42 protein-coding genes (1 of these 42 only partly in view) are annotated in these 57,671 nt (G+C 59.8%); 16 read left to right on the top strand and 26 right to left on the bottom strand.

Annotated elements, in window-relative coordinates:
• Nucleotides 1-450, top strand: the 3' portion of a protein-coding gene (gene nadD / locus GA615_RS05245) for a nicotinate-nucleotide adenylyltransferase (protein WP_152050220.1). Its footprint begins 162 nt before the window's first position; the window shows 450 of its 612 coding nt (coding positions 163-612); its start codon lies beyond the left edge, outside the window; it ends in the stop codon at nt 448-450.
• A gap of 195 nt (nt 451-645) precedes the next feature.
• Nucleotides 646-1,842, top strand: a complete 1,197-nt coding sequence (locus GA615_RS05240; RefSeq protein WP_152050219.1) for a baeRF10 domain-containing protein — start codon at nt 646-648, stop codon at nt 1,840-1,842.
• Between the two features lie 40 nt (nt 1,843-1,882).
• Here the strand turns inward: GA615_RS05240 and GA615_RS05235 are convergent, their stop codons facing one another.
• Nucleotides 1,883-3,076, bottom strand: a complete 1,194-nt coding sequence (locus GA615_RS05235) for an alpha/beta hydrolase (RefSeq protein WP_152050218.1) — start codon at nt 3,074-3,076, stop codon at nt 1,883-1,885.
• 323 nt (nt 3,077-3,399) lie between these two features.
• Here GA615_RS05235 and GA615_RS05230 point away from each other — a divergent pair, with 323 nt between their 5' ends.
• The 8 genes from GA615_RS05230 (at nt 3,400) to GA615_RS05195 (ending at nt 19,773) form a co-directional block, all read left to right on the top strand.
• Nucleotides 3,400-7,185, top strand: coding sequence for a hypothetical protein (locus GA615_RS05230; RefSeq protein ID WP_152050217.1), 3,786 nt, complete (start codon nt 3,400-3,402; stop codon nt 7,183-7,185).
• Between the two features lie 245 nt (nt 7,186-7,430).
• A complete protein-coding gene (locus tag GA615_RS05225) occupies nt 7,431-8,195 on the top strand; it encodes a sugar phosphate isomerase/epimerase family protein (protein ID WP_152050216.1) in 765 nt (254 codons plus the stop codon).
• A gap of 211 nt (nt 8,196-8,406) precedes the next feature.
• A complete protein-coding gene (locus GA615_RS05220; RefSeq protein WP_152050215.1) occupies nt 8,407-9,897 on the top strand; it encodes a dihydrolipoyl dehydrogenase family protein in 1,491 nt (496 codons plus the stop codon).
• 122 nt (nt 9,898-10,019) lie between these two features.
• Complete coding sequence (locus tag GA615_RS05215; RefSeq protein WP_152050214.1) at nt 10,020-11,480, top strand: sulfatase; 1,461 nt, start codon at nt 10,020-10,022, stop codon at nt 11,478-11,480.
• Between the two features lie 103 nt (nt 11,481-11,583).
• A complete protein-coding gene (locus tag GA615_RS28025) occupies nt 11,584-16,035 on the top strand; it encodes a DEAD/DEAH box helicase (protein WP_152050213.1) in 4,452 nt (1,483 codons plus the stop codon).
• Nucleotides 16,036-16,097: 62 nt separating this feature from the next.
• Nucleotides 16,098-16,892 carry a UDP-2,3-diacylglucosamine diphosphatase gene (locus tag GA615_RS05205; protein WP_152050212.1) on the top strand — a complete coding sequence of 265 codons (795 nt, stop codon included), beginning with the start codon at nt 16,098-16,100 and terminating at the stop codon, nt 16,890-16,892.
• A gap of 165 nt (nt 16,893-17,057) precedes the next feature.
• Nucleotides 17,058-18,572, top strand: a complete 1,515-nt coding sequence (locus GA615_RS05200) for a class II fumarate hydratase (protein ID WP_152050211.1) — start codon at nt 17,058-17,060, stop codon at nt 18,570-18,572.
• Between the two features lie 64 nt (nt 18,573-18,636).
• Nucleotides 18,637-19,773 carry a hypothetical protein gene (locus GA615_RS05195; protein ID WP_161602185.1) on the top strand — a complete coding sequence of 379 codons (1,137 nt, stop codon included), beginning with the start codon at nt 18,637-18,639 and terminating at the stop codon, nt 19,771-19,773.
• A 42-nt stretch (nt 19,774-19,815) separates the two neighbouring features.
• On the opposite strand, the gene GA615_RS05190 is transcribed toward GA615_RS05195, so the two are convergent.
• The 12 genes from GA615_RS05190 to GA615_RS05135 form a co-directional block, all read right to left on the bottom strand.
• Nucleotides 19,816-20,691, bottom strand: coding sequence for an alpha/beta fold hydrolase (locus tag GA615_RS05190; RefSeq protein WP_152050209.1), 876 nt, complete (start codon nt 20,689-20,691; stop codon nt 19,816-19,818).
• The gene (locus GA615_RS05185; protein WP_152050208.1) at nt 20,688-21,866 is read right to left on the bottom strand and encodes a dipeptide epimerase; all 1,179 of its coding nucleotides are present in this window, start codon (nt 21,864-21,866) and stop codon (nt 20,688-20,690) included. Before GA615_RS05185 ends, GA615_RS05190 begins: the two co-directional genes overlap by 4 nt.
• Nucleotides 21,867-22,034: 168 nt before the next feature.
• Nucleotides 22,035-23,306 (bottom strand): HoxN/HupN/NixA family nickel/cobalt transporter, encoded by a 1,272-nt coding sequence (locus GA615_RS05180; protein ID WP_161602184.1) that lies wholly within the window; start codon nt 23,304-23,306, stop codon nt 22,035-22,037.
• A 103-nt stretch (nt 23,307-23,409) separates the two neighbouring features.
• Nucleotides 23,410-23,817 carry a response regulator gene (locus GA615_RS05175; RefSeq protein WP_152050206.1) on the bottom strand — a complete coding sequence of 136 codons (408 nt, stop codon included), beginning with the start codon at nt 23,815-23,817 and terminating at the stop codon, nt 23,410-23,412.
• 243 nt (nt 23,818-24,060) lie between these two features.
• Complete coding sequence (locus GA615_RS05170) at nt 24,061-25,209, bottom strand: DUF1571 domain-containing protein (protein ID WP_161602183.1); 1,149 nt, start codon at nt 25,207-25,209, stop codon at nt 24,061-24,063.
• Nucleotides 25,210-25,318: 109 nt separating this feature from the next.
• The gene (locus tag GA615_RS05165; RefSeq protein ID WP_152050204.1) at nt 25,319-27,025 is read right to left on the bottom strand and encodes a GH3 auxin-responsive promoter family protein; all 1,707 of its coding nucleotides are present in this window, start codon (nt 27,023-27,025) and stop codon (nt 25,319-25,321) included.
• Nucleotides 27,026-27,136: 111 nt separating this feature from the next.
• Nucleotides 27,137-28,198 (bottom strand): alpha/beta hydrolase, encoded by a 1,062-nt coding sequence (locus tag GA615_RS05160; RefSeq protein ID WP_235905100.1) that lies wholly within the window; start codon nt 28,196-28,198, stop codon nt 27,137-27,139.
• 94 nt (nt 28,199-28,292) lie between these two features.
• Complete coding sequence (fabF, locus tag GA615_RS05155) at nt 28,293-29,582, bottom strand: beta-ketoacyl-ACP synthase II (RefSeq protein WP_152050203.1); 1,290 nt, start codon at nt 29,580-29,582, stop codon at nt 28,293-28,295.
• A 53-nt stretch (nt 29,583-29,635) separates the two neighbouring features.
• A complete protein-coding gene (locus GA615_RS05150) occupies nt 29,636-30,958 on the bottom strand; it encodes a beta-ketoacyl-[acyl-carrier-protein] synthase family protein (protein WP_152050202.1) in 1,323 nt (440 codons plus the stop codon).
• 100 nt (nt 30,959-31,058) lie between these two features.
• Nucleotides 31,059-31,634: a 3-hydroxyacyl-ACP dehydratase FabZ family protein gene (locus tag GA615_RS05145; RefSeq protein ID WP_235905098.1), complete on the bottom strand. Its 576-nt coding sequence runs from the start codon at nt 31,632-31,634 to the stop codon at nt 31,059-31,061.
• Nucleotides 31,635-31,771: 137 nt separating this feature from the next.
• On the bottom strand, nt 31,772-32,164 hold the full coding sequence (locus tag GA615_RS05140; protein WP_152050201.1) for an acyl carrier protein: 393 nt from the start codon (nt 32,162-32,164) through the stop codon (nt 31,772-31,774).
• Between the two features lie 286 nt (nt 32,165-32,450).
• Nucleotides 32,451-32,999, bottom strand: coding sequence for a 3-hydroxyacyl-ACP dehydratase FabZ family protein (locus GA615_RS05135; protein WP_152050200.1), 549 nt, complete (start codon nt 32,997-32,999; stop codon nt 32,451-32,453).
• Between the two features lie 314 nt (nt 33,000-33,313).
• On the opposite strand from GA615_RS05135, the gene GA615_RS05130 reads away from it, so the two are divergent.
• Nucleotides 33,314-35,110, top strand: a complete 1,797-nt coding sequence (locus GA615_RS05130) for a TolB family protein (RefSeq protein ID WP_152050199.1) — start codon at nt 33,314-33,316, stop codon at nt 35,108-35,110.
• Nucleotides 35,111-35,126: 16 nt separating this feature from the next.
• Here the strand turns inward: GA615_RS05130 and GA615_RS05125 are convergent, their stop codons facing one another.
• Nucleotides 35,127-36,263, bottom strand: a complete 1,137-nt coding sequence (locus tag GA615_RS05125) for a M28 family peptidase (RefSeq protein WP_152050198.1) — start codon at nt 36,261-36,263, stop codon at nt 35,127-35,129.
• A gap of 197 nt (nt 36,264-36,460) precedes the next feature.
• On the opposite strand from GA615_RS05125, the gene GA615_RS05120 reads away from it, so the two are divergent.
• Entirely contained in the window at nt 36,461-36,808 is a 348-nt protein-coding gene (locus tag GA615_RS05120; protein ID WP_152050197.1) for a hypothetical protein, read from the top strand.
• A gap of 430 nt (nt 36,809-37,238) precedes the next feature.
• Here the strand turns inward: GA615_RS05120 and GA615_RS05115 are convergent, their stop codons facing one another.
• The 5 genes from GA615_RS05115 to GA615_RS05095 all read right to left on the bottom strand — a co-directional run bounded on the left by GA615_RS05115 (nt 37,239) and on the right by GA615_RS05095 (nt 44,356).
• Nucleotides 37,239-38,015 (bottom strand): class I SAM-dependent methyltransferase, encoded by a 777-nt coding sequence (locus GA615_RS05115; RefSeq protein ID WP_152050196.1) that lies wholly within the window; start codon nt 38,013-38,015, stop codon nt 37,239-37,241.
• Between the two features lie 76 nt (nt 38,016-38,091).
• Nucleotides 38,092-38,814, bottom strand: a complete 723-nt coding sequence (locus GA615_RS05110) for a hypothetical protein (protein WP_152050195.1) — start codon at nt 38,812-38,814, stop codon at nt 38,092-38,094.
• Nucleotides 38,815-38,832: 18 nt separating this feature from the next.
• Nucleotides 38,833-41,199: a TRAFAC clade GTPase domain-containing protein gene (locus GA615_RS05105; RefSeq protein ID WP_152050194.1), complete on the bottom strand. Its 2,367-nt coding sequence runs from the start codon at nt 41,197-41,199 to the stop codon at nt 38,833-38,835.
• Between the two features lie 108 nt (nt 41,200-41,307).
• Entirely contained in the window at nt 41,308-42,249 is a 942-nt protein-coding gene (locus GA615_RS05100) for a hypothetical protein (protein ID WP_152050193.1), read from the bottom strand.
• Nucleotides 42,250-42,379: 130 nt separating this feature from the next.
• Nucleotides 42,380-44,356, bottom strand: coding sequence for a hypothetical protein (locus GA615_RS05095; RefSeq protein ID WP_152050192.1), 1,977 nt, complete (start codon nt 44,354-44,356; stop codon nt 42,380-42,382).
• Nucleotides 44,357-44,735: 379 nt separating this feature from the next.
• Here GA615_RS05095 and pyk point away from each other — a divergent pair, with 379 nt between their 5' ends.
• A complete protein-coding gene (gene pyk / locus GA615_RS05090; protein WP_152050191.1) occupies nt 44,736-46,199 on the top strand; it encodes a pyruvate kinase in 1,464 nt (487 codons plus the stop codon).
• Between the two features lie 19 nt (nt 46,200-46,218).
• Here pyk and GA615_RS05085 read toward each other — a convergent pair whose 3' ends face one another.
• Nucleotides 46,219-47,223, bottom strand: coding sequence for a diguanylate cyclase (locus tag GA615_RS05085; RefSeq protein WP_152050190.1), 1,005 nt, complete (start codon nt 47,221-47,223; stop codon nt 46,219-46,221).
• A gap of 284 nt (nt 47,224-47,507) precedes the next feature.
• Between GA615_RS05085 and GA615_RS05080 the strand changes: the two genes are divergently transcribed.
• Entirely contained in the window at nt 47,508-48,092 is a 585-nt protein-coding gene (locus tag GA615_RS05080; protein WP_152050189.1) for a hypothetical protein, read from the top strand.
• Nucleotides 48,093-48,107: 15 nt separating this feature from the next.
• Here GA615_RS05080 and GA615_RS05075 read toward each other — a convergent pair whose 3' ends face one another.
• The 3 genes from GA615_RS05075 to GA615_RS05065 all read right to left on the bottom strand — a co-directional run bounded on the left by GA615_RS05075 (nt 48,108) and on the right by GA615_RS05065 (nt 51,131).
• Nucleotides 48,108-49,253 (bottom strand): M20 family metallopeptidase, encoded by a 1,146-nt coding sequence (locus GA615_RS05075; RefSeq protein ID WP_261343921.1) that lies wholly within the window; start codon nt 49,251-49,253, stop codon nt 48,108-48,110.
• 130 nt (nt 49,254-49,383) lie between these two features.
• Complete coding sequence (efp, locus tag GA615_RS05070; RefSeq protein WP_152050187.1) at nt 49,384-49,947, bottom strand: elongation factor P; 564 nt, start codon at nt 49,945-49,947, stop codon at nt 49,384-49,386.
• A gap of 125 nt (nt 49,948-50,072) precedes the next feature.
• Nucleotides 50,073-51,131, bottom strand: coding sequence for a methyltransferase (locus GA615_RS05065; protein WP_152050186.1), 1,059 nt, complete (start codon nt 51,129-51,131; stop codon nt 50,073-50,075).
• 774 nt (nt 51,132-51,905) lie between these two features.
• On the opposite strand from GA615_RS05065, the gene epsC reads away from it, so the two are divergent.
• Entirely contained in the window at nt 51,906-52,862 is a 957-nt protein-coding gene (gene epsC / locus GA615_RS05060; protein WP_152050185.1) for a serine O-acetyltransferase EpsC, read from the top strand.
• Between the two features lie 21 nt (nt 52,863-52,883).
• Here the strand turns inward: epsC and GA615_RS05055 are convergent, their stop codons facing one another.
• Together GA615_RS05055 and GA615_RS05050 are read right to left on the bottom strand one after the other, a co-directional pair.
• Entirely contained in the window at nt 52,884-53,663 is a 780-nt protein-coding gene (locus tag GA615_RS05055) for a class I SAM-dependent methyltransferase (RefSeq protein WP_152050184.1), read from the bottom strand.
• Entirely contained in the window at nt 53,660-55,129 is a 1,470-nt protein-coding gene (locus GA615_RS05050; protein ID WP_235905094.1) for a glycoside hydrolase family 13 protein, read from the bottom strand. Before GA615_RS05050 ends, GA615_RS05055 begins: the two co-directional genes overlap by 4 nt.
• 496 nt (nt 55,130-55,625) lie before the next feature.
• Here GA615_RS05050 and GA615_RS05045 point away from each other — a divergent pair, with 496 nt between their 5' ends.
• A complete protein-coding gene (locus tag GA615_RS05045) occupies nt 55,626-56,798 on the top strand; it encodes a hypothetical protein (RefSeq protein WP_161602182.1) in 1,173 nt (390 codons plus the stop codon).
• 20 nt (nt 56,799-56,818) lie between these two features.
• On the opposite strand, the gene GA615_RS05040 is transcribed toward GA615_RS05045, so the two are convergent.
• The gene (locus GA615_RS05040) at nt 56,819-57,592 is read right to left on the bottom strand and encodes an SDR family NAD(P)-dependent oxidoreductase (protein WP_152050182.1); all 774 of its coding nucleotides are present in this window, start codon (nt 57,590-57,592) and stop codon (nt 56,819-56,821) included.
• Between the last annotated feature and the right edge of the window lie 79 nt (nt 57,593-57,671).

Raw genomic sequence — 57,671 nt, 5'->3', positions numbered from 1 at the left:
ATCGAGATGGTCCGAATCGCCATTGCCGGCCACCCGAACTTTACCGTCTCGGAGGTCGAGGCGAACTCGCCAGGTCCCCACTACACCTATGAGACGCTCGAGGCGACGGTCCGAGATCGGCCAGACGACCAGTTGTTCTTCCTGATCGGGGGTGACAGCCTGGTGGACCTGCCCACCTGGCGCGAACCGGGGCGGGTGATGGAACTGGCGACGGTTGTTGCAGTGGGTCGGCCGGGGTTCGTCGAGCCCGCCGCCGACCTGATGCGGCCGATCCTCGATCGGGCTCCGAAGGCCCGCCCGATCGAGCGGGTCGACGCTCCTCAGATCGAGATTGCCTCGCGAGACTTGAGACGCCGGGTCGTTGAGGGGCGAAGCATCCGCTACCTCGTTCCTCGGGGAGTCGAGGCGTTCATCAAGGCTCGAAATCTGTATCGGGGCAGCTCGGATTGACTCCCTGGAATTCAAGGCGGCGGGGTTCCTCATGGCAACAAATTTGCTGCAAATGGTCCCTTGGCCGTGACGCTCCCGAACCCGCCCTTTTGTGGTGGGCACTCGGGACGAGACTCGAACTGAGCGGGCGGCCGAGCCAGTGCCCGATCGCTCGTGTCGGGGCGCCGGGGCCCCCTTGCCACAGGATTGACTGCGATGATGCCAATCACCCGAGACGACCTGGAGATCCTGCTGGATACCCCTCAGCAGCTTGACTACGTCGTCAGTGCGTATGCAGACCTGACGGTTCGTGACGGATTCCGGCATTTCGCCAGTACGGAACTGGCCAACATTGCCCGAGCGGCCGATGTGGCCCTTTCGGAAGCCGAGGCCCGCAAGGTCCTCGATGAGCATGTCGGGCCAATCCTTCGCGAGGTCGAACACGCCAAGCCAGGAACCCGAGGGCTGGCCGCCTTTAGCGCTCCGGAGCGTGGCCTGTTCCACGTCGTCTCGCTGAACTTCCCGGTCGAAAACAAGCTGGTGCTGGATGAGGACCCGTTCGTCCTTCCCTTGCTGGAGCGATGGTTCGGGGATCCAAGCTATCTGGTGGCCTTGATGGATTCGCACGAACTGCATCTCTTTGAGGCCCATTCCGGACATGCCGAGCATGTGACCGGCCTGAACAAGGAGGTGCCCGTCGAGATCCAGCGCGACAAGCCGCGCTTCACCTACAAGAAGCGTTTTCTCGACACCTTCCACGAGCGCCAGCAGCAACTGACGAACGATCAGTTTCTCAAGGAAGCCGCCGACCTCATTTCGGACCATTACCGAGCTGGTGCGTTCACTGGTCTGATTTTGCTCGGGCAGGCACCGACCACCTCAGCGATCCGACAGTTACTGCACAAGGAGGCTGATGCCGCGGTTGTCCTGGAGCACGCACAGGCCATGCGACCCGAGCCGAAGGTCAAGGATGTCGAACATGATGTTGCTCTGGCCATGGAGCAATGGCGGGCCTCCGAGCGGACCCGGATCCTCGACGAACTGAAGCAGCGATGGGACCGCGGCCATCTGGTGGCCAATGGACCGACCGAGGTGCTGGACGCCCTTCAACAGGGGCGGGCGGTGTCGGTGATTTTCGGGGCCGATCGAACCATGCCGGGTTCGCGTTGCCTCTCGTGCGGCTATCGGTTCGGCGCTCCGACGGCCGAATGCGTGTACTGCAATGGTCGAACGATCAACGTGAATGCGGTGCAGGAGATCCTTCGGATGGCCGTCCGCCAACGAATGGCTCGGGTCCACCTGCTCGACCCACCGGCCGAACGGGCCGCCGATCCGATGGCCCGAGCCAATGGCGTGGCCGCGTTCCTGCGAGCCGAGGCGAACTGGAACCCCTCGGAGTCACGTCGGGCTTGAGCAAACCCGTCGGCTCCGAGATGGCAGGGGTGCTTCAGCTTCAGCGAAGCACCTCTCCCCGAGCCTCGGAAGCGGCCTGGATCACGCGATCATCCGGGGGAATTGCCCCGGCATCTTCGGTCAGCGGGACACGGGTTGGCTCGGCTCGGCGAGCATTGAGCTGCACGATCGGCCGAGAGACGGGATCAAAGACCGAGGAGGGCCAGCGGACCAGCCGGACCCCATTGGCCAGGGTGACCCGAGGAATGCTCGTCAGGGTGTTCGAAACCAGCGGAGGACGAATCGGTAAGCCGTCCTCACGGTGTCCGACGTGCTGGAACCGGGCGCCGGAATGAGTCAGTTGATCCAACCGCCGCCCCGAGAAACCAGCTTCCATGGCCAGATCGGCCGCGGGCCAGATGATCGCCGTGTCGAGGCGATCGACCGTGGCCAGGTTCATCTGCATGGAATGAAACGGGCCTTCTCCCGTATCGAGCCAGCTCAACGCGGCGGTGGCGGACGCATGATCGGCCACGAGCGCAGGCTCGGCGGATCGATCGCTTCGAAGGAAGATGTACTGTTTATGGCGATTGGGGATTGAACTGGCCGCCTGAAAGATGGCCCGAGCCCGCTCGTCGCCGACGACCATGTCTTCCTGGGCTGCAATCACGACCAGCGCCGTCGAGGCGGGGATCTGGTCCAGGGCCGGCTCGCTTGAGGGGAGGACTTCTCCCGGAAGGACCGTGATGAGCGCCTTGGGTTGCGGCAGTCCGACCTCATCGGCCATCGCCGCGAGTTGTGCCGCCAGATTGCCTCCGGCCGAGTGGCCGATCAGAGCAAATCGGTTACGGTCTGGTCGCGTACGGCCGGGGGCCGTGTCGAGCACGACCAGGGCCTTGCGAATGGCGTCGAGCGCATTGGGAAGGAACTCAGCCGGTCGGGTGGTCCAGTCCTGCTGATACCGAGGATAGATGACAATGTTCCCCCGACGGGTCAGATGGGCAATCCAGGCGCCGTAAAGGCCGGGGTTGGTCGACATCCAGCCGTGCAAGAAAACCACGACCGGGGCCGGTTTCGAGGGAGTGGGGTCGGTCGGCTCGAAGATCCAGTACGACCGGGGCCCTTCTCCGTAGCTTAGCGCGAGCATCGCGGCGTGAGGCGAGGGGTTCGCGGCATCCTTGGGATGGGGCGGATCGGCCGGGAGTTCGGTCGGTGGAAACATCCCGGCCACCATCAGAATCAGTGCTGATCCCACGTCAAACCCTCCTTGGTGTCGACGAACCGGGGACGGCCTGTCCCATGCTTCGGAACCAATAAGGGGCTCGGCCGACCCTGGGTTCCGGGAAGATTCCTTTGCATAGCCGTTCTGGGGAAATTCGGAAAGATGGGATCGACGAATCCCAGGAAAAAATTCAAGATTCCGCCAATCCTCTCAAGTCGGACGATCTGTCCAACCGATTTCCTAATGACGATTCGAGATGATCGAGCAGTCCTCGATCCCCGATTCCTCAAGGCGAAACACTGGACTGGCAGGGAAGCGAGTCCGGGGTTGATTCGGAATGCGAACCCGGAGTGCGGATGCGTGGCGATTGGCGCGTCGCCTGGGACGGTCGAAGCATTGTCCTAGGTGTGCTGCTCCTGAGCTTGTCCTTCACCGGCCCCGTTCTGGCCGAGTCGCCACCGATCCGAATGACGGTTGAGCTTGCCTGGCGGCCCGCCGACGACGAGGTCGGACGCGCTCATAACGAGGAATCGCCCGGCGCAATGCTCGAAGTCTCCTCGGGAACAGTTCTCGATGCCGTGACCTGGGATGAGACGAGGGAGCTTTCACAGGATCGTCCGGTTCGCCGACTCGATCGGCTGAGCAACGGGAACTTGAGTCTGGGATCGGGACCGAGGGGACGGGTCAGGGTTCGAATCGAAGCTCCGATCGAGTCAACGATCACGATTGTCACCCCGGCCGAAGGTTCCTGGACGCTTCCCCTGCTCGGCTTGCTCGAAGGGCCGCAACGAACGGTGTTGAAGTCGGGTCTCCTGTTCGAGGCGCATCGACTGGACTGGGATGGTTTGGAGGTTCGACTCCCTGGAGACGGGATCATGGCTCCGGGGGCGATTGTTCCCGCGGATGTTCGCGTGAACGTGTTGACTCCCGAGCCAACCGAGGTCTCGCTTCTACTCTCAGCCCGTCTCCGTCCGGTCCGATCGGATCGGACCTTGTGGGAGGAGTCGAGACGGCTGGTGTTGTCGACGAACCAGAGCCAACCGGCCCCAAACCTGTTCAACATCGCCATGCCGCTCGACGAAGGGACGTACGTTCTTGAGTTGAATGCGTCGTGGGTGCCTCGTGAGTTACAGGTTGATGGCTCTCGGTTGAGCCGATGGTGGAGACGGTTGCGCAATCAATCGACCGACGCTTCGGTTCGACGTGTGAGCCTTTGCGTTGTCAGTGCGTCACCCGATCCGTCGCAGAGCCACAAGCTCGAGCCACCCAGGCGCCAGGGATCAGACCATCTTGATCTGATCGTTGATACGACCGATCTGGGGAGGGGGAAGGGGCTCCGACCCCGGGCCGAGGGGCGGGTGTCGTCCTCGACGACTCGAATGGATGACCCGTGGATCGTGCCGGAGGAATTACTCGTCGATCCACCTCGCCGGGAACGGTTTTGGAACCTGGTCGGACGGGTCGGTGCCGAGAATCAGGCCCTGAAGCCAGCAGGTCCGGATGGCGTTTCCTGGGTTGCCATGCCCCTGAACGTGCCTCACCCGGATCGTCCTCATCGCCTTGATCTGGCGGTCCTCGGGGGCGACCCGGCAGCCGTTTCCGTGGCGATCGTGGCGCCGGGAAATCGTCCCCGGTTATTGCTCGATGCGAGGGGTTATGGTCCTCCGACCGTTGGGCCTGGAATGAAGACGCTCTTGTCATGGTCGATCTGGCCCGACACGAGCGATCCGGTGTTGATTGTCGTCAATCGCTCGGTCGAGCATCCGCTCTGGATCGGCGAGGTTCATCTCGTGGAATTTGCGGAGGGGCCAGCTCCACTTCGCGTGACGGAGCCTCCCGCCGATGGTGGTCGGTCGCTGGCAGTTCGGCTTACCGGACCTCGTGATCTCGAACGCTTCGGTGGCTCGAACGATCAGGGACCGGATGATCCTCATGCTCGGGCGGAGCACCTGGTCAGCTACTTGAAGTCGGTCGGAGCCTCGGCCGTGGTGCTGCCTGCTCCTCGGGTCGGGGCATGGGTTCGAGGCGCACTTGACGGGCAGGCGATCGAAGACGCGGTCGGCCCCGATCCTGATCTGACCCTTCTCTCGATGCTCAAGCGTCATCGCATGCGTGTTTTGCTTGAGATGGATGTCGAGGGACGACCCTTACCGGGTTTGCCACCCCCCGACGACCCGAGAGCCGAGGAACTGGGACTGGTTCGACTCGAACGATCGGGAACCTCGGAATCGGATCATCCCACTTACAATTTGCTCCGACCGGAAGTGCAACGCGCATTGACTCAGTGGCTGATCGAAACGGTTCGAGCGTCGGCGCGGGGGCAACGCCCTGTTTGCGATGGTGTCTTGCTGCACCTCGGTCAAGGGCCGACACTGCCGGGTCGGCCCGACTCGGGCTTCGATGATCAGACCTATGCCCGGTTTGTGCGTGATGCGATCAAAGGAGACGTGGCTCCGGGCCTGGACAAGGATGATCCCGAACGGTTCGCGGCTCGGCATCAGTACCTGACCGGGTCGGCGCTGGTGCCCTGGTTGACGTGGCGATCTCGACAGGTCGGGGCGTATTATTCGAGCCTCGCCGCGGCGCTTGCCGAGGCGAGTCCCGGAGTGAGTCTCATGCTCGTCACTCCGGGGCTCGATGATGGTCTGATGGGTGCGGAGGCTCGCCGGTTTGATCGGGATGGCTTGCCTCCCGACGCGGCCTGGCGATCACTTGGGCTGGATCTGGCCGACTGGCCTCAAGGTGGTCGTCCCGCCCCCTATCTGCTTCGGGGTGTTGGGACCGAATTGGGTGGGCTGGAACATGATCTGGCAACCCACCCTGCCCTTGATGCTCAGCTTATGAACCGGCCCGGTCGAGGATTTCTGCTTGGTCCTGACCAGCAAGGCGATGGCCGCGGAGACGTCGAGGGGGCTCCGTGGGCATCGCTCCGGCTTTCCGCGGTGTCTCAACCCTCAGGGCCGGAGGGGGACGAGGTTTTCGCTCACGCCGTCGCGGCGCTCGACGTGGGCTGGGTGGTGGTATCGGCCTCGACCTTGATCGGACAGGAAGACCGGTTCCGCCGCTTCGCAACCGTCTTTCGGAGCCTGCCCCGACCCAGGACCGGCCCGGTGGGATCGTCCTCGGTAGGGACGGTCGCCCGATTGGTGACGCTGGGCGATCGGTCCTATCTCTGCCTTGCGAATGACACACCGTATGTTGCTCGGGTGACGGCCGTGATTGGGGTTCCGCCGACGACCCTCATTGAAGACCTGGAACGCGGGATTCCCATGCCGGTCGATCTGGTGTCCGGCGGCCGTCGCTTAAGCACGGACCTGCCGCCGTTCGGCATCAAGGCGTTCCGGATCGGGGGAACGGGTGTTCGTCTCGAGTCGGTTGTGGCTGTTCACGATTCGAAGCGGGACGCACACCGATCGGCCGTTGCCCGACGGCTTCAGAGCCTGGCGTCAGGCGGATCGATTTCGCACCTGAATCCGGGCTTCGAGCCGGAATCTCTGGTCAGGCAAGCATCTTCCGGAGAGCAGAAGGATCAGGAGCTTGTGGGGTGGACGACGGAAGGAGTTGCCGGAGCCTCCCTCGCGATTGACGTGATCCAGCCGAGAACCGGCCAGGGGAGCCTCAGGCTCAAGACCTCGGAGGCACCTGCCACGGCAACCAGTCCGGCATTTCTGCCTCCGGGACCGGCGGCCACGCTCAGGGCCTTTGTCCGGACCGATCCACCCGATGCCGAGGTTCGGGTGAGAATCGAATCGGAACCGGAAGCGTCCTCGCCGGTTCACCTGGCCGCCGACCTGCCTCGGCAAGATCGGAGCGAGTGGACCCCACTGGCCTTGCGGGCTCCCGGCCTTCCGGCAGACGGCGAATCACGGCTCCGCTTACGGTTCGAACTGCGGAGTCCTGGGCGGCTCTGGATTGACGATCTCTCGCTGACCGGGCCGGGATTGGCCCAGGCTCGGAGTTGTCTGACCGCCGCGCTTCAAGCTTACGACGAAGGGCGTTACGCCGACTTCGCCCGCCTGGCCCGATCTCACTGGGTTCAGGAAGCCGGGGGGCCGATCGATCCCATCGAAGCGGCTCCGATCGTTGCACCGCTGGCCGGAGACGTCTCGACTGATCTACCCGCTCGATCGCGGCTTCGGTAAGATCAGTAACATCCGGGTTCGGATCACCTGAATTCTCCTGTGGGGAGAGCCCCTGTCGATGGTTTGGGGGGATTGGGTGGGTCTGAACTGATCGGGACCGCCGTCACGGAGACCAGAGCGTTCTGGTCCGGGGTGGGTCGGTCGGAGTGTCGTTGCGTGACCCGGAACGACCGCGAGGGATGTCCGCGAATTCCCCACAATCGCCTCGCGACGTCACACTCCGAGGAGGGTCAGGAGGGCCTCGAATGTTCGTCTCATGCAGCACCCTCTGCTTTGCCGATCGGCCGCTCGAAGCGGCCCTGCGTCAGATTGCCGAACTGGAGTTCAATAAGTTCGACCTGGCATTGGTCGAGGGTGGGCCTCACCTGAGTCCCTCAGAGGTCGCAGCCGATCCCGAGGCCGCCTTGCATCGTCTCAGGAGAGGCCCGAGCCTCTCCCCCTCTGCTCTGGATCTCGACTTTGGCGCGGTCGATTCGGAAACGCTCCGGAAACGGTTCGAAGCAATCTGCCGTTTTTCGAAACTGCTGACCGTCGCCGTTCTGACGATTCCCGCTGCGCCGATCGGTACGCCCCTGGATCAGGAAATCGAGCGGCTCTCTGCACTGGCCCAGGTGGCGAATCGAGAGGGCCTGGTGCTGTCGGTTCGGACGCATCGAGAAACCTTGACCTCAGACCCCGCAGTGGCGTTGAGCCTCTGTCAGTCGATCACGGGACTGGGAATCACGCTTGATCCGAGCCACTACGTTCTGGGGCCACACGCCGGAAAAAACTACGACGATCTTTTCCCCTACGTCCAGAATCTTCACTTCCGCGATACGGGCAAGAATCCCGGCGAAGAACAGGTCCGGGTGGGACAGGGAAAGGTCGATTACGCTCGAATCGTCACGATTCTCGACCGCCACGGGTACAACCGATCGCTGACCGTGGCTCTGATCAACCACGGTGACTGTTCGTTTGATGTCGAGGTTGAAGTCCGGAAGATGAAGCTGCTGCTTGAAAGTCTGATCTGACCCCCCCACCTGATTGAAGCCCCCGGTCTCCTCTCCTTGGCGAGGGAGATCCGGGAAGGCTATAATCCCCATCGCGGGATGGGTGGTGAGCTGCGATCTGGTCGACGGCTGCCCCAACTCTTGGCGATGATCGCCCCGACCTGAATTCCCCGAAGCAAGCAAAGCCACTTTGCGAGGCTGGCCGGTGTCGGGGAGATCGGGAGTCACAGCCATGTACGACCTTGTGGTCCTCGGGGGTGGTTCGGGAGGGTTGAATGTTGCGGGAGCCGCGGCGGCGGTTGGCGCGAAGGTGGCGCTGATTGAGGCGAACCGGCTCGGGGGTGAGTGTACGTTTACGGCGTGCGTCCCGAGTAAAGCCTTGATCCATGCGGCGGATCTGGCCCGTCGAATCCGTCTGGCCTCGCGTTACGGAATCACGGCTGGCGCTCCGGAAATCGACTTCGGCAGCGTGATGGATCGCGTGCGATCGGTCGTCTCCTCCTTTTCGGCATCGGACGTTGATGCCATGCGGGCTCGAGGCGTCGAGGTCATCTTCGGCCGAGCACGGTTCGACGCGTACGACACCGTGCTGGTTGGTGAGACCCGACGCATCCACGGTCGAGCGTTTGTGATCGCTACCGGCTCCCGTCCGGCGATGCCCCCGATTGAGGGACTCGAATCGGCCGAACCGCTGACGAACGAAACGATCTGGACGTTGACGGAACGGCCTGAATCCCTCGCGGTGATTGGTGCGGGGGCGGTGGGGCTCGAGCTGGCTCAGGCCCTGGCTCGTCTTGGCGTGGAGGTCACGATTCTCGAATCGGCGCCGCGAATCCTGCCCCAGGAAGATCCCGAAGTGAGCCGTCGGCTTCGGGGGGCGTTTGAAGCGGAAGGCGTCAAAATTTTTACTAATGCCGAAATCTCGAATGTTGAGTGTCGAGAGGAAGGCAAGGTGGTTCATTTCGTTGACCGAGAAACCGGTAACAGCTACCAGGCGGTGAGGGATGAGCTGCTCGTGGCGGCTGGACGCCGAGCAAATGTGGACGGCCTGAATCTGGAAGCCGTCGGGATCGTCGCCGACTCAAGAGAGGGGATTCCGGTCGACGCGTATCTCCAGACCTCTGCTCGAACGATTTACGCGATCGGTGATGTAATCGGTCGGAATCAGTGGACCCACGCTGCCGAGCGGGAGGCGGCCGTGGTGTTCCAAAACGCCGTTCTCGGCCTCCCGAAACGGTACGATGAAACGGTCATCCCGCGAACGACCTTCACCGATCCGGAGGTGGCCTCGGTGGGTCGGACCACTGGCTTCGAAGACTCGGAAACCGTTCGGACAATCCAGGTCGAATATGCGGAACTTGATCGGGCCCGGATCGAGGGACGCACCCAGGGGTTCGCCAAGGCTGCCATTACACCATCGGGCAAGATTCTTGGCGCCACGATTCTGGGAGACAGCGCTGCGCTTGTCTTACAAGAGTTTGTCCTGGCAATGGAACAAGGACTCACGCTCCATCATCTTCTCAACACGATTCATGCGTATCCGACTCACGCCGGACTTGTTCGAGCGTTGGCGACCAAGTTTGCCTCGACACGTTTGGAACATGGGTTGACCCGAGCGGCCCTGCGGCTGATTTATGGGTATGAACCTCCGGACATCGCGTCGCCTCAAGCGGAACCGCATGGAGAAAGGCCAGTGGCACCGACGGGAAATGCTTCACAATGACGAGACTGGATCACTCCGTTTCGAATGGGGAAATCACCCGGAATCCCTCGGAAACGCGGGTGTAGGCCTCGTGAGAACAACCGACGGACAACCATGAACCGTGCCTGACGACGAGGTATACCATGATTCGAATGCTGCCAGTGGTTCTGATCGGGTTCCTCTGCGGGGTTTCCTCAGGGGTAGAGACGGTCGAATCGCCGAATGTTGTGTTCATCCTGGTTGATGATCTCGGCGTGATGGACCTTGAGCCGTACCACCCGGAGACCTTTTACGAGACGCCGAATCTGAGCCGATTGGCGGCGCGTTCCATGAGGTTCACCCAGGGATACGCTGCCAACCCGGTTTGCAGCCCAACACGATATAGTTTGATGACGGGAAAGTATCCGAGCCGGGTTGGGGCGACCAACTGGTTTTCCGGAGTCAGGGAAGGACGGTTTCGGCCTGCGCCTCTAAATGCCGTGATGCCGCTGGAAGAATACACGCTCGCAGAAGCCTTGAAGGATGCCGGCTACCGAACGGCGTTTCTGGGGAAATGGCATCTTGGTCCTACCGATGACTTCGGACCAAAGGCGCAGGGGTTCGACGTGAATGTCGGCGGGTTTCGAGCAGGATCACCTCCGGGGGGATACTTCGCTCCGTATCGGAACCCTCATCTCGAAGATGGTCCCGACGGTGAATATCTGACGAATCGACTGGCAGAGGAAACGACGGAGCTGATCCGTCAATTCAAGGACGATCGGTTTTTTATTTATCTTTCCTTTTATTCTGTTCACACTCCGCTCCAGGCGCCGGACGATCTGGTGGAACAGTATCAGAGGAAAGCGGCTCGCCTGGATGTGAGCGATGCCGAACGGTTTGCTTCGGAGGAGCAAGTCTGGCCGGATGCCGGTCCGCGTCGCGTACGAGTGGTGCAAGACCACCCAACTTACGCGGCCATGGTTCAGAGCATGGATGACGCGGTCGGGCGCATTCTGGATCAACTCGACCAGTTGGGACTGAGTGAGAACACCGTTGTGTGTTTCATGTCCGACAATGGCGGTCTCTCGACGTCGGAAGGCTCTCCGACTTCGAACCTTCCCTACCGAGGAGGAAAGGGTTGGCTGTACGAAGGAGGGATCCGCGAACCGTATCTGATTGCCTGGCCCGGAGTGACGGACACGGGTGGGACGTGTGACGTTCCTGTGATCAGCACAGACTTTTATCCGACTTTACTTGAGATCTTGGGACTGCCCTTGATTCCGGATCAACACAAGGATGGGCTCAGCTTGGTGCCATTACTCAAGGGAGAGGAGGATTCGTTCCGTCGCGAAGCCTTGTTCTGGCACTACCCGCATTACTCGAATCAAGGGGGATTTCCGGGAGGAGCCATCCGATCCGGGAACTCCAAGTTGATTGAACGATACGAAGATGGACGGATTCATCTTTATGACCTCGCGCAAGATCCGGGCGAGCAACACGACCTGGCTGCCGACCGCCCTGAGTTGGCAGAAGCCCTGCGGAACCGATTGCATTCCTGGTATGAAGAGGTGGGAGCGGAATTTCTCCGGGCTCGAGAAGGTGGACCGGAACCGTGGCGGCCTTGATGTCGAGTGGTCCAGAGTTCATCCGAAATTGATGAGCATCCCTTTGCGCTGAGCGATTCCGTTGCCGAGTCGTCGTTCCAAACTGGATGAATCGAGCGGATTGATGTGGGCGTTGCCACCGGTCCGCGACTGGTTTCTGGAAACCTTCGAAACACCGACGAGGGCACAACGCGAGGGGTGGCCTGCGATTGCATCCGGTCGGCACACATTGATCTGTGCGCCGACCGGAACAGGCAAGACACTGGCGGCATTTCTCGCGGGGCTGAATCTGATCTGGAAGGCTTCGCCGTGTGAAGGAGTCAAAATTCTTTATGTTTCACCGTTGAAGGCGTTGAATTCCGATGTGGCAGTGAACCTGGAAGTGCCGCTTTCGGGGATTGTCAAGATGGCTGAGCGGATGCGAACACCGCTCCGGCCCTTGAGCGTGGGGGTTCGAACGGGTGATACGTCACCCTCGGAACGACGGCTTCAACTGAAACGCCCACCCGACATTCTGATCACGACTCCGGAATCGCTTCACCTGATTCTTACGAGCCGACAGCGAGAGACCCTTGGGACGGTCTCCCACGTAATCGTGGATGAGATTCACGAGCTTTGTTCCAGAAAGCGAGGCGTGAGTCTGGCGATTTTGCTGGAACGACTCTCACGTCTGACGACTCGTGACTGTGTTCGAATTGGGTTGTCGGCAACGCTCAACCCGGTCGAGGAGGTGGGGGCGTTTCTCGGAGGATGGAACACGATTGAATCGGCTTCGGGTCGACGACGAAACGTTTCTCGGCCGGTCTCGATTATCGATGCGGGGAGTTCCCAATCGGTCGATCTCACGGTGCGATCCATCAACCGCTCGGCCTCGACCGCCGAGGGCCATGACCTGGACCATCAGTTGCTTGATCAGATTCGCGCTCATCGATCGACACTGATTTTCGTCAATCACCGAGCGGAGGTGGAACGCCTGACGACCCGACTGAACGCCCTTCTGTCGCAGAAAAAACCCTCTCAGGACGCGCAGGCCGCTCGAACGGAGATTCGGTCGCATCACGGGAGTTTGAGTCTGGAGCAGCGTCGAGAGACGGAAGCGTTCCTGAAAGAAGGCTCACTCGCAGCAGTTGTGGCCACGGCTTCTCTGGAGTTGGGTATTGATATTGGCTCGATCGATCAGGTGTGTCAGGTCGGCTCTCCTGGTAGCGTTGCGAGAGGACTTCAACGTGTGGGGAGAGCGGGTCACTCGGTCACCGAAGTGACTCGGGCCTGCCTCTTTGCAAGGACGGATTCCGAGCGACTCGAATTGGTTGCGCTTGCTGATGCGATGCGCGAGGGAGTCGTTGAACCTCTGAGACTCCCTGAGCGATGTCTCGATGTGCTTGCTCAACAGATCCTGGCATGCGTTGCGATCGAATCCTGGGAGGTTCACGCTCTTTTTGAATTCATCAAGCAGGCACATCCTTATCGAAACCTCTCCTGGGAGGAGTTCGAAGCGGTCCTGACAATGCTTTCCGGGCGATCGAGTGCCACCGACGTGCGCGACCTCCGTGCCAGGATTCACTGGGATCGCGTTTCCCAACGTCTTGAGCCCTTGCCGGCAACACAACGGCTCGCTGTTCAGGGGGGAAACACGATTCCAGACACCGGACAGCTTCCCGTTGTGCTTGACGGAGGGACCCGGCTTGGGGAGTTGGACGAAGACTTCGTCATCGAGCGACGCGTGGGGGATGTGATTCAGTTAGGAACATCGACGTGGGTCATTCGATCGATCGACTCGAAACGTGTTCTGGTCGGTCCGGCGGAGGGACGATCGGCGATCGTTCCCTTCTGGAGAGGGGAGGGGTTGGGGCGGTCAGGTCTGCTGGGATCTCGGCTCGGAGCGCTTCGGAGATCGATTGAATCCTGTGTGAAGGATGACGCGTGTGGTGATTGGGTGGCGGAGCGATTCGAGCTCAGCAACGAGCTATCTCGGCAGTTGGTTGCGATCATCAGGCGACAGATTGAATCGGTTGGATGTGTTCCGACGGATGAGCAAGTCCTTGTCGAGTCCTTTCATGACGAGTCGAGTCTCCTGAATGTGCTGATTCAGACGCCGTTGGGAAGCCGCTTCCATCTGGCCCTGAAGTTTTTAATTCAAGGGTGGCATCGCGATCGGCTCGGGTTTGTCCCCGTGTGTTATCACGCCGATGATGGGCTTCTCATTCAGCTTCCAGGCATGACATCGCTGAATGAAACCCTTTTCAACGACCTTTGTTCGGCAAGTTGTGAGAGCACGCTCATTCGAGAACTCTGGGAGAGTCCCCTGTTCCAGCTGCGGTTTCGCCAGGTGACGAACCGAGCCTTACCGATGGTGGGGGTCGGTTTAATGGCTCGGGCGCCCCTCTGGTTCCAACGTCACCGCGCAGAACGGTTGTTCGAGGCGATTCTCGAGGACCCTGACCATCCCTTGATTCGTGAAACGATTCGCGAATGCCTTTCGGAGGATCTCGATCTCGCAGGGCTTCAGACCTTTCTCCAGAAGCTCGGAAAAGGCCACATCTCGGTTGAAACCGTGCCCCTTGGGATGCCCCTTTCTCCTTTTGCCTCGGAACTGTTCCATCAGATCTCCGGGAGATTGCGAACACAGACCAGGCGGCCGTCGAGGCGTCGGGGGCGTTTCCGGGCCGAATCGTTCCGGAAAGCAGACGTCCTAGAACCATCGATCCCCGAGTTGGTGATCGGATCGATCGAACCTAGTGCGGTTGATCGTGTAAATTCCCGGCTGCGGGGTCGGACCTATCCTCCTCGAACCGCAGAGGAGATGGCGGAGTTGCTCCGGTTTTGTGGAGATTTCGATGAAAATGAGATTAACCAGTCTTTGATCATGTTTCTTAAGGAATTACGTAATCGAGGACTGGCGCTCCGAATCGAGATCGATGGGGCGACAGATCCTCTGCGATGGATCACGTCCGAGGCGCTCCTACTTTATGAGACGGCGTTTGACGTGGAGTGTCTCGACAGTCATGCCATCCGCTCGAAGGGTGAAAATCTGGAGCGGTTCTCAAAAGATCAGGCTGGGGTCAGGATCGTTCAGTCCTACGTTCGATCACACGCAGTGGTCACCCTCGATCAGATTGTGGCTCGATATGGGATCCCGGTTTCGCGAACTCAACGGATTCTCAACAGGCTTGCACGATCGGGTGAGGTGATCTCCCTGGGCCGTTCGAGTGAAACGGAGCCTGAACGCTGGGTCGAGCGACGGAACCTGGACGATCTTCAGCGCTTCACGATGGCATTGCGACGAAAGGAATCGATCTCCGTCGATCCGGAAACTTTTGCAGAGGTGCTTCTCCGTCATCATTGTCTCGATCAAGCATCCCAAGTTCCAGGTCCCGAGGTTCAGGAACCATTGCTTCGACGGCTGGCGGGATTCCCGGCGCCAATCGCGTTCTGGGAGACCGACGTACTGTTGAGGAGAATGAATGTTTCGAATCCGAGCGTCCTCGATCAGTTCTTGAGAACCGAGCAATGGCACTGGCGTTGTGTCTTGGAATCTGGAAATGAACGCTTTCTCACGCTTGTGCCACCTGATTTTCCGGGGCCCTGGACGGTAGTGGATTCAGAACCATTGTCTTCGGATGCAGAGATTTTGTTGTCGTTGCTGCACTCGCGAGGAAACCTTGACACCGATGAGCTTGTTGCAATCAGTAAAATCGATCCGAGGGTTGTGAAAAGTTCACTTGAGGAATTGTGGACACGAGGGTTTGTCGGAGGCGATCGTCTTGATCCAATTCGAGGGGCGGATCGTGTCCGGCGTTCCCCGACACCGAAGTCCCGGGGAACTTGGTCTGCGGGGGGCTCGCGACCTCGTCGCGGGGGAGTCCGATCAGGGGGTTGGGGATGTCTCGGCGTCAAGTGGGTAGCATTCGCACGTTCGGATGCCTTGGGTTTCTCGGAAGGTGCGTCGCTTGAGGATTGGGTCCGAGTGCTTCTGGATCGTTACGGGGTTCTGTGCAAAGAGACAGCGAAACTTGATCGCTGGGCTCCTTCCTGGTCATCGCTCAGAGAGGCGCTGGATCTGGCTGAATTGCGCGGCGAGGTTCGGAGGGGCTATTTTGTGTCAGGACTCTCGGGGGTGCAGTTCGCAACAGAGTCCTTCATCGAGGCGCTTCGAACGCCTCGGAAGGAGGATCAGACTGCCTCTCCTCTGCTGATCTCTGCCATCGATCCCGCGAATCTCTATGGGGTCGGCGCGCCCTTTTCGTTGCCGGCTCAGGAGGGATCGGGGATTCGATTCACTCGGTCAACCTCGAACCATCTCGTGCTGCTCAATGGGCGTCCGTTAATTCTGTCGGAGAATTATGCGCGAAGACTTACGGTGCTTCCGTGGGCGAATGATGAAGCAATCGAGAAGGCATTAAGCATGTTCAGGGATTTGGCCGGTCCTGGAAGGTGCGTGCTCAAGGTTCAGGAGATCAACGGGCAGCCTGCTCTGGAAAGTCGTTATGCGGAGCCTTTACTTCGGGCCGGTTTCGTGCGGAATCCGCCTGGCATGGCCTATTATGCGGGGTGGTCACACAGCCCGTCCGCATGATAATCTTCTTGAAGTACAAGGGCAGTCCGGGCACCTCCGTCGTGTATTGACGAGGCAGGGTGATGACCGATCTTCACGTTGAACCGACGGGTGATCATCAACGACCTTTTGACTGTCTGGTCATTAGTGATCTGCATCTCGGGAGTGATGTGTGCCAGGCCCGATTGCTCGAAGAATTTCTCGAATGGGCCGCGGAACAAACGCGTGAGCTTGTCATTAACGGCGACATCTTTGATGACCTGAATTTCAAGCGGCTCAGCAAACGCCATTTTGCGTGCCTGAGGAGCATTCGCAGGCACTCGGATCGGGACGATCTGCGACTCACCTGGATTCGGGGTAACCACGATGGTGCGGCGGACGTGATCAGTCATCTGGTTGGAGTGGATTTTCTCGACGAATATGTGTTCGACAATGGGGAAATTCGGTTGCTCATCCTTCATGGAGATCAGTTTGATCATTTTATCACGAAGTATAAATGGATGACGTCCATTGCGTGCGGTCTTTTCTACGTGATCCAGAAGTGGGTTCCACACCGAGCTGCTCGGTGGATCCGGCGCATTTCGAAGCGGTTTCAGCGCAATAGCGAGGTGGTGCGTGATGGAGCCGTGGAGTATGCCCGTTCGAAGTCCTGTGATCACGTGACCTGTGGACACACCCACGCCCCGCTTGAGAGCGTGATTCATGGGATTCAGTATGTGAACAGCGGAACCTGGACCGAGCATCCCCCCTGCCCGTTTGTCGCAGTCAAGGGGAATCGGATGTGGTTGGAGCAATGGCCCCTCACTGATCTTCAATCCGCTTCGACCGAGTCGGACCAAACAAAGCGCGCGACGGCGTCGGGGGCAAGTGATCGTTAAATTGAGGTATTCGGCCGACATCGGGTTGGAATCCGGGATTGCGTCGGCCTGATCGCCCATTCTACGATACAATCAAAGCATCGTTGGACTGGCAGGGCGATTGGCTTTTGCGGCTCGCCCTCCTTTTGTTGAAATGGGAGCCTCCGTCAGGAGGCGGAGGACAGCGTGTCGAGCGATCAGACCCGGGTGGAAAAGGATTCGATGGGGAGCATGGAGGTTCCCAGCGACGCCTATTACGGGGCTCAGACCCGTCGGGCCGAGTTGAATTTTCCAATCAGCGGCCTCCGAATGCCTCGCGCGATGATTCGATCGCTCGGGCTCATCAAGAAGGCCGCCGCCCAGGTGAATCGGGATCTCGGGTTGCTCGACCCGAAGCTGGCCGAGGCGATCGTCTCGGCTGCTGATGCGGTGGCCGCCGGCAGGCACGATGACCAGTTTGTCGTCGATGTGTTCCAGACCGGCAGCGGCACCTCGTCGAACATGAATACCAACGAGGTCATCGCGGGGGTTGCCAATGAGGCTCTGACCGGGCAACGCGGTGGAAAGAGTCCGGTCCATCCCAACGACCACGTCAACTATGGTCAGTCGTCAAATGACGTCTTTCCGACGGCGATCCACCTGGCGGCGCTGGAGGGAATCGAGCGTCAGTTGATTCCGGCGATGGGCGAACTGGGCCTTCGGTTGAAGCAGAAAGCCGAGGAACTGGACGGAGTCGTGAAGATCGGCCGGACTCACCTGCAAGACGCGGTGCCGATCCGGCTTGGACAGGAAATCTCGGGATTCGCCGCCCAGGTGGACCACTCAATCCGCCGACTCTCGGCCGTTCGGGACGCACTCGGCGAACTAGCGATTGGTGGAACCGCCGTTGGGACCGGTCTGAATACGCATGAGGAATTCCCGGAGCGAATGGCCGCGAAGCTGTCCGAGGAACTCGGCCTGTCCTTCCGCCCGGCGGCGAACCACTTCGAGGCGATGACGAACAAGGACGCAGCCGTCGAGGCGTCGGCGGCGTGCAAGACGGTTGCCATCAGCCTGTCGAACATGGCGAATCAGATCCGATGGCTCGCCTCGGGACCTCGTTGCGGGATTGGCGAGCTGAGGATTCCCGAGCTTCAGCCGGGCAGTTCGATCATGCCGGGGAAAGTGAACCCGGTGATTCCAGAGGCCGTGATGATGGTGTCGGCCCAGGTGGTCGGCAACGACGCGACCATCGGATGGGCCAATGCGCTGGGCTCGAATTTTGAACTCAACGTGATGATGCCAGTCCTGGCCTACAACTTGCTGCAGTCCATCTCCTTGCTCACGAGCGCGGCTCAGGTGCTGGCAAGCCGTTGTGTTCAGGTCGATGCGGAGGTGGTCGTCTTTGGAGAGGTCCGAGGGCTGGAAGCGAACGTGGAGCGTTGCAACGCCCTGATCGAACAAAGCCTGGCCATGTGCACCGCCCTTGCTCCTCGAATCGGCTACGACGCGGCGGCGGCGGTCGCCAAGGTGGCGTCGAAAACCGGTCGGAATGTGCGGGACGTGGTCAACGATCTTGTCGGGAAACCTGCCTCGGATTACGAAGCGATTTTGGGAGTGGCCGCATCTCCGGCGGCTCAATCGATGGGGCCTCTCCGTCAGGATGAGGTCGATCAACTGCTCGATCCGATGCGGCAGACACACCGAGGAACGGGTGGCTGACCGGCCCAGGTGCCGGGAACCCCGTTCGATCCTTCTGGCCACCGAGAGGCGCGGGAGACTCATGATGGACAAGGCCGACCGACTCGATCGCGTGAATGACGATCTCGAAGACCGGTCGGCCGATCCCGCGCCGATCATCATTGTGCAACGGGGGCGAGCGACCTGGGGACGGGAACTGTTATTGTTACTTCTCCTGCTGGCAACGGCTTCCTACATCGTCTATGAAGAGTATCGAGGCCCATCGATCATCGTCAGGAACTCGCCGAGGCAAGACCCGCGCGTGGTGGATTCGGTTTCCGTCACGGCACTTTCCCCCGGTGACGTCGTAATTCGAGGCTCAGATGGAGACGCACGGAAGCCCAGTTCGCAGACTGACGATCGCGTGACGAGCTCGGGGGACGATGGTGTTGAGGCCGGCTCTGCCCAGAAGTCCAGTAAGAGCGAGAATTCCGGCGCCTTCGCGGTTGCAAGAGAAGATGAGGGAGAGTCCGACGAACCGGGCGACGAGGCCGCCCCGCGGGAAGGGATCGCACTCGAAGCTCGTGGGGATTCGGTCGTCGATCCCTTTGGATTTCCCGAGCCTCTTGCTGATCGGGACCCAGCGGCTCAGGAAGCTGTTTCGAAGCCAGAGGATGCGGAGGCACCGCGGAGAGCCAGTGCGGTCATCGTCTGGGATCAGGATCGCCTTGATCCACCGCGACGCGATCGGCCCAATGAGACGGATGGCCCCGGCGACCGATTGCTCGATGATCGGCTCGACCCTCCGCAATCGAAAGACGTGCCGCCGGAACGGAAGGTGGCGATTCAAACCCTTGCGCAGCGTCGCCATTTTCTGCAGTGCCTTGCCCTGGCAATTCGCCAGTATGGTCGACAGGCTGGTCCGCACATTGACGGGCTTTGCCGGGATTACCGCATCCCGTTACCATTCGAGGTTGTTCAACTGGAGCAACGTTACGGGTCGAATGTGTTTCTTTCAGGTGGTGATCTCGAACAAACGATCACCACTCTGAGACATCTGGGGGCTCCGGAGAGCTATCTGCTCGAACAGTTGAGCGAACAGATGAGCCGAACCATCGGCGCCCGGCACGGTCCCCGGAACGCGATGGAAGCTCGAGTTTTTGCGGCTCGTAAACTGCTGACGATCCCCCTTCCCGACGGCTTGCAGCAGCAGGCGGCTTCACGTCCTTCGATCGGGGGGTGAGGCAAGGAACGACTCCCGTTGAGGGGCCTCGACTGGCCGAGTTCAGGGAGAGCCGACCTGATCGGCCTGATGCTGCGGCATCCAACGCGTCTTGATCCAGTCGATAAAATCGTATGCGTATCGGCTGGGATCGGGCTCGAATTCGAGCGTGTGATGGGCGTTGGGATATTCGATGATCGTCTTGTCCGGGCTTTTGAGCCGTTGAACGTAGGCCCTTGTGCGCGTGTTGTCGACGATTCGGTCGTGTTCGGCGAGCATGAGGAGGCAGGGTTGTTTGACGCTGGAGGGGGCTCGTCGGGCCTTCCGATCGAGGAACGTACTGGCTGCAAGAAGGGCCGCGGTCGCAGTCCGGAGACTCAGAGGATCTTTGGCGATGAAGTCCTGGGCCTCGGGATTGGCCGTGAACAGGGCGGGATCCGCCAAAGGTATGGGGAAATGAGCTTTTCTTCTCACGAAAAAGGCCGCAGCAATGCGGAGGCGCTCGGCGGTGGAGACCCCAACCCGAGGTTCGAGTCCCGGGCAGATCAAAGCGATCCCGTGGATCAACTCCGGCTGGCGGGCCGCTGAGGTCACGACCAGCTTGCCTCCCCAACTGATGCCGCCAAGGATGACCGGGAGCGATTGCCGATCCTGCCGGACCTCTCGGCAAACTTCAATGACATCCTGAATCAGTCGTCCGGACGATGGACAGTGGCCCCGATCCTGATGATTCGATCCTGAGCCGCGGCGATCCGGAAAGTGAGCTTCGATTCCTGACTCGGCCAGTGTTCTCCCGAGGCGATGATACCAACCGGCATGGCTCTGGACCCCATGAAGGATGACGCAGATCGCCTGAGGTGAGCCCTCCGGATTCCAGCTTGAGACATGAAGCGGATAACCGTCCGAGGTGTGAATCCGTCGCGTTGTCGGCGCAATCATGGTGCGAGTTCTCGTCGAGCAACTGTCATCTGTTCGAGGGGGGCGCTTTGGACGGCCACGCCCAGGCCAGGGCCGGAGAGGGGGAGTGCCCGTCCTCCGTAGCGGAAGGTGATGTCTGGAGCCGTCAGGTTTTCGGCCAGGACGTGGCGGTCGTAAGACCCCTCCACGTAACGAAGTCCGACAAGGTTCGAGGCCAGGTGGCGACCAGCTGCCGAGAGGATGCCTGATTCTCCGGGATGACAGCCGAGTTGCACCCCCAGGCCGTTTTGAACAGCCAGGTCGATCAGGCGGAGTGTTGGAGCGATTCCGCCACACTTCGAGAGGCGAACGTTGAACAGGTCGGCCAGCCCGGCATCGATGGCCCGGAGGGCGTCGGGCTCTCCGCAGAGGGATTCGTCGAGCATGACGGGAATCCCGAGTTGGGGGCGGAGTTCGGCCAGTCGCTCCACGTCACGATGCGGGACGGGTTGCTCAAGCGCAGACGGATTCGATTCGCGGAGAGGAGCGATCCGTTCGAGCAACTCGTCGGCCGCCCAGGCCTCGTTGGCATCGAGGCGGAGATCCATGGAGGACCCCAGAATTTTCCGAAAGCGTCGAAGGCGTGAAGGATCATCCTGGCCTGTCACACCGACTTTGACTTTCACGTGTTGAAATCCGTAAATTCGCATCTTCCATGCGGAGATCCGTTCCTTGCGGGCTCCTTCCGCAGTGATGGCACCACTGTAGCGGACTGGTCCTGGGCGAGCGCGGAGGTAGGATTGTCCCGAGAGAAGCTGACGAACCGCGTCGGACATCGATCGGTTGAAACGACGCCCGTAGGCATCGAGCAAGGCGATCTCGACCGCACATCGCGCAGCATTCCCGAACATGCCGCGGGGGTCGTTCTGGATGCTGGGTAGACGAATTGCGGCGATCCGATTGACTGCCGTTTCGAAGTCGGACGGAGACTCCAACTGACGGGCGATCTCGGCCGTTTCAAGGGCATCGAGGGCGGTTTCGATGGTCTCACCCGTGACATACGATCGGGGCACTCCCTCGCCGTATCCGATCGTTCCGTCATCGAGTGTAACCCGAACGATCAGACTGTCGCTGACGGTTCGCTGATGCGAAGCATGCTTGATCGACTTCTTCAACGGCAGGGCAACATGAATCCCCTCGATGCTAACCAAGCCCATCGACGTCTCCCGGTCGCGTGTCGCATGATGATCGTTTTCAAGTCTACCCTGAGAATCTGAATGGAGTGTGCCGCAGGGGAAATTGACGAGATGATTCGACCCTGGAGCCGCACCGCGTGTTTTGTCTGAGAAGTTGGGTGCGAGGGATCGTGCAGTCGCGGCGAGTGTTCAGAAAAAGAACATGGAAATACCGACGCCTGCAAGAAGGAGGCCCCCCGCCGCGCCCAGCAATCGCTCAGGAACAGACGAACCGCGAAAGCGATGGGTCAGACGACGGAACCATCCGGCGGAGAGGGCCACGCCGAGTAAGGTTCCGGAGGCTCCTAGACTGAACGCGACCAGCAGAGAGACACCCAGCACCGGCTTTCCGGCAACCCAGGCCATTGCAAGCAGTAACACGGCGTCCCAGCACGGAATGGCACCAACGGCAAGGCCCGTGAGCATTGCCTCCCGAGCGGAGAGAATCGAAGTTCTGGGACCCTCGATGTTCGAGGACAGGCCATTGAGCATCGCCCCAATTCGCCAAAGGCCCAGAATGGCAAGGATGAGACCCACTGCTCGGGTCATCGGACCATCGATCCGGCCCAGCTCTGGCGGCAAGATCAGGACCGCGACCACGGCCAGGATCACCGCAAGGAGCAAGTGGGCTCCCGCGGCGGAACTTGCAAGGAGCAGTCCCTGACGGATCGGGTGGTCGCCCTGGATCGAGGCTCCCACCACCACCGACTTGCCGTGGCCCGGTTGCAGGGTATGGGCCGCTCCGAGCAGGAGTGCTGCCAGGAGCAGGAATGGTCGCGAAGTGTCCGAGGACTCCCAGAAGAGGCGGGTGAGCCGTCGCGGTTCGACTCGACCCTCACCCGAACCGGCTGCAAGTTGCCGGTTTGCGGCCTGATCGTCAGACCTTCCGGCGGGTTGAACGGCGAGGACAGGTTCAGGATCGTCCAGAGGTGCGTAGTCGATCGTGACTTCTCGGGTCTCCCGTTCCTCCTCGTCGGACATGAGAAAGAGCGGAATCTCCTCGACCTCCTCCAGGTTTGTCGGCCCGTCGTATCCGGAGATCCGGGTCGTTGGATCGTTGCGCAAGGCGAGACGACTGACCCCGTACGACGAGGCATAGTTCGAGTCGAGGAGATGAAGCCTCCCCCGTTCAGGGATCGAGGCACGAAAGACAAATCGGAGCAGAAGATGCTCCTCGTACTCCACGACCACGTCGTCGACGATCCAGGAAAGTTCGGTCTCGTCGAGGGTTGCCAGCAGCCCTCGCGCATTGAGCGGGGCAATCATGCGAGCGTAGCCCTCGATTCGGTCGAGACGAGCGTCTCCCGTCCGTTCGGGCGCGAGTCGCTTCAAATCTTGATAGAGGGTCCACTCGGTCTGACTGACCTCGTAGACGACCTGAAGCATGGGCGGTTCGAGAACGATCTGAAGGGATTGGTCCACCCGCTCGTTGGGGATGTCATGAGACCTGGCGGGTTGCGGAGCAAAGATCAGGAAGACAAGGCAAAGCACACCGCCTGACCGCCGGACCTCAGGCCGCAGACTCTTAGCCTGCGGCGCCGGGTTGATCGGCCTGATAGAACTTTTCCATCGCCCGGGTAACCACATAGATGACGACATTCCGGCTCACCGGCTTGGCCAGGACACAAAACGCGTGAGCGGACAGGGCTTTCCGCAAGAGGTTATCGTCCTGATCGGCCGAGATGAGGATCATCGGCAAGACCCCCTTGATCTGCCGAATCAACTGCATCGTTTCCAGGCCGCTGAGGCGAGGCAGGTGCATGTCCATTAAGGCGAGGTGAACAACCTCGTCACGAGCAATATCAACGGCCTGCTCGCCGGTCTCCGCCAGGAGGGTCCGGTATCCGGCAGGCTCGAAGATCTCTCGGAGCGACTCTCGGGTCTCGGAGTCGTCGTCCGTGATCAGAATCGAGAAAGGAGAATCGCCAGTCACGGGACGTATCTCACCCAGCAGGCGTCAGATCGGTGTGAGGTCACTCTCAAGAGACAGCAAATTGTAGACCGGAGCGGAATTCAAGTCGAGAATTGTCTGGGATTCCGTCGTAACCCATTCAGAGAAATGGGTTTGTGGTCAGTGGTTCTGGGCGTTTTTCCCTCTTATGTCAGCTGGACGGTGATTGAGTGTGCCAGTTTGGCAGGCGTGGAGAGGGGTAAACGTTGAGATCGAGGCGTCTGATTACTCCGGTTGTCCCGTTGCAAGGCGGTCGATCGGCAGTGCAATAGGCCGGCCGAACCGAACCGCGGGGTCGAAGGCGTCGGATGCAGCGAGCTCTTCCAGATCAGTCTGGATGTCCTGGAAATGGTAGCGCTCCAGGAGTTGCCCATCGGGAGCTGTGGCCTCAAGGAGTAACGGAAGGCTGCTCGCCTGATCCACCACGAGCCTCCAGAATTCGCCCTCGGGAGTTCTTCGCAGGACTTCAAGGCAGGTGACCTCGAAATCGTCGGGGACGTGAGGCCCCTCGAGCGTGAAATTCCCCAGCGAGGGATCTCCCGATCGGACTCGATCAACTTGTTCCTTGGTCTGTGTGAGAATGTGTAAGAGCCCCGCTTCGGTGATGGGATGGCGGCTGTTGCTCAAGGCAAGCGGACTCGAAGGTTCAAGCTGCATGGGAGGGACTGGGATCAGGGTCTTCCCGAGCTTGATGTGCATCATCCCGTTGCATTCCGTCTCAGAGTAGAGCACCTCTCGACCACGATTCGGCCCATCCGGCCATTCCAGACGGACAGCAAAGGGTTCGGTGCGAACATTCAAGACAACTTGCTCGGCAGGCTGCAACGAGTCTCGGACACGTTCCTGGCGATCCAGCGTGACCCGGTAATTCTGGATGCTGGTTAATCGAGCAATCCCCAGGTCCATCACGCGGTCAATTGCGTCGAGATCGTCCGGTGGCTCAGAGACCTCGTCCTCAGGGGGGCGAGAAACAAGGGTTGAGTGAGGCTCGACGCCCTTAGGATCGATCGGAGGATCGGATCGATCCGTCAGGTGATCCTCCAGCTCAGGAGGGGACGGCGCAGGCACCGGGGTGGCGATGGGAACGAATCCCGAACCAGGAGGTGACAGCGGTTCGGGCGTTGGAATCCCGTTGGGAACGATTGGAGGAGGGGTCCGGTTCAGGCGAGAGGCGTAAGAATCGCTGAGTCCGGTTCCGTGCTCGACCGGGGGAGCGTGCTCGTGAGCCGGCGCGAGCCGATGCTCGCCGAACCGAGGGCCCCAGGTTTTCTGGAACGGAGCACACCCTGAAACCATGATCAACACGACCGCCGTGAGGGCACGACGCGGTGAGCCATGGCGACGGATCTCACTCCAGTGCTGACCCGATGTCATCCCTTTGGCCTCCGAGCCGGGACTTGGTGACATCCATGTCCGCTTGCCGATGCCGAGATCGGCTCAACGGTGTTCGGGGATGTGCGACTCCACCGATTCGAGAAAGCGGTCAGGCCGCTCCCGATTGCTTCGGCTCATCGGCAAAGGTAAAGGTCGAAATGACCTTCAAATCCGAGAGCAAGCAAGGTTGTTTATACTGCTCAAGGGTCCCACCGGTCGAGGCCAATCGGCGCGATCGGAAGTCGGTCCAGGATCCAGGGACGACGCGACGCACCTGGAGTGGACCAAGGCGATGCGTGTCTCGCTTGTTTTCATACTCGACGTTGTGTCGACAGAGTTCCCGGTCAACACGCTCGGCGAGCGACTTCGGATCAACGGCTCCGGAGAGATCGTCCGATTCGACCAGCAGGGAATAAAACGGGGGATCACCCCAAGTCGGCAAGACGATGAAGGAACCGAGGGTGAGCCCTAGATCCTTCTGCGCCGTCTTCAACGCGCTGACGACCTGAAATTCCGACAGTTTCTCTCCAGTCATGCTGGAGATGTGAGACCCTTTGTTCAGGAAAGTTAACAGGGGGGCTCGTCCTTCGAAGCCGACACACTGAACCAGATCGCGAATCTGGTAGCGGTAAAGACCGCCGGCGGTGGTCAGGAGGATGAAATAGCGACGGCCTTCCACAAGGTCAGCCGCTCCGATGGCTTCGGGCTGATCGTCGTCCTCGGCTTCTTCGGGAATGAACTCAAAATAGTGGTGCTGATAATCTAGGATTCCCGCCGGAGAATGGTCTTCGACCGGGATCGTCATCCGTCCTTCGGAAGCGATCAGACCGGGGTCTCGGATTGGGGCTTCGCCGAAAACGTCGCTGAATTGGTTCAGGTAGGCGCCCATTGTGCCGCCAGTCCAGTTGGCGACCATTTGCAGGTCGGTCCAGTAGTCCTTGGGGAGCAATCGACCGGTTCGGTTGACGACTTCTTCCAGACGGCGGGCCGTCCGAGGGCGACGGAAGCGGGTTCGAAGGCGGAGGCTCTTGCGAACGTCGTCCGGAAGCTCCCACTTCGGATCGATCCGTCCATCGTGGAGATCGCGAATCAAGGTTTCCTTCTCTCGATCCCCTAATCGAGCGATGCCAAGCAGGGTGCTGGGGTTGGCGGCGATGATCGCGCCGAGGTTGCGAGCGACCGAAAGTCGCAGGGCAACGTAGTATTTCGCTTCGACATTCTTGATCCGCGACGCCGACGGTGGCATGCAGTAGTTCAGGCGCACGAGCGGATGCTGCATGGCGGCGGTCAGGCCCGTAATCGCTCCACACGGGATTCCCGCCGAGGTGGACGATTCTCGCCAATCACTTGCTAGCTGGAGGATGGGACGCATCCCGTCGCGGAGCATCCCCTCGTGAGCATCAAAGGCGAGAATTCCCCAGATCTTCCACCCGTCTCGGTAGGCGTTGAGCGATTCTCGAGTAACGGGAATCGTCTTCGGGCGAGCAGTGGTCCCGGAGGTCATGGCGAACATCATGACCTCGGTATTGGGACCGAACAGCGCGGAGGTGTGCCCCTCTCGAACCCGAGCCAGATAGGGTTCCATCCGATCATAATCGCGAATGGGAACCCGCCGACGGTAATCCTCGGGGGTCTTGATCGAGGAAAAGCCATGCTCTCGACCGAAATCGCTCTCGGCATGGCGTTGCAACATCGCCAGCAGTCGATCACGTTGGATTTGATCGGCCTGGGCGGTCGATTGAAGAAAATCGCGAGCGAGCCTCCGGGCCCGCTCGGCCATGGGTGCGCCTGCCCACCGGCGAATCACATGGAACATCGGGTCTTTGGCTCGACGAGGAGGTGAAAGTCATCCAAAGCCGGACCATCGAGCAAGTGTGACGGTCCGGGCATCCCTGCGTCAGCATGAGACGACGAGTTCGCTCATCTGTCAACCCGAGACGGTGGACCGATGGGCTGAGGAGAGCGAGACTTCCAGCAGGAACGGGTTGATGGCCTGCCCATCAAGGCCAGAAATGTCGACCTGGGACGAGGGGCCGCGCGGCGCTGAATTCCGAAAGAAGGTGGAAACCCGGTACCGGTACTCGTCGGGAACAATCTCCCGACAGCGATTATGCTTGGCTCCGGGAACCAGCCAGAGTTGCTTCGGTTCCCGGGCGGCATCAAAGAGGCCCTGCGCGATTGAGGGACCGATGTAGGCGTCTCGTTCACCGTGAATCATGAACAGAGGGCGAGGGGACAGTCGAGCCGCGGCGCGCTCAATGTCAGGGAAGACACGTCGAAGGCGCCACTGGGAGCGGAGGCGGCCCACCCATCCCACAAAGGCGAACATTGAAATGGGCATGTATCGCCAGACGAACCAGCGGCCGACGTAAATTTCTGCCCATCGAAGGATGTAGGCCAGCATGGTTCCCCGAGTCGGGAAGGCGCCGTCTGTGGCGACGGCCCAGACATCACGCGCATCGGCGGCAACGCACAGGGCGGATCCCCCACCCCGGCTGACACCGAACAGGGCGAAGCCGGCGGGATCGTGGTCGGGGCGAGATCGCAGGTAGTTCAGGGCCGCCTGAAGATCACGGATCTCCCGCCCGCAGACCCACTGGAAGGGTTCGTAACCTTCCTCGGTGTCGCTATTGCCATGATTCCGGAAGTCGAAGGTGAACAGGTCGAAGCCTTCGTCTCGAAGGTAATCGGCGTAGGCCAGAGCACTCCAGCGATTGCCGAGAAACTCGTGGCAGAAGACGACCACGCCCAGTCGTTCGGGAGTTCGGGCCCGGAAATAGCTCCCGACAAGTTCCAGTCCGTCACTGGTTGCGAAGGTGACTTCTTCCGCCTCGGGCAACGGATCGACGCGGAGTGGGAAGAAGACCGGGCGTTCCTCGAAGATCCGGCTGACATAGGGGGTGTACCGAACAAGGATGTAGACGACGAACGTCAGCATCCCGATGAATGGCAGCGAGGAAAGGAGCAAAACAACCTGGGTGCTGGACACGTGGTGATCACTCCGAACGGACGAGCGTCGTCAAGCCGAGCCGACACGAAACAAGCGTCGGACAGGGATCCTTCGAAACATCAATGAACGAGGATTAATCTCGATAACGCCCGAGAATCAAGGCAATGTTCTGTCCACCGAAACCGAAGCTATTCGAAAGCGCGAGATCCACCTTCAAGGAACGGGCTTCGCCGGGAATGTAGTCGAGATCGCAATCGGGGCTGGGGTGCTCAAGGTTGGCCGTTGGGGGGACCACACCGTCTCGAATGGCAAGTAGGCAGGCGATCGCCTCGACACTTCCGGTGGCCGCGATCAGGTGGCCCATCATGCTCTTGGTGCTGGAGATCGGAACCTTGTACGCCCAGTCTCCAAGCGATCGCTTGATAGCAAGCGTTTCGATCCGGTCGTTGACCTCGGTACTGGTCCCATGAGCATTGATGTAATCAATCTGCTCGGGGGTGATACCGGCATCTCGGATCGCTTCGTTCATGCACGTAATGGCGCCTCGCCCCTCATCATGACTATCGGTGAGGCGGAAGGCATCGGCCGTCGAGCCGTATCCGAGGACTTCCCCGTAGATGCGGGCTCCGCGGCGGGTGGCATGATCGAGTTCCTCAAGCATGAGCATGCCGGCCCCCTCTCCGATGATGAAGCCATCTCGATCTCGATCGAAGGGACGGCTTGCATGCTGGGGGTCGTCGTTACGCGTGGAGAGGGCCGTGAGTAAATTGAATCCCGTGACGCCGAACGGGTGGATCATGCTATGAGTGCCCCCGGAGAGCATGACATCGGCATCTCCGTAGCGGATCAATTCCACGGCCTCACCAATGGCCTGAGCACTGGCGGCACAGGCCGTCAAGCAACTGGCATTCGGGCCTCGGGCGTCGAGATAACTTGCAAGGTGAGCCGAAGCGGTCCCAGGATCTTGCTCAGCTTCGTGAATCGGGTGAAGCAGGTCCAGACCTTGCCGGACAAACGAGGCCGTATTGACCTGATTCGTGTCCTTGCTGGCCCGATGGACGAGATCCACGAACCGAGGGAAATCTTGCTGCCCCTCCCCTGCCCCTAGATAAACCCCGAACGACGCAGGGTCGGGACGCGAGTCCTGAGTATACCCGGCGTCGTCAAACGCCATCTTGGCGGCAGCAAGGGCGAACTGAGTGTTCCGGGAAAACTCGCTGTAGCGATCCGAGTCTGGAAGATAAGCGTTCAGGCGGAAGTCCTTGACCTCCGCCGCGATCTGGGTCGGAAACGTTTTGGCATCGAAGAGGGTAATGCGATCGACCCCGCTACGACCTGCCAGCAAGGCTTTCCAGGTCGATTCCAGGTCAGACCCGACAGGGGTAACCATTCCCATCCCGGTAACGACGACGCGACGTCGCATAAGTGAATCCTCGGGCAACGCGGCCGATGACGCCCAGATTGCAGGTGAAGTGCTCAGGAGGAGACCGACTCTACGGGGCCGACCCGGACAGCGAGGGCGGCAACTTGCCCGTAACGGTTCAGATTCAAATTGACGAAGACGGGATTCTCGGTCGGACGGGGATCACCGTGAACGACGTCGATCTCGCACTTCGGGTCCGGCTCGTCACAATTCAAGGTCGCCGGAATAAGACCCGCCTGGGTTCCAAGGAGACTGGCGATGAGTTCGATGGCACCGCAACCGCTCGCCGTGTTCCCGGTGTAACCCTTCAAGCCGGTCACCGGCACCGATCGACCAAAAACTCGATTGTAAGCCCGAGCCTCTGCCAGATCGGAATCGACGGTTCCCCAACCGTGAGCATTCACGTGGCCAACCTGATCGGGCGTCAGTTGGGAATCACGAAGGACGCCACGAACCGCCAACTCGGTTCCCCGACCCTCGTGATCGACCCCGTTCGAAGAGATGGCATCACAGGCTGAGGAGAATCCGAGCAACTCACCGTAGATGGTGGCCCCGCGGCGCCGGGCGTGTTCCAGTTCTTCAATGACAAGGATGCCGGCCCCTTCTCCGGGCACAACCCCACACCGGTGGGAATCGAACGGTCGGCAAGCAGCCGAAGGTTCTCCTTCCCAGGTGCAGTTGAGCTTGTTCAGCTTCATTCGGATGAAGCTGAGCGGGTGAATTTTGGAGTCAGCTCCACCGGTAATCATCACATCGGCCTGGCCGCGTTGAATGATGCGGAATGCCTCTCCGATGGCAGCATTGGAGGCGGCTTCACCCTGCGTGATCGTGTTGCTCGGTCCTCGACAGTCGTTCAAAATCGAGATGTGGCACGCAAGCATGTTTGGTAAGTACTTGAGCATCCAGAGCGGTTCAATCTCAGGAATGCCATCGCGCCCGTACACCTCAAAGTCGAACGATCCGTCCTCCCGGGTGGCGAGATTAATGGCGGGTGCCAGTTCGTCGAGATCCGTCGAGATCATCCCCGCACCCAGATCAATGCCGATTCGATCGGGATCGATCTGGCCATCAATAAGTTTGCCGTCCACCACGGCAAGTTCGGCGGCGGCCACTGCGAGTTGAATGTCGCGGGCCATGTATTTCAAGTTTTTCTGAAGTGCCTTGCGATGTTTGTCGATAGCCAGTGCCTTCGGATGAAAGTTGATCACTTCACCCGCGGCGGCGCACGGTAAGCCATCAATCTCGAAGGAACTTAACCGATCAACACCGCCGCGTCCCTCGCGCAGCGCCGACCAGTTGGCCTCGAGGCCGATGCCGAGTGGGGAGATCAGCCCCAACCCGGTGATCACGACGCGGCGTTTTGGAACGACGACCATGAGCAAGACCTGAAACGGGGCGTGGGTACTCGTTGGGGAAACATCAAGTGAGCGCTTCCCGATCAACCGGAAAAAGACGAAGCACGAGGCAAACCATCAGTCAGTCACGCTGTCCGGCGAGATTCTGACTGGATTCTGACGAGGGAAGGTCGGGCTGGTCCCCGGAAACGTCAGCGGGTTCGTCCGGAGGCGGAAGTTGCCGAGCGCGGTCCTGGGCCTTGGCCAGATCCAGCACTCCCAGGAGTTGCTGGGTGAAGACAAAATTCTTCGGGCCAAAGATCTGATTTGATCGTGACTGGTCGAGATGAGCAAAAACGATCTCGACATCGGCGAGCAATTGGCCGTCGAGAAATGCCTTGGCATCGACGACGGCTCCCTCGCTCCGCAGGTCGGAGAGGGTCACCTCGTAGATCAGTTGATCACCTGCGCAGGCAACACCGTGAAACTCGGCCCGGGGAATTTTGGCCAGGACGACTTTCTCGGCGAAGCCCTTGGCTTCACCGACCAGGATACCTCCGGTTTGGGCCAGGCCCTCGATGATCAGCGAGGCTGGCATGACCGGATATCCGGGGAGGTGGTCGTGCAGATGTTCCTCGGCCAGAGTGAGGTTTTTGATCGCCTTGGCGAACTCTCCACTCCGGAACTCAAGGAATTTGTCGATCCAGATCCATCTCATGGCGGGACCGCAGGGGGGTAGAGCGACAGACCGTTCCGGAAAGGGGTGGACACGGTCTGTCGCGGAGACGGCTCAAACGTGACTCGGGCCCCAACTTCGAGACCCGCTGATGCCTGTCGTTACGAGGTCAATGACCCTCAGGACTTGGTCCCGTCGAGTTTGTTCGAGACATACTGAACGAGCGTCTCAACCGTGTAGAGATTCATCAGTTTGTCGACCTGCGGGTCGGCTTCAAACTCGGTGAGATCCGCGAACGGCATGCGCTGCTTGATCTCTTCCAGGCCCTTGGGGGTGAGTTTGCCGTTCTCGGTGAATTCCGGGTCGGAGATATTCTCCGGGAACAGTTCACCGCGAGGAATCTTGATACTGAAATTCCGCTCGAGGCGGAACACAATATCCAGCAGATCGATGGATTCTGCACCGAGGTCGCCGAAGAGGGTGGCGTCTTTGGTGACGTCCTCCTCGTCAACTCCGAGGGCATCGACGAGTGTCGACTGGACCTTCTGGTAGATTTCGTCGTGGGTCGGCATGGTTCCCTCGATCTGCCTGGTGTGTAGAGAGGTCTAAACGGGACCAAGGGAGCCGGGTTCTCCGACCGGCTGCAACCAATGATCCACGTATGGAAGGGGGAAGGGTCCGAGTCGCACGGGCCATCCTCGGCCTCGACGAATCGAAGATGTCAATCGGGGCGGTTCGGGCGAGGACGCCATCATGACCGGTTTCCCGAATCTTTGCAACATCATCGGCCGGGACGGACGATGACTGCAGTCCATCGCCTGATTCGGGTTCGCAAGCCTGAGTCGATCCTGCGTCCGATCAAGACGAATGGGACGAACTAGTCATCACGGCAGGTTCGCTAACCGAACCGTTCCGACTCATGGCCTTCGCGGCAACCGAACCCTTGCGGAGCGTTGCGTAGAGATCTCTCATCTGCTCGACGATCTGAGTGTCGGTTCGATGAAGCGCGGGGTCGCGTTCACGAAGGTTGTAACGCATGAGGGTGAATCGACCGCCGACCATGACCTGATCGTCGATGACCCCTTTTCCCTTGAATTCGGATTCCCGATCTCCGTGCTTGATCAGATCGACCTGCAGGACGAGGCGACGGCCTGGTTCAACAAAACTGCCGTACTTGATCGTCCGCGCCTGCTTGAGCAAGATCACGCTATGAGAGAAGTCTTCCATGTCTCGAATCAGCCAGGCACCCGCTTGCGCCAGGGCTTCGAGCATCAACACGCCAGGCATCACGGGGAAGCCCGGGAAGTGGTCGGCCAAGTACTCTTCGCCGAGCGAGAGATTCTTGACCGCCTCGAGACGCCTTCCAGGCTCGAGGTCGAGGATCCGATCGATGAGCACGAATCTCATGGATGCTTCTCAACTCAAGGTGTGGCCCGGTCGGGAGTTCGAGGTTCGAAATGCGCCTCGGGGAACGTACAGGAGGGCCGACGGATAATCATCGGCACACTATAATCAAGACCGGACGGAACCAACAAGGCTATCCCCGTGCACGGCAGCAAGTTACCTTGGAAATCTGCTTGAGTTTAACCCCCAAGACGATTCGGTCAAATGAAAGACCAAGGCGGTTCGGCTTCTGATTGTTGCCCAGATCTCCCATTCCGCAAAATCGGCATAATGGGGCGCGTTTCTGCCTCCTTCATCCCACGAGAGTGTCACAGCCCATGATCGCTTCCTTGTTGACCAATCTGGTGATGGTTGGCGTTTTGATGAGTGAGGTTTCGGATCCGCCCGTGGTCTGGTCTCCATCGGGTGATTGGGTTGCGTTTGTAGTCGCGACACCGTCGGTTGAGCATTCGCTGGCACGATTCCCCTTCTTTCCGCCCGAGAATGATTGGGCCGAGTCGAACGCGACCCGATCCGATCCTCTGGGCTCCGGACGAACCTATCGGCTCTGGGCCGTTCGGGTTACGGATGGCCAGGCGTTGAAGGTGGCAGAGAGTTCCTACTCCCTCTCCTCCCCTGCGTGGGGACCGGACGGTCGAGGACTGGCGTTCGTTCAGGTCGTGGAAGATGACCGAGACGACTCCTTGAGCTGGGAGGTTGTAATTTCTTATGGCGAAGACCGGGAGGTGGTCCGTCGCCGGCCGCTGCTTCGAAGACCGGACCGGGGCGAGGTCCTCATGGCGGAGTCGGTTGGCTGGGAGCCGAGAGGGGGGGTGTTGGCGGTCCCCGATCCAGATCATGCGGCGGTCGAGTTGATCGAACTCAAAACCGGGGAAACGCTCAGGCAACTCGATGACGCCCGGTTCTTGTCGTTTTCACCCCTCGGGAGTCGAATGGCCTTTTTTCGGTCCCGAGGAGACCGGTGGGAGCTGATCGAGAGTGACCTGGACCTGGGGCCGGAGTCGGATCGCCCCGTTGATCTCGTCGCCCAGCCCTGTCAGCCAGCCTCATGGACTTCGGACGGGCAGTCGCTGCTTTACTTGAAACCGGGAAATCCCTCGGCCGAGGGGCGACAGGTTCGGTTATTTAGCTATCGGATGAGCGAGCGAGTCCCTCGGGAGGTCAAGGAGATTGAGAGCCCGGCCTTGCCCGGGGAGCAGATTCTCGGTTCTTACCTGAGCATTGGTGCGGATGGGCTCGATCAGTTCTTCGTGGTCCAGTTCTCAGGTCGGTCCACGGCGATCGCATACCATCAGGGAAGCCATCCCATTGATCGGATTCATCCGTTTTCGGGGCTGGGCATGATCGGAGCACCAAGCCTGTCTCCTCGGGGAGATCAGCTTGCCTTTCGATTCGGAGGACCAGGGGGCGGATCGCTTCCGGCAAGGATCACCCTGAAGGACAAGCGACTGCATCCGTTGCTTCCCGACGACGAACTTCGAGCAGCCTGGATCGTCGCCCTCGCAGAGGCTGCGGAGCCAGGCACTCCGCCTCGGGAGCGGCCGACCCGATTGCCCCTCGCGGCCGAGCTTGGCGAGGTTGGGCCGTCTCAGGCATCGTACAAGCGACTTGCGGAGCTAGGTTCCCGACTGACCCGAGACCTGGAAACCAATCCGGTGAGTCGATCGCTGCGGGTGAGACCAATCGCGTTCTATGCGTACCTCCAGCAGGATTACGACGGGGTCGATCGAGTCTTGCACGAGTTGACGCGAACGGCGATGAATGCGGATCAGGCCCTGAGACTCCTCGGATTCCAGGCACAGCTGTGCCTGGCTCGAGGCAAGGATCAGGAGGCCCGAGAGATGCTTGAGTTCATTCGGCACCAGCACCGCGACGAGATCGCCCGGATTGAGGAAGACGGTAATGGGGGATACACCGTTTCTCGAGGCGTGCTCAATCGAGTCTCCTGGCCTGACGAACTCTGGAAAGCCTCAGAACAACAGGTCGAGCCGAGATCCGGAACTCGTCTGGAAACGCCTGCAGAACCTCCGCAGGCGGCTCCTTCTCCCTTCGACAACGCAGTCACTCCAGAGGGGGCACCTCGTTCCTTGATCGAGATTCCCCCTCGGCCTTGACACCAACGAGGAAGGATTAGAGGACCGTAAAGAGGACGACCTGAGCGATTCGAACCATGCTCGATCGTTGCGAGGTCGTGATGGCGCCCTCTTCGACCCAAAGGGCGATTCGTCCCACCATCCCCCGCATCATGAGGCGTTGGGGGCCCGGGATGCGAAGCTGTTCCTGGTGTTCGAGGAGTTGAGCCAGAACCATCCCGATCGCTTCCGCCTCTTCGATCCACGGTGTGCGATCGGTATCCCACTTCGGCAGAGCATCCGCGGAACTCGCCTGGCGAACGAAGCGTTCGATGAGCGTGGTTGCAGCCGTGAGCTTGGCATAGTCGATGGTTTCGGGAACATCGTCGGGTGAGTGGTAAACGGGGTTCTCCCCGGTCGAGAAAAACAAGAACGGAATCTGGTTCCAGCGAAACGGCCCATAATCGCTACGATCGATGACGAGTAAATCGGCGCCAACGATCCCGACTTCAAGCGGAAGCCCGGCGGAAGCGTTGGTAATCCAGGGGCGCAAACCTGGACTATGTTCGGTGCCCATCACGAAGAGCATGTTCTCGCAGATTCCCGCAAGTGATCGTCCGAGCATGTCAGCGGTCAGGAACAACCCGATTTGCTCCAGCGGGACCGGTGGTTGTCTGACAAAATGTTGAGATCCCAGTAAGCCCTCTTCTTCCAGATCGAAGAAGACAAAGAGGATACCTCGGGAAGGACGATTCGGACCGTCCATGAGGCATCGGGCAACTTCGAGGACCATGGCCACGGCCGTCGCGTTGTCGTCGGCCCCGGGGTAGAGCTGCCCTCCGCGGATTCCGAGGTGGTCATAGTGTGCCGAGAGAATGATCCAGGAATCGGCCTGCTCGGGATCGGTTCCTGGGAGGCGAGCGGCAATGTTGCGACCGTTCAAACCCCCGGACGCGAATTCCTGGTCAAAGCGATCGCCGAACGCCGGCTCAAGTCCGATTTCCTGGAGTTGTTCGATCAAAAAGTCGCCAGCGGCGCGGCCCCCTTCGCCCCGACGTCCTTCGAATTCGGGTGACGCCAGGCGAAACACATCCTCGCGGAGTCGGATCAAATCCGGACCTGTTGCCGACGCGAACGGAACCGCAAAACCCGAGCCGATGAGGATGAAGACGGCAATGTCGAGCGGACGGCGCATCAAATCTCCTCCTGATGTTACTGATCGAGGCTGACCCTCAGAGGCTCCGTTCCTGAGGGACTTTTGGGCGACACCATCCCGACGAGCGTCACGAACCGAACTTCAGAGAGAAAAACATCGGGCTGGAGCCGCCGCGCGGGACGTTTCAGGTCGATCATACTCGGGACTCTGGCGGAGTCGAAACACGGAGGTGAGGCATGACCCGCAGGATGATCGTGGCTTCGGCAATTCTGTTCGGCCTGACTGTTGGATTCGTTGCGGCACCGCAACAGGCCAAGGCCCAGGATTGGACCTCGTTCTACCACTGGCCCTACGTACCGCCCCAGGTTCCCGGTAACGGGGTTCAGAACAATCAGCTTTACGATGGCTGGTACCTCTATCCCAAGGAAATGCGGATTGTCCCGCAGATCCAGGGACCTTACTACCGCAACTTCTACGGTGGGAAGAAATTGTTCGGCCTGGATCGACAGCCGCACTGGTTCCACGACTGGAGCAACAAGAAGAAGTACTATCAAGGACATCACTTCGTCCTCGATGTCTTCTAAGTCGTAAGCCGGCTTGACGGCGACGATGAGACAATTGCTTCGACGCGAGGGGAGGCGGGCCGATTTTTGGCTCGCCTCCCCTCGTGCTTGTTGTGGAAGACGCAAAGGGGAATCCGGTGCCATCTTCCTCGGTCGTCGCGGAGAGAACCAACGCATGCCAAGCAGAGCATTCCGAGACGACCATCGGCATTAATTCGCCATTTTCAGGAGTGATGCAAGAAAGAGAAGAATGGTCAGCCCACCTGCGGCCCAAAGCGCCAGTTTCGTCCCTTGCGAGAGCGGGGTGGGTGGGGTTTCTCTGAGGTATTGAGCGAACGGTTTCCGGGAAGCTTGGGTCACGGAATCGGGGGGGATGGACTCGACCTCATCATCGTCGAAAAGATCATCGCGGACAGGCATGGTGAAACCTCCATCGCGGGAGGAAAATGGTTCAGAGACGTGCCTCGAACGCCCAGTCCCAGCTTCGAGGATGATCCGTGAATTCCTGGCCGAGAGGCAGATTCGCGTCCCACGGATATAGAACCTGCTCCAGCCGAATGGATCGAAAGCCGGCTTTTCGGAGCCGATAGGTTACCTCGAACGATTGCCAGAACTTTTGTCGGAGTCCTTGAAACGCGAAACGACCGAAGGCGAAGTCGTAATGATGATGCTCAGCCTGTTGCGCGGCGATCCGATCGGCTTGCGAAGGGGGAAGCCCCTGGTCCAGGGCTCGGTCGAGCAGGAGCATGGTTTGATACTGAATTGCGTCGATCGCTGGCACAACCCCGAAAAAGACTCCTCCAGGACGCAGGCATCGATAGACCGCGCTGAGCGTACGGTCGATCTCCTGGACATCGGGCATGACGAGCGAATTGATGGCGACCGCCACGTCAAGTGTGCCGGCCAGATCGTCGATCTGATCCATCGGACGAACAAGAAAGCGAATTTGCTCCGCCTGGTCCCCCAGACGCTCCCTTGCGGCCTTGATCATCGCCGAAGCGAAATCGACCGCCGTAACCTCGCGGAATCGCGACACTAAGCGGGGAAGTAATGGGCCTGTCCCGCAGCCCAGATCGATCACGCTCTTGGACTGGGCGTTCGGAATGGCCTCGATCGCCTCAAGGATGGGGTTCTCAACTCCGGGCTCGAAGGGGTCGAGAAATAGCTCGTCATACTGCGCCGCGTGTCGTCCCCAGTGGCGCGACTGGGCCCGTGTCGTTGTCCTCACGCGCGTGGATCCTTCATGGCGGTGCCCTGTGCGGGATCGGATCAGGTCCTTCCCAACGGTTCGTGATGACCTGATCTTAGCAGATTCCTGCGCTCGGGTGACGCGTCGCCTCGTCCGGGTTTGCGGCGAGCACAATCAGTTGCCGATCCGTGACGTCGATTCCCGTCAGCCTTGGAAGACCGATGAGATCAAATCGGCCGGAGTCGGTATACGCCCAGGTTGCCAGAGATCGACGGTGGCGGACCCGCTGCGGGAGGGCCCGCCACACCTGAGCGGCCAGCCGATCAATCGGGGCGTCTGCCTCGACCAGAACTCGACGTCCCCGTCCGATCGCCTCGACAATGGGGCCGACACGGTGGTCCTTGTCACGATCGTTTGTCGTGGAGCGTGGCAATGTCAAGTTGCCCGGAGGAAGTACCGAGGTCTCAGGCCCCCATTGCACTCGAAACACGGACGTTAGGCGGAAGGGGTCGAAGCGAACACGATGGGCACTGTCGGGGCTGAGGAAAATCGCATGAAAGGCAGCCGCATCGGGACGTCCCACATCGTCGCTCCCTGGAGAAAAGGGGCGAACGAGGAGCCAGTGACCATCCTCAAGCCAGCGAGTCACAAGTCCATCGGGGGGAGCGGCCCCTCTAAGTCGTTCTCCCAGCCGTTGGCAGGTGTCTTTCATGGCTGAGAGCCACTGTGTCTGGCAACCGGGAGAGAAGCCCAGAACATCGTAGCCCCGGTGCCAGAAGGGAAAACTCCCATAAACGGCTTGCTCGAAGGCAATGGTGGGTCGCGTGAAGGGCCACATGAACACTGAGACTCGTGCTTACTCGGTGGCGTCGGCGACCCGGCCAGTCGAGTTGCCTGAGGGACGGGGAAGGTGGGGTAATTCGAAATCCGATCGGAAGATCAACTTCACGAGCCCTTTACTCCGAGCAGGTCGAACCGTCCCGTTCAATACCCGAATCGCCAGCGGATCATCACCGCTCCGGAGCGTGGCCACGACCGAATCGGACCAGTCATGATCGGTGAGCTGGATCACCACGTCGTCGCCGTATTTCCAGCGAACTGGTCGACCAAAGGTGTAGTTCCAGATTGGCTCGCTACTGTTTGGAATCACGGGGGACGGGCCGTATTTCTCGCCATCGACCCAGAGGGTCACCCCAAGATCCGGCCCCCCTCCCCCCATCGTTTTCGTGATGCTCGGATCGACGCTTCCCCGGACGAGGGTGACCTGGTAGTCCTGCGGTTTTGTCAGTTCATCCCATCGTTGTAGAAAGGTACGGGCAGCCTGGGTGTACTGTCCCTCGGGATTTGATTCCAGGTAATCTCGAAGGCGTCGGGCAACCTCGGGGAGATCGTTGGGAAACGACGACCAGTGGTCGAATGCCTGACGATAGAGGAATTCATCCCGACGCTGCTCGATGCGCGTGATGGATTGCTTGGCCTGTTCGACGTACGAGCCACCCTCGGCATGGGCACGAAGATAATCGTGATAGCGCCGAATCTGTTCATCAAAAGCCTGACGGGGTGACGAGGTTTCGAAGGCAACCGCCCGATCGAAATCGCGACGGTCAAGTCGTTCGACCCAGTCGACGATCAACGCACGGACCTCGTCGGCTCTTGGGCTCTCGGGACGGGCTTCGAGGAAGGTTCGGGCTCGCTCGATCAGGTCGAGGTAGTCGGGATCAGGGAGTCGGGCATCGACGAGCCAGGCATCGACGATCTCACGGTCGCGTCGAGCTTCCTGTTCATCCAGCTCCTTGCGGATCAACTCGGCGAGTTCGACCGCCTGATCCGCAAACGGGGTGTCAGGATCGTCCCGAAGAAATTGCTGGATCATCTCCAATCGCGCTTCTGCAGACTGGCTGGGGATGAGGGCCTCGGCCCGAATCTCCTGCCAGCGACGCTCGGCTTCACGGCGACGGAGGTTCGTCTCCGCTTCCTCGATGACGGGAAGTTGCTCGGGTGAGCGTTCTTTTAACTCGGCAAGCTCTGCGCGAAGGACGTCTTGCTCTCCTGTACCAACCTCGGCTCGTAATCGAGCAACCTCGACCCGAGCGTCGTCTCGACGGGCACGGGCATTGCGAGACTCCTCGGGCCAGAAAATCGGTTGAGTCGGATGCCAGGCAAGGAATTGCTCCCAGCGACGGGCAATCTCTGGAGCCGAATGTCCGCCACGCTCGTAAGCAAGTGCCAGATGATACCCGGCGGCGTCGTAAATCGCCGCACCAGCGATCAGCGCGGCAAGGGCCGAAACACCCCGAACGAGACCACGAACCAGAGAGCGACGGCGCAGGGATCGGAGGCGTCGTCGATACTCGATGAGCTTCGTCGAGTTCGGATAACGTCGAGCGTAGGCACGGAGGCATCGGGAGATTCGAGAGGCGTCGCGAGGCGCCAGATCCCAGATCCATTCCAGCAGTTCGCGATCAGTCGCCTCGACCTGCTCGACGAGCCAGAGCAATGGCCCTTCCAGCCCCATCGGCTCCAGGTGTTCCGGGGGTGTGCCGTCGTCCGGTGCGTTCACACCGTAAGAGCTGACGGCAAACACCGCAGAACGAGGCGCATGCGAGGCCAGCGCGTGCCGGGTCATCCCGAACCGTGATTCGACGACTTCTTCGGCCCGCTCCGGTTCCGGCCCTCCGGCGGCGAGAACGCGATCGTACTTGGTTAGGAGCAAGGCGACCGGCCGACCGATCATCGTGTTGTCCGACGCGCCGATATATCGCTCCAGAAGATGCTCGACTTCCTGTTGCCGACGTCGCCGCTCTGCCGGTTCAACGGACCCCGCGGCGTCGAGGCACAGCAACACGGCGTCGCAGTCGGCGAAGAATTCCAGAATCGAGGCGTCGGAGCCTAGGGCAACATGCTCTCCCTGGTAATCCTTGACGATCAAATCGATTCGGGCTGGTCCCCGATAGAGGCGTAATTCCAGGTCGGTTTCCGTGAGGGTTCCGGCCGGAGATTCGCCCGCCTCGATCCGGGCGATCTTGTCGGCGAGATACTCTGCTCCTCGAGCCCCGACCGCCGCGAGTCGAATCCCGGGAATCTGACCAGCGGATGCTTCTCGATAAAACATTGCGAGAAGCGTGGTTTTCCCGACGGCTCGATGCCCAAAGAGCGCGATGCGCCTCGGGCCGGTGAGTCGGCGTTCCAGAGCATCGAGATCAGGGGAGCGTCGAGTTGCCATGCCATGCAAGCTGGGGTTCGAGGCGACAGGAGTTCAGGGGCGTTCGGGGAGAGCAGGAAGCCGTTCTTTTGTGATCTGCGGGATCAGAGGGAACGGCTCCCCTGCAGATCAGGATGACCGAACGGTCGCCCGAAGACCGCGTCCGACAAATCGAAATGGAGCAGTCAGATACCGTACGGGCAATCCCACGATGACCAGAATGGCCAGGACCGCAACAATCCCGGCTCCGATCAAGAGCGCCCACCGAAAGACTGGGCCACCCAAACTGGACAATCCCAGTCGATCGGCCAGTGAGTGTTCCAGACCACGAGCAGCCCCCGCCCCGACCGCCCCGGCCAGATCAATTCCGGCCTCGGCGAACTTTGAAACGGCGAACTCGGTGATTCGACCTGCCGAATCGACGAACTTTTCCGGGTTGGCCAGGAAGAGCGCAAGAACACCTGCGGCCGCGAGTTTTCGCTTGTGTTGCAAAACTGGTCCGACATAGAAGTTCCAGCCGGGACGCCCTGAACGGCGAAGCACGTTGATCGCCTCGGGACCTTCTCGAGCAATCACCTCGGCCACGTCATCCCCATAGACCCGAACGGCTGTCATTCCGTCAACCCCGAGCCGCCGGATCATCACGTCGGCCTGATCGGGATAGCGTCGGGCGATCCGCTCGGCGGCCTCTCCCATGCGAAGGACCAGGCGTTTTTCGGCTGGCTCAAGAGCGCGGAAGGTGCGCAGGAACTCGGGATCGGAGGTGTCGAGCATCCGGGCAAAACGCAGCTCGAGGGCGGTTTCGGTCGCCTCGTTGATCGGTCGTCCCGCGTGGGCGATCGTATCGGATCGGCGAGCGAGGGTGGAAAGATTCTCGCCAGCGACCTCGTCAAAGAACCGGCCCGAGATCCGACCCGACTGGGCGAGCTCAGGGTCTGTGGATTTCACGACCCTGCGAACCACGTCGTCCATCCAGCCGATTTTGTTTGCCATTGCCGCTTGGGGAGCGGCCAGCAGGCACAGGAGGGCCAGACTTGCGGTTGCCGGTCGAACTGGGAATCGCCATCGCATGGGTTCGTATCCTTCATCTTGTCGAGCACCACGCGGGACCGGCCACCCGCTCGATCAATCCTGGTGGTGCAATGACACTCCTACGCTTTGGTCGTTCAGAACGCCTGTGGTTCGACGGATGGGGATGCGGTCAGAAACCGGCAGTGGATCGTTCTGGAAGCGGTCGGCTTGAGGAAAGGTGTTCTTCCATCTTATGGATGGCAGCGACCCCGACCCCTGCCTGAGTGGCTTCGATCGCGAGATATTTGAAGCCCTTCCTGGGCGGTATGCGACGAATCAGCAGTTCGCCTTGTTTGAGAAATCGCATCGGAGCCCATGTGGAGAGCCGTAGTCCGGATCTGGCACAGAACGGTCGGGCCATTTCGGTCGCTTCGCGCAGATCGAGGCGGGCGAGGGCCGCGGGCGTCTTCTTGAGCGTCTCGAAGAGGCCGCCAGCGGATCGGACCACCCACCATCGAGCCGCTCGAGCGGTGGCGTCGGTCGATTCCATGGCCGTGCGCCGAACGGCGATTCGACTGGCAAGTTCCGCCGTTTCCTCACTGGCGATTCGACCCGCTCCTCGAATGGCTCCCTTGGCTGCGGATTTGACTTCCGAGCGAGCGATTTCCGAGGCAACGGCACCTTGGGGCTGCAAGGTCGTCAGGAACAGGACATCCGCAATGATGAACCCGGCATCAACCACCGCCCAGGCATATTCTCCCCGGGTGGGAGAGTAGCCCTTGCGCATGACGTCTCCGAGGTGAAGGAGATCGTAAAGCGGAAGGAACTCGTAGTAGGCGGTTTCCGTCGATCCGAGCGACTCGATCCGGCCAATTCCATCACGTCGGATCATCTCGATGGCCTGCTGGCCACTCTCTCCCGAAAATTTCGTCATGGCATAGGCCACGTTTTCCAATGTCGATCGTTCTTGTTTTGCCTTCAGTTCGGCGAGGAACTCGGGAGAGGCGTCTGCCGAGGCGATCGGTGGGATCACAGCCGGGCCGTCGCGGCGAAGAATTTCTCGAAATCCCTCATGATCATCGTATTTCGTCAACATCGCCAGCGCCGCGGCGCCGTGCTCGGAGATGGCGGCGACTGCCCGTTCCTGATCAACGTGGTTGCTGGAATAGTCGTACACCACCGAGGCCGCGTCGGGGCCGACTCGGCGGAGGGCTCGTTCCGCCTCGACACCATGTTCGGCGATCAAGCGCAGGCCCTCGGGACTCCCTCCGACCTCGGGAATCAGGTTCAAGGCTGCCGCATGACGCAACTCGGACGCAACCATCTCAGGAGATCGACTCCGGAGGCGATCGACGACGTACGCTTCATTGACTCGAAGCACGATCAAGGCATGATCCAGGGGGATCGCATCTCTGAGAACCAGGAGAATCGCACCAAAACGATGCACCGTGGCAAAGCCGTCGAGACCTTGCAGCCGAAAGGCATCGAGCGCGAGGTCGCCGTAAATGTCGATCGTTCGAACCGCGGCTTTCAGGTCTGGAGAGCCCTCGGAGAGATCCAGGCACATCAAGACCGACATCAATTGTCCGAGGCGGTCAGGCTCGTGCTCCCAACGCTCGATCAGTTGAGTGACTCCGATTGGATCACTCAGAATCAGGGGCAACGCAGAAGGGAAGGAGGCCGCGGCGCGACGTTGCCGACCATTGAGACGCGAGATGGATGTGATTAGAACCCGTCGGTCGGTCGAGTCGGAACGCTTCAGGCCGAAGTACTCTCGCCAGTTAAGCAACAGATCTGCCGCGGCTTCATCGTCCACGAGCGTGGCGAGGCGACGAAAATCCTCGGAAGCATGTTCGTACAGATAAATCGCTTCGAGGTCGAGCTGGTCGAGCAGTTGCAAGCCCCGAAGTCCATCGGTTCGTTCGATCGCAATTGCGTTGCGGCCGAATCGCTCCAGAACTCGTTCCACAAGTTCCGGATGGTCGGGATAGGCGTTGCGGATCCGTGCCTCGGTACGAGCGCGTTCAGCGTCCGCTGTTTCAGCGGCGGGTTCGGATCGCGAAGCAGATTCAAACGCTCGAACTGGAAGGTCTGGACGTTTCGTCCCGAACTTCAGCAGCACGCCGAGCGATCCGAGCAACGCAGCGATGGCAATGATCCGCTTCATGGTCTAATCGCCTCGATCTCCGGGGTTCCGCCGGATCGTTCGGCAGCCCGTCGATCCAAGTGGTACTCCGCCAATGGGATGCGAATCAAATGCCGATCTCCTCGGTTCTGTCTCGTTCGCATCTTGCCGATTGCAAGAATCGCCAGTGTTCCCTGGAGAAGTGTAGCCGTCAATTGGAGCTTTCCGGAAAGAGCGCCTGGGAACGGGATGGTCGCTCAGGCGCGATCGTTAAGTTGCACAGGACCGTTATTCTTTCGACGAGCGAGGGGGCGTTGCCTTACACTTCGCAAGCAAAAGCGAGAGGCCTGCATCCTCGAATGATCTTGGAGAGACATTCGTCGGTACGGTCCGTCCATTGCTCAAACTTCGAGGTGATTCCGTGCTGATTAATCCCGAAGAACCCCTGGCTGGTGTCAAAACCAAGATTGTGGCGACGCTTGGACCTGCCACAAGCAGTCCTGAAATGCTCGCTCGACTGCTCGACGCGGGAGTGGATGTGTTTCGTTTGAACTTTTCTCATGGAACGCATGAAGAACATTCGAACACGCTCGCAATGATTCGTCGAATCGGCTTGGAACGCGATCGAGTCGTTGGTGTTCTGATGGACCTCTGTGGTCCAAAGATCCGACTCGGAGAGCTTCCGGAGGGAATGCTTGCCTGTCAGACCGACGAGATTTACACGCTCACTCAAACTCCCACGGGCACAGCGCGTGAACTGACGAGCACGTATAACGAGTTACCCGAAGATCTTACGATCGGCGATTCAGTTTTGTTCGCCGATGGCACCGTGGGGATGGAGGTGATCGAAACGGCACCGGGTCTGGCCCGGCTCCGCGTCTGGCTGCCGGGAGTGATCCGATCGCGGCAGGGAATCAATGTTCCCGGGACCGGCTTGAGTTTACCTTCGCTGACCGAGAAAGATCTGAGAGATCTCGACTGGGCTGCGGAACATGAGGTGGATTTCATCGCGCTCTCCTTTGTCCGCTCGGGAGCCGATTTGGCTCGGTTGCGTCACGAACTCGACCAACGGCAGATTCGAGCCAAGGTGGTCGCGAAGATCGAAAAACCACAGGCCGTTGACGATCTGACCACCATCCTTGCGTTGAGCGACGTGGTCATGGTGGCGCGAGGGGACCTGGGAGTTGAGGTGGATGTCGCCCAGGTTCCGGCAATCCAGAAGCGGATTGTCAAGGAGGCTCACTCGGCCGGCGTTCCGGTCATCATTGCGACACAGATGCTCACCAGTATGGAACGGTCTGGCCGCCCCACCCGAGCCGAGGCCAGTGACGTCTTCAATGCCGTAATCGACGGTTCCGATGCCGTCATGCTGTCTGGAGAAACCGCGATCGGGGACTTTCCCGTTGAGGCGGTTCGAACCATGAGCCGCATTCTGGCTGAGGCGGAACGATCCGAGATCGTCTCACGGTCCTTTGAGGGCCGCGCGATGGGACGAGAGGTGGGCTGGGTGTCTCCGATCACCGAGGCAGTTGTCGAGGCTGCGAGTCTAGCCTGCAGAAAACTGAATGCCGCACTGCTCGTCGTCGCGACCCGGTCTGGCCGATCGGCACTCGTGGTCTCGATGCAACGCAACCGAACTCCGACGATCGCGCTGGGTCAGACCGAGCAGGTCGCTCGGCAACTCAGTCTGCTCTGGGGGGTGGTTCCGAGGACGATTCCTGCACCCATTTCCGACCTCGACCAGGCGGTCGAGCATGCGGTGACATGGGCAGGCAAACACGGAGTGGTCGGTTCAGGAGATCGTGTGGTGGTTCTTCGCGGGTTTTTCCCCGATCAGCCGACTCACAACACGATGGTCATTCGCGAGATGGAACCCTTGTCTTAATCGAGCCGGAGTGTGTTCCTTAGCTTGCAACACTTGTCCGGACTTCCTCGACGACCCTCGGAATAAACGCGTCTCGGTCAGCGATCACAATCTGACCGAGACCCTCCTCACGGGCTCGTCGGAGCGCGTCCATGACGACATCGAGCAGGACATCAGCCTCTCGGGCGTCGTCCGGAGAACACGCTGCTCCGATCGCGACCCGAGTGAATTCGTCCCAGTCGGTCACCTCCAGAATCGATCGAGCCACGGTTTCGGCAATGACGGTGGTGTTATCGGTGGATGCATTCGGTAGCACGGCGATGAGTGTCCGTTCGTCATGCTGAACGACGAGATCGCTTTCTCGAAGGGTTCCCATCACCGCATGGAGGATTCGATCGGACGCAGTATCCGGGATGGATTGTGATGCGGAGCCTGACTCGTCGAGCTGGTCAGGAAGTCCGATCGCAAGCACCCCTAGTGGTTCTCGTCGACGCCGCGCCAGGAGGACCAGTTGTCGCAAATGGGGGAGAAGAAAGATGTTCGGATGCAAGACGAGGCCAGGATCAGCCGGAATTGAGAGGCGGAGATGCCGCTCGCGACCGAGCAGGCGGTCGCCGATCGCCGCGATGGCACAGAGCGATTCGAGATCGGTTCGCACCGAGGAGGGGATCCGGCGCCCCTGGAACGGTGAGACGAGAAGGGTTCCAAGGAGGTCACTTCGATAGCGGATCGGGAACTGAAGGGGAGATTCCGACGCTTGCCCAAACAGAGATCGACTCTGCAGCACGCGGTTGGGGCCTCCAACCGGACGGATCTCGACCCGAGGGGCTCCGGTCAGCGCCTGAGCCGATCGGAGCAGGAGCGTGTGAACCTCATCACGTTGGGTCGATGCGCCAACCGCTTCCAGAAATCGGGGGAGGACCAGACTGGAACGGGTCGCCAGGCCCAACAACTCGGCCCAACGATGACGAAACGGCTTGGGTTTGGGTTCGCTCGATTCCGGAAGCTGGGTCATGATCGTTGAGGTGTTGATCGTCGCTCGCATGGGGGCTTTGCTCCGAATCCTCGGATCATTCGCGCGATCGAGGTGAACCGGACCGTACTCCAAGAGGACCGTAGGTCACGGTTCGGCTTCGAGCAACTTGGTCTTGTCAGGATCTCACGATCGGGGCACCATACCGACCCGCTCCGGAACAGAGCACAGGCTTCTGGACCGGAGATCGCCTGTCCGAGCGTCCTATCCGATCGGATCTTCGGCCCCGCTTCTCTGCAAGACCTGCCTTCGAATCTGGGCCGCGATCGTTGGTCGAGGTCGAGCAGAGGATTGTCATGAAACGACCCAGGCCCCTCTCGGCTGCGCTCTTCGCAGCGCTGATCCTTCCGGCGGGCCTAACCGGCTGCGCGACGGTCCGGAATCAGGCTGTGCTGCCCAATCCGTTGATCATCCAGACGACCAGCTTCGACGCCGCGTGGGATGCGACAGTCCATGCGCTGGACGAGGATTTCGAGATCGATGAGGAGAACCGGCTGGCCCGGAGAATCTCGACCTATCCGGAAACGGCTGCGACCATCGTCGAGCCCTGGCGTGGTGACTCGATCGGACTCAGGCAACGGCTGGAAGCGACCCTACAAACCTATCGTAGGTTTGCGATTGCGACCGTTGAGCCGGTTGCGGAAGGATTCGCAATCAACGTTGAGGTTTGGAAGGAGCTTGAATTTCTTGATCGGCCGGAGCGGCAGAACGGCGGGATGGCCGCCTTCCCCCAAGATTTTCAGATCAATCGATCACGAGAGGTCGTGGGCCCGATTGCCCCTCCTCTCGGATGGATTCCCGAGGGTCGAGACTTCGCGCTCGAACAGCGCATCTTGAACCGGATCGAGCGTGAACTGCTCGATCCAAGAGTCTTTCCCTGATTCCTCGGCGTTCCTTCACGAACCCAGGTTGCAGGCGAGCGCGTAATAGACCTCGACGGCCTTCTCCAGTTGATCGACCGCAATCCACTCGTCCTTGGTATGGGCCTGGGCAATGTCGCCTGGGCCGAGAACCAGCGATGGGATTCCAGAGGCTGAAAGCGGTCCGGCATCAGTCCCGTATGGGACTGCGGAAATGGGAGGACGTTGTCCCAGGACCGTGCCGATGGCCTCTCGCACCGGTTCGACCCAGGACGATGCCCGATCGGGGCCGAGCGAAGGCATGCGGACCCAGGGTTCACTGAAGGAAAATGGCACCGAATCGCCAAGCTCGCATTGAAGTGCCTCGCGGAGTGCCTGGCGGACTCCATCAACATCTTCCCCAGGTATGACGCGTCGATCGAGGTCGATGGCGCAAAAGTCCGGAACGACGTTGACGCTCTGCCCCCCTTCAATTCGACCAACCGAGAGCGTTGGTGGTCCAAGGAGCGGGTCGGGTGTCGAGTCCTGGAGACGATCGGCATACTTCTGGATGGCGTTGAGTACGTGAGCCATCCGATAGATGGCGTTTACGCCGTCACGAGGCCGAGAGCTATGGCAGGCAACGCCTTCCGTCAGAACTTTCCAGCGAACGGCTCCCTTGTGGGCCGTGACGACTTCGAGCATGGTCGGCTCGGCCACAATCGCCAGATCAACGGGAAGACGCTGGGAGGCCAGTGCTGAGGAACCGGTGTGCGTGTACTCCTCGTCGACGGTACAGGCCAACAGCACCCGAGCGGCTCCCTTCGGCTGATCTTTGACCAGTCGAGCGAACGCCGCCAGCATGGCCGCGAGGCCCCCCTTCACGTCGCACGATCCTCGACCATAAACCCGGCCACCCTCCACGGTTGGCTGGAATGGTTCGATGACCATTCCTTCCACCGGAACGGTGTCTTGATGGGCATCCCAGAGCAGGGTGTGTTTTGCGTCGGGTGGTTCGAACCGAGCGATCAGGTTGTCCCGGCCTGGAGAGATGGTGGTTCGCTCATAAGGAACGCCGAGGGATCGAAAAAATGCCTCAAGGTAGTCCGAAACACGCCCCTCGAAGAAGGGCGTTTCGTGAGGCACGGATCGACCCATTGGGTTAACGCTCGGTCGCGCCACCAGATCACAAAGGATGTTCACCACGTTCGGGGCAGACACAATGAATCGCTCCGCGGCGAGCCGAGCCGAGCCCCTGCCCTCTTCGAGGTGATCCTGGGGCCGGCGTGACGAGAGGCCGATCGGCCTGATCGAGAAGCACGATCACTTCCGGTTACTTGACCCGTTCGACGTATTTCCCATCGCGAGTGTCGATCCGAACTTTCTCTCCCGGGCCGATGAACGGAGGCACACTGATTTTCAGGCCGGTTTCGGTCGTGGCTTCCTTGTACTGGTTCGTCGCGGTGGCTCCCTTGATCGACGGAGGGGTGTCGGTGATCGTGTGCTCAACCGTGTCGGGTAACTCGATCGAAACCGGCTTCTCGTCGACGTAGCGAACGCTCACCTTGGTGTTGGGCAACAGATACTGCATCGAATCGCCGATCATGTCCGGCGAGAAGGTGAGCTGATCAAAGGTCGAAGTGTCCATGAAAACATGCTCGTCCCCTGACGAGTACAGGTATTCGTACTCCTTTGATTCGACGAAGGGGACTTCAATCTGGTCGACCGAGCGAAAACGCTTGTCGATGATCGAGCCGGTCTGCATGTTCTTGAGCTTCGCCTGGACCATCGCGCGGAGGTTGCCGGGCGTGTGGTGGTAGAAATCGTGGACAACATAGTTGGTACCGTCCACGATAATCACCATTCCGCGGCGAATGTCAGTCGCTTTTATGTTCATGGCAGACGAGGAAAAATGCGGGCTCTCGGGAAAGAGGATCGCACCGGGGCAGACCGGTACGAGATGATGGAAGATGTTATTCGATCGAGGTCTACGTTGCCTAGTCCAGTTCGGTCGCCCGAAATTCAGGAGATTCGAGAGGCTGGAAGAATGCCGCAGTGAGCCAGGGTTGGAACAATTGGTCCGGGATCAAAACCGGCCTCGGTCAACCATGCCCGATATTCGGCGGCGCTATAGGCTCGACCTTCGGTCAGCGAGAACAGGGAAGCCGAATAGAGTGCAACCGGCAACGGCCCATCCATCGCATCGTTGAGGAACACATCGTGAATGAGCAGCTTTCGTCCGGGAGAGAGTGCTTCAGACAAACGGGAAAGGAGGGACTTGCATTCCGGGATATCCCAGTCGTGCAAGATGTTCGAGAGCAAGACGGCATCGGCTCCATGAGGAACTGGGTCGGTAAACATATCACCGGACCGACATTCGAGGCGATCGGCTACACCGTGTTCCTCGGCCAGTTCATGGGCGACCTTTAGCACTTCGGGGCGATCCCAGACGATGGCGGTCAGCTCCGGGTGACGCTGTAAATAGGCAATGCTGTAGAGTCCCGAACCTCCTCCGACATCGAGCAAGGTTCGGCATCCGGAGAGGGGGAACGCCTCGGCCAGTACCGGCGCGACGTTTCGGGCTCGACCGGCCAGCGAGAGGGTTAACGTTCGGGCGGCTGCCTCACGCTCCATCGCTGAATCGATCCCCTCTCGATAGACGAATGCAACCCCTTCTTCTGTGACAGGGCCGGAGGTGGCTGGATGGTTCGAGCGCAGCCGTTCGGCCATTTCGAGCACTCCGGGGCTTCGTTCCGCCAGCGTGAGATAACATCCGATGTCAAACGGGGAGCCGGGAACGAGATGCTCCCGGGAAAGCTCGGTGAGTTCGAGATCTCCCTGCTCATTCCGGCTCAGGAGTCCCATGGCACGAAGCGCGGTGAACAGGACCGTCGCGGGTCGGTCCTGAAGATGGAGGGCGGCTCGCAATTCCGCTTCGCTGCGGGGAGTGTCAGCAAGGCGACCAAAGACGTTGAAGTGGGCGACCGCCACTGTCAGCAATTCTGTCGCAAAATTCCCTCGAAAGAGTTCAAAAATCGGCGTCGGATCCGTGTGAGGCCGGGCGAGTTCTCGTACTGTCATCGAGTGAGTCTCCGCTCCCGGCAATGAGCCGGTTCTCGGTCGGGTTGAGCGAGGCTGTGCCCATGGAAAGGACATCAAATCGGCCGCTGGTCGCCCCCACCAAACGACGGAGAGGGAACGTTCAGGCAATCGGTCAAGTCACCGACCAACTCCTGGTGGGGACCCTCACATCGGAACGCCTTCGGGGCACGATTCCGACAGTTCACCTGGTCCCTTGAGCCAGACAATCATCGTGACCGGCTGGACGCTCCTTAGCAACCACTTGCCTGTGTCCGACCGTGGGCTTTTCAACATCACCGACACTTTAAAATCGCATCATTCCAGGCGGGGTCGGATGAGTCTGTGCGACTCCCTTGACCTGATTTAGCCAGGAACCTGTACCTTCGACCTGTTCAACACCTTCTCCGCTCCGAGAAGAGTCACATGATGAATCCCTTGCGAAGGAGATCGACTCGGCGCTGTGTTGATCCGATCGGAGCTCGTGATCGAACGGCAAGTCGCTCTGGTCAGGTCGGCCAAGGGATCCTGATCCAGTCGAGAGGCCTGCATTACCGGATCATTCGTTGAGCAACGTACTACCCCTTGGACCGGGAATTCGTTTGAACCCACCGAGACACACGACCCACTCGATCGCCGGGAGGTGGGGGCTTCTCCAGTGCGTTCTGACAGAGGAACACTTCGGGCCGACGACCACCGTTGGACGGGTTGGGATGCTCCTCGTACAATCAGTCGAGTGCGAATTCGCCTCTGTCCCGGACCCTGAAAGAGTGACCGATGGCCACCGACCCTCTCCTCAAGGACCGACTTCCCTCCCTGATCAACGCCATTGTCGGGACCTACGAGCGATGCGGTGTGATTAACCACCTCGGCCATCCGAGTCTCCCGAGCTATCGTGAGATTACCGAGATCCTGATCGACCTTCGCGAAATTCTCTATCCTGGTTTTGGACGACGACAAAACCTTTCGATGAAGAACGTACCCTATCACGTGGGGGATCTGGTTGATGGGTTGTACGATCGACTCAGCGATCAGATCTTCCGCGCCTTGAGACGACATGATTGCGAGGGCAAGGAGGATGACACTGTTTGCATGACCCGGGCTCATCGAATTACATTGATATTTTTCGAGTCGATCCCCGAGTTGCGCGACATTCTCGCGGACGATGTGGAAGCTGCCTACGATGGTGACCCGGCGGCGAAGGCCTACGACGAAATTATTTTCTGTTATCCGGGGGTCGCGGCGATCACCATTTACCGAATCGCACACATGCTCCATCGCCTCGGCGTTCCTCTGATCCCCCGCATGATGACCGAATATGCACATTCCAAGACAGGCATCGATATCCATCCCGGGGCCACAATTGGGCGCCGATTCTTCATTGACCACGGGACGGGCGTTGTCATTGGCGAGACAACGGAGATTGGCGATAACGTCAAACTCTATCAAGGGGTAACGCTCGGAGCGTTGAGCTTCCCGAAGAATGAGAATGGAGAAATCGTTCGGGATCAGAAACGACATCCGACCCTTGAAAACGACGTGGTCATTTACGCCAGTGCGACCATCCTCGGTGGCGAAACGAGGATTGGGCATCATGCCGTGATCGGCTCATCGGTTTGGCTGACCCAAAGTGTCGAACCTTACACGACGGTGACGATCGAGAGCCCCCGGCTACGCTATCGTGTTCCTCGGACCGATCCTTCGGCTGTCGATGCGACGTCGTCGGATCAGTGACTCCTCTCTCATATGCAGGGATCAGCTCACTCGTTTGGCGAAAACAATCCAACCTCCTGCCCGTAAGCCCTGGAGCAATTGCGGCCAACGGATTGGCTGGGCGGTTACGGAATCCAGCGCCACGACTTTGGTGATCCGAAAACCCGCACGAATCAGATCACTGCGAAGCTCGGGCCATTGATAAAGGTGGACCTCAATCCCGGGGATCCCCCGGTAGGTCATCTGACGATCCCCCGTTCCCTTGCCGATGACCTGCCGTCCCATCTCACCCAAGAGCCAGGCACGACCCTGACGATCTCGAAGGTTGAGCCAAAAGTTGTGGGCGTGCAAGGCTAGCACTCCCTCCGGGCGTAACACTCTTCGGGCGGACGCCAGAGCTGATTGTCTCGCCTGAGTGCCCGAGATCATCCCGAGGGTGCTATACATGCAGATCGCCGCGTCGAAGGAGGCATCAGACAGGCCTTCAAGACGGCAGAGGTTGGCACGGATCCGATCAATCCAGAGCCCCTCGGCTGCGGCCGATCGGCCAAGGGCTTCGAGCATCGCGGCCGAGAGATCGACCGCAGTCACGCTGAAGTCTCGACGAGAGAACGCCAGTGAAAGTCGCCCAACGCCACATCCGAGATCGATCAGGCGGCATGGGACGCGGAAATAGTCGTGAAGAATGACCTCGTCGGCTCGGGTCAACGGATCTTCCGCGAAATAGTCGGCTTCTTCCTGAGCCAACCGGACAGAGGTTGTGTATTCCCAGAGGGCCGGATTGACGCCGGGAGGAAATCTCCAGTGGGGTGGTCGACTCATTGGCCCTCCCTGGTCACAAGGACTCGGCCACTTCGGGCATCGACGTCAAGCCCTCGCAATCGTCCCTCTTCAACCCGCGAGGCTCCGGAACCAAGTGCATCGCTCCATTCGACACCATCAACGGACAGGCCGGGAAAGTCGAGATCAACCGTCACACCGCTCGTTCCAGCGTTCAGGATTACGACGACGGACTCTCCTTCGAATTGTCGAAGGAACGCGTACACATGCCCCTCGGCAAGGAGGGTCTCATACGATCCCCGACGTAATGAGGGGTGGGAATGTCTGAGGTGAATATACGTCCGAAATGTATCCCGTAATTCGTGATCCCAGAGCGATCGGTGCCATGGGAACGCTCCTCGTGAACCGGGTTCATGTCCCCCGGTCATGCCAACCTCATCGCCGTAATAGACGCAAGGCGCACCGGGGTAAGTCATGAGAAACAGGGTTGCAAGTCGGATCGCGGACCGATCTTCACCTGCCAGAGTGAGGAATCGAGCCGTGTCATGACTTCCCAACAGGTTGAGCAACGCAAGTTGAATGTTCGGGTGATACTTTGATTGAAGATTTGCAATTTCACTTGCGAATTGGCGAGCATTTGCTGGGTGAAGGTTTTTGAGGGGTTCCGGAGCGAGCTCATTACGGTTCAGAGAATCGCCAATAAAAAATGAGATACACGCTTTTGCAAGAATGTAATTCATCACACTGTCGAACATGTCTCCCTGAAGCCATCGAGAACCGTCTCCCCAGATCTCTCCTACGATGTAAGCTTCTGGATTGTGTTCCTTGACCCGTCGACGAAACGTTCTCCAGAAATCATCGTCATCGATCTCTTCGGGGACGTCGAGACGCCACCCGTCAATCCCAAGGTCGATCCAGTATTGGGCAACATGGAGCAAGTACTCTCGAACGGCGGGTGTTTCGGTGCGAAACTTCGGCAGTGCGGAGAGCCCCCACCAGGCCTTGTAGTTGTTGGGCTTCTCAGGGTCGTAGGCAAAGAGCGGATAATCTTCAACGTGGAACCAATCAGTATATGCGGAATCAGAGCCGTTCTCCAGGATGTCGTTAAACTGAAAGAAGCCCCGGCTTGCGTGGTTGAAGACCCCATCAAGCACGATTTTCATTCCGCGATCGTGGGCCCGGTCGAGTAACTCTCGAAACGCCTGATTCCCACCTAACATGGGGTCAACGTTGAGATAATCGTGTGTGTGGTATCGATGATTCGAAGCCGACTGGAAAATTGGCGTAAAGTAGATGGCATTAATTCCCAGATCGACCAGCGTGTCGAGGTTCTCAGCGACTCCGAGCAGATCTCCTCCCTGATATCCATGTGGAGTGGGAGGGCTTCCCCATCCCTTCAGGCCGCTTGGCTTTGCAACTCGCTCCGACTGCGCAAAACGATCGGGGAAAATCTGATAAAACACGGCATCACGGACCCAGTTCGGCGTGATTGGTTCAGTCAAATTCATTTGAGCAGTCCTGGTCGAGTTGAAAGTTTCTTCATATCGATGAAACTTTTTGCCTAAATGTTCCGTTGATTGTGAGGTCGGTCTCGCAAGGTGGTCGTCCTCTCCGTGCAGGAACGAAACCTCTCTGGAGCGTCTCTCGGCGAGGTGAACCCGTTCGGTCCGAAGGCGCCTGGCCGACACTGGCTAGCCTGCAATTGACGACGAAGCAGAGTCGTGCTAGGTTCCGCTGTCCTATCTTCGCGGTGTTTCGGACTTTCGGACCTTCACGGAAGGGGGTTCTTGCATGAACGTTCTCCTTGCGATCCCACTCCTCCTCGTCGGTCCCGCGGCTGCGCCGGTCTCCGGCGAGGTCCCGGCAGGGATGATCTCCTTCGAGGTGCGTCAGATCGACTGTGAAGCGATCAGTTGGCGAGAAGCCTACCAAACTCGGCTTCATTTTGGCGGGCACCGTGCAGGCTGTTCGGCTTGGGTTGCCGAACTCGAAACGCTTGCCGAGATGAGCCGCCAATTCACCTCCGCGCCTCGGGCGAAGGTGGTCAACGCTCCAGCAGTGGTCGCCTCCTTTGGCATGCCTGCCATCATCGGAACATGCTCCACCCGTCATTTCGTGGTGCACGCGGAACTTCCTGAATCAACTCCCGCAACCTCCGGCGAGACGCCGGGGCCTCGTCCGGTCATTGTACCGGTTGATGATGGATCGCAACTTCGCCTGGTTGGACTTCCCCAGCCGGAGGGGGTGTTGCTGAAGGTCGAGGTCATGGATACGCGAGTCGTCGCCGTCCACGAAGTCGAGACAACCGCGACGATTGGTAAGGAGGATCAGGCAAACTTTCGGGTCCAAATTCCCGAAGTTACGCATCGCGAAATGGGTGGCGAGTGGCTCCTTCCGTCCGCTCACGGCCTCGTGTTAAGCCTTGGGGTGAAGTCCGAAAACTCGGGTGACGGTCAGTCTCAACTCCGAGAGCGTCTTCTCCTGATCTCAATGCGGACCGCAGAGGCCTCATCCGAGGTTCATCCTACCGATCCCGGGGTTCGTCAGGTAAAGCAAGAGTTGGTGTCCGCAGGGCCACCTGGAATGGATCCCACACCGACGCTGGTTGCTCAGCCCCCCCGCTCCTCGACGGCCGATGCGATGCGAGTGACGATCCAGCCTGGCCAGGTGCCCTCGGCGCTGGCGGCGACTCCCTGGGGATTGCTGCCGATTGTTCCGGTCGAAATTGTCACCGCGAATGCGGTCGAGGTGGCTCGTCCAGGAAATCCTGAGCCGATGCCTCTCCCGGCGCTGCCGAGTCGGACTCTACCACCTGCGATCGGGACAGATGGTCAACTGGTTGATCCCCGGACGGAAAAGGATCGAGCCGCCGAACGAACCGATTATCGACCTTATGTTGACGGTCAGCCGGTTCCCTCTCCTCAGGTCACAGTTTCTCCACCGTCAGCCCAGGTTGATGAGGGATACGCTGTCAGCACGAATTCAAAGTTGCTGAACGAGAACCGGCCCATCACCGAGGAATCCTCAGCCAACGAGCCCAAGCGAGATACGTCTGCTGTCACCGTCCGGTTCTCGCTGAACCTCGCTCGGGGCTTCACGGTCGATGTTGATCTTGGGAAGAGGGCCGAGGCCGATCAACAGACCGCCGACGCCGTTGAACCGCCAACCCGTCGTTGATCCCTCCCGAAGCGTTCGGATTAAAGCATCGCGGAATAACCACCGTCGACGGGAATCGCAATTCCGGTGACGTAATCGCTGGCCGGGCTCGCCAACCAGACGGCGGTCCCGGCCATGTCGTTGGGGCTTGCCCAGCGTCCTGTCGGAATCCGAGCGAGAACCCGCTCGTGCAATCCTGAAATTTCGACGCGAGCTTTCTTGGTCAATTCCGTATCAAACCAGCCAGGAAGGATCGCGTTACATTGGATATTGTCCGAAGCCCAGGCCAATGCCTGGCTTTTGGTGAGTTGGACAATCCCTCCCTTGCTGGTCGCATAGGCTGGTGCAAAGCCTGAGCCGAAGATGGACGTCATGCTACCGATGTTGACGATCTTCCCGCCTCCCACAGCTTTCATGGCTGGGTAAACCGCTTTGGAGAGCAGGAAGGCGCTCGTGAGGTTGACGTCGATGACTTCCCGCCACTCGTCGAGCGTCAACTCGTGAGGAGGCTTGCGAATGTTGATTCCGGCGTTGTTGAAAAGGATGTCGATGCGACCGTACTGATTGAGGACTTCGCGTGCAATCCGCTCACACTCGGCTTCCTGAGACACGTCGGCAGTCACGGGGAGTACCTGGCTTCCCGTCTCTTCGGCGAGCATCCGAGCGGCCTCGGTGGTCTTCTCCTGGTTACGGCCGACCAAGGCGAGCTGAGCACCGGCTTGAGCGAGTCCCCGGGCCATTCCGAGCCCGATTCCCCCATTGCCCCCGGTGACAATCGCCACTTTGCCGGTCAGGTCGAACGGATTGACCGCCATTCATCTTCCCCCGCTTGCGTCGCTCGCGTTGATCTCGAACAATGAGGTTACTGGTCGGTCGGACCTGAGCCCTGACCGC

The organism is Tautonia marina (assembly GCF_009177065.1).
Taxonomy (GTDB): Bacteria; Planctomycetota; Planctomycetia; order Isosphaerales; family Isosphaeraceae; genus Tautonia; species Tautonia marina.
Note: the sequence above shows the minus strand (reverse complement) of the source record. Positions and strands in the feature narration are given on the sequence as shown.

Excerpts from the sequence above, each read along its gene's own strand:
- GA615_RS05100 (WP_152050193.1), bottom strand. The coding sequence starts at position 42,249 with ATGCGATGGCGATTCCCAGTTCGACCGGCAACCGCAAGTCTGGCCCTC.
- GA615_RS05140 (WP_152050201.1), bottom strand. The coding sequence starts at position 32,164 with ATGCCGACCCACGACGAAATCTACCAGAAGGTCCAGTCGACACTCGTC.
- GA615_RS05065 (WP_152050186.1), bottom strand. The coding sequence starts at position 51,131 with ATGACAGTACGAGAACTCGCCCGGCCTCACACGGATCCGACGCCGATT.
- GA615_RS05150 (WP_152050202.1), bottom strand. The coding sequence starts at position 30,958 with ATGGTCGTCGTTCCAAAACGCCGCGTCGTGATCACCGGGTTGGGGCTG.
- GA615_RS05040 (WP_152050182.1), bottom strand. The coding sequence starts at position 57,592 with ATGGCGGTCAATCCGTTCGACCTGACCGGCAAAGTGGCGATTGTCACC.
- GA615_RS05085 (WP_152050190.1), bottom strand. The coding sequence starts at position 47,223 with ATGCGAGCGACGATCAACACCTCAACGATCATGACCCAGCTTCCGGAA.
- GA615_RS05120 (WP_152050197.1), top strand. The coding sequence starts at position 36,461 with ATGACCCGCAGGATGATCGTGGCTTCGGCAATTCTGTTCGGCCTGACT.
- fabF (WP_152050203.1), bottom strand. The coding sequence starts at position 29,582 with ATGCGACGTCGCGTCGTCGTTACCGGGATGGGAATGGTTACCCCTGTC.
- GA615_RS05130 (WP_152050199.1), top strand. The coding sequence starts at position 33,314 with ATGATCGCTTCCTTGTTGACCAATCTGGTGATGGTTGGCGTTTTGATG.
- GA615_RS05190 (WP_152050209.1), bottom strand. The coding sequence starts at position 20,691 with ATGATTGCGCCGACAACGCGACGGATTCACACCTCGGACGGTTATCCG.
- GA615_RS28025 (WP_152050213.1), top strand. The coding sequence starts at position 11,584 with ATGTGGGCGTTGCCACCGGTCCGCGACTGGTTTCTGGAAACCTTCGAA.
- GA615_RS05170 (WP_161602183.1), bottom strand. The coding sequence starts at position 25,209 with ATGACATCGGGTCAGCACTGGAGTGAGATCCGTCGCCATGGCTCACCG.
- GA615_RS05110 (WP_152050195.1), bottom strand. The coding sequence starts at position 38,814 with ATGTGGCCCTTCACGCGACCCACCATTGCCTTCGAGCAAGCCGTTTAT.
- GA615_RS05215 (WP_152050214.1), top strand. The coding sequence starts at position 10,020 with ATGATTCGAATGCTGCCAGTGGTTCTGATCGGGTTCCTCTGCGGGGTT.
- GA615_RS05050 (WP_235905094.1), bottom strand. The coding sequence starts at position 55,129 with ATGAATTTGACTGAACCAATCACGCCGAACTGGGTCCGTGATGCCGTG.
- GA615_RS05095 (WP_152050192.1), bottom strand. The coding sequence starts at position 44,356 with ATGAAGCGGATCATTGCCATCGCTGCGTTGCTCGGATCGCTCGGCGTG.
- GA615_RS05205 (WP_152050212.1), top strand. The coding sequence starts at position 16,098 with ATGACCGATCTTCACGTTGAACCGACGGGTGATCATCAACGACCTTTT.
- GA615_RS05195 (WP_161602185.1), top strand. The coding sequence starts at position 18,637 with ATGGACAAGGCCGACCGACTCGATCGCGTGAATGACGATCTCGAAGAC.
- GA615_RS05145 (WP_235905098.1), bottom strand. The coding sequence starts at position 31,634 with ATGAGATGGATCTGGATCGACAAATTCCTTGAGTTCCGGAGTGGAGAG.
- efp (WP_152050187.1), bottom strand. The coding sequence starts at position 49,947 with ATGAACATAAAAGCGACTGACATTCGCCGCGGAATGGTGATTATCGTG.
- GA615_RS05165 (WP_152050204.1), bottom strand. The coding sequence starts at position 27,025 with ATGTTCCATGTGATTCGCCGGTGGGCAGGCGCACCCATGGCCGAGCGG.
- GA615_RS05055 (WP_152050184.1), bottom strand. The coding sequence starts at position 53,663 with ATGAGTCGACCACCCCACTGGAGATTTCCTCCCGGCGTCAATCCGGCC.
- GA615_RS05045 (WP_161602182.1), top strand. The coding sequence starts at position 55,626 with ATGAGCCGCCAATTCACCTCCGCGCCTCGGGCGAAGGTGGTCAACGCT.
- GA615_RS05225 (WP_152050216.1), top strand. The coding sequence starts at position 7,431 with ATGTTCGTCTCATGCAGCACCCTCTGCTTTGCCGATCGGCCGCTCGAA.
- GA615_RS05220 (WP_152050215.1), top strand. The coding sequence starts at position 8,407 with ATGTACGACCTTGTGGTCCTCGGGGGTGGTTCGGGAGGGTTGAATGTT.
- GA615_RS05125 (WP_152050198.1), bottom strand. The coding sequence starts at position 36,263 with ATGCGCCGTCCGCTCGACATTGCCGTCTTCATCCTCATCGGCTCGGGT.
- GA615_RS05240 (WP_152050219.1), top strand. The coding sequence starts at position 646 with ATGATGCCAATCACCCGAGACGACCTGGAGATCCTGCTGGATACCCCT.
- GA615_RS05080 (WP_152050189.1), top strand. The coding sequence starts at position 47,508 with ATGAAACGACCCAGGCCCCTCTCGGCTGCGCTCTTCGCAGCGCTGATC.
- GA615_RS05105 (WP_152050194.1), bottom strand. The coding sequence starts at position 41,199 with ATGGCAACTCGACGCTCCCCTGATCTCGATGCTCTGGAACGCCGACTC.
- GA615_RS05185 (WP_152050208.1), bottom strand. The coding sequence starts at position 21,866 with ATGGGCTTGGTTAGCATCGAGGGGATTCATGTTGCCCTGCCGTTGAAG.
- epsC (WP_152050185.1), top strand. The coding sequence starts at position 51,906 with ATGGCCACCGACCCTCTCCTCAAGGACCGACTTCCCTCCCTGATCAAC.
- GA615_RS05230 (WP_152050217.1), top strand. The coding sequence starts at position 3,400 with ATGCGTGGCGATTGGCGCGTCGCCTGGGACGGTCGAAGCATTGTCCTA.
- GA615_RS05135 (WP_152050200.1), bottom strand. The coding sequence starts at position 32,999 with ATGAGATTCGTGCTCATCGATCGGATCCTCGACCTCGAGCCTGGAAGG.